The sequence below is a fragment of the Bradyrhizobium neotropicale genome, from assembly GCF_001641695.1.
Taxonomy (GTDB): Bacteria; Pseudomonadota; Alphaproteobacteria; order Rhizobiales; family Xanthobacteraceae; genus Bradyrhizobium; species Bradyrhizobium neotropicale.
Genome location: NZ_LSEF01000102.1, coordinates 1 through 54,968 on the forward strand (window position 1 = coordinate 1; position 54,968 = coordinate 54,968).

General features: G+C 64.6%; 50 protein-coding genes. 33 read left to right on the forward strand and 17 right to left on the reverse strand.

Translation table 11 applies throughout. The annotated features are described in order from the left end of the window. Positions 1 to 11 precede the first annotated feature (11 nt). A complete protein-coding gene (locus tag AXW67_RS35050; RefSeq protein WP_063675745.1) occupies positions 12 to 293 on the reverse strand; it encodes a LexA family protein in 282 nt (93 codons plus the stop codon). Positions 294 to 331: 38 nt separating this feature from the next. Here AXW67_RS35050 and AXW67_RS35055 point away from each other — a divergent pair, with 38 nt between their 5' ends. Together AXW67_RS35055 and AXW67_RS35060 are read left to right on the forward strand one after the other, a co-directional pair. Then, positions 332 to 1,462 carry an IS630 family transposase gene (locus tag AXW67_RS35055; protein ID WP_063675747.1) on the forward strand — a complete coding sequence of 377 codons (1,131 nt, stop codon included), beginning with the start codon at positions 332 to 334 and terminating at the stop codon, positions 1,460 to 1,462. Positions 1,463 to 1,503: 41 nt separating this feature from the next. Next, positions 1,504 to 1,968 carry an FKBP-type peptidyl-prolyl cis-trans isomerase gene (locus tag AXW67_RS35060; RefSeq protein ID WP_063681590.1) on the forward strand — a complete coding sequence of 155 codons (465 nt, stop codon included), beginning with the start codon at positions 1,504 to 1,506 and terminating at the stop codon, positions 1,966 to 1,968. 183 nt (positions 1,969 to 2,151) lie between these two features. Here AXW67_RS35060 and AXW67_RS35065 read toward each other — a convergent pair whose 3' ends face one another. Continuing rightward, entirely contained in the window at positions 2,152 to 2,370 is a 219-nt protein-coding gene (locus tag AXW67_RS35065; RefSeq protein ID WP_027552923.1) for a CsbD family protein, read from the reverse strand. Positions 2,371 to 2,497: 127 nt separating this feature from the next. On the opposite strand from AXW67_RS35065, the gene AXW67_RS35070 reads away from it, so the two are divergent. The 3 genes from AXW67_RS35070 to AXW67_RS35080 all read left to right on the forward strand — a co-directional run bounded on the left by AXW67_RS35070 (position 2,498) and on the right by AXW67_RS35080 (position 4,039). Beyond that, entirely contained in the window at positions 2,498 to 3,007 is a 510-nt protein-coding gene (locus AXW67_RS35070; RefSeq protein WP_063681591.1) for a cupin domain-containing protein, read from the forward strand. A gap of 86 nt (positions 3,008 to 3,093) precedes the next feature. Then, positions 3,094 to 3,522, forward strand: coding sequence for a VOC family protein (locus tag AXW67_RS35075; RefSeq protein ID WP_027552925.1), 429 nt, complete (start codon positions 3,094 to 3,096; stop codon positions 3,520 to 3,522). Between the two features lie 28 nt (positions 3,523 to 3,550). Then, positions 3,551 to 4,039, forward strand: coding sequence for a VOC family protein (locus tag AXW67_RS35080; RefSeq protein ID WP_063681592.1), 489 nt, complete (start codon positions 3,551 to 3,553; stop codon positions 4,037 to 4,039). 117 nt (positions 4,040 to 4,156) lie between these two features. Here AXW67_RS35080 and AXW67_RS35085 read toward each other — a convergent pair whose 3' ends face one another. Both AXW67_RS35085 and AXW67_RS35090 read right to left on the reverse strand, forming a co-directional pair. Then, the gene (locus AXW67_RS35085; protein ID WP_063681637.1) at positions 4,157 to 5,269 is read right to left on the reverse strand and encodes a hypothetical protein; all 1,113 of its coding nucleotides are present in this window, start codon (positions 5,267 to 5,269) and stop codon (positions 4,157 to 4,159) included. A gap of 2 nt (positions 5,270 to 5,271) precedes the next feature. Beyond that, positions 5,272 to 5,970, reverse strand: coding sequence for a FecR family protein (locus AXW67_RS35090; protein ID WP_063681593.1), 699 nt, complete (start codon positions 5,968 to 5,970; stop codon positions 5,272 to 5,274). Between the two features lie 218 nt (positions 5,971 to 6,188). Between AXW67_RS35090 and AXW67_RS35095 the strand changes: the two genes are divergently transcribed. Then, on the forward strand, positions 6,189 to 7,451 hold the full coding sequence (locus AXW67_RS35095) for a phospholipid carrier-dependent glycosyltransferase (RefSeq protein ID WP_063681594.1): 1,263 nt from the start codon (positions 6,189 to 6,191) through the stop codon (positions 7,449 to 7,451). Between the two features lie 54 nt (positions 7,452 to 7,505). On the opposite strand, the gene AXW67_RS35100 is transcribed toward AXW67_RS35095, so the two are convergent. Next, entirely contained in the window at positions 7,506 to 8,147 is a 642-nt protein-coding gene (locus AXW67_RS35100) for an OmpA family protein (RefSeq protein WP_063681595.1), read from the reverse strand. A gap of 501 nt (positions 8,148 to 8,648) precedes the next feature. On the opposite strand from AXW67_RS35100, the gene AXW67_RS35105 reads away from it, so the two are divergent. From AXW67_RS35105 to AXW67_RS35115, 3 genes are all read left to right on the forward strand, one after another. Beyond that, complete coding sequence (locus AXW67_RS35105; protein ID WP_063681638.1) at positions 8,649 to 10,073, forward strand: caspase family protein; 1,425 nt, start codon at positions 8,649 to 8,651, stop codon at positions 10,071 to 10,073. Between the two features lie 244 nt (positions 10,074 to 10,317). Next, entirely contained in the window at positions 10,318 to 10,563 is a 246-nt protein-coding gene (locus AXW67_RS35110) for a hypothetical protein (protein ID WP_027552932.1), read from the forward strand. A gap of 117 nt (positions 10,564 to 10,680) precedes the next feature. Continuing rightward, positions 10,681 to 11,847 (forward strand): winged helix-turn-helix domain-containing protein, encoded by a 1,167-nt coding sequence (locus AXW67_RS35115; RefSeq protein WP_063681596.1) that lies wholly within the window; start codon positions 10,681 to 10,683, stop codon positions 11,845 to 11,847. 101 nt (positions 11,848 to 11,948) lie between these two features. On the opposite strand, the gene AXW67_RS35120 is transcribed toward AXW67_RS35115, so the two are convergent. Beyond that, on the reverse strand, positions 11,949 to 12,377 hold the full coding sequence (locus tag AXW67_RS35120; protein WP_063681597.1) for a ribosomal maturation YjgA family protein: 429 nt from the start codon (positions 12,375 to 12,377) through the stop codon (positions 11,949 to 11,951). Between the two features lie 81 nt (positions 12,378 to 12,458). Between AXW67_RS35120 and AXW67_RS35125 the strand changes: the two genes are divergently transcribed. The 10 genes from AXW67_RS35125 (at position 12,459) to AXW67_RS35170 (ending at position 26,830) form a co-directional block, all read left to right on the forward strand. Then, positions 12,459 to 13,790 (forward strand): MFS transporter, encoded by a 1,332-nt coding sequence (locus AXW67_RS35125; protein WP_063681598.1) that lies wholly within the window; start codon positions 12,459 to 12,461, stop codon positions 13,788 to 13,790. Between the two features lie 332 nt (positions 13,791 to 14,122). Next, the gene (locus AXW67_RS35130; protein WP_063681599.1) at positions 14,123 to 15,229 is read left to right on the forward strand and encodes an efflux RND transporter periplasmic adaptor subunit; all 1,107 of its coding nucleotides are present in this window, start codon (positions 14,123 to 14,125) and stop codon (positions 15,227 to 15,229) included. A gap of 234 nt (positions 15,230 to 15,463) precedes the next feature. Then, positions 15,464 to 18,601: an efflux RND transporter permease subunit gene (locus AXW67_RS35135; RefSeq protein WP_063681600.1), complete on the forward strand. Its 3,138-nt coding sequence runs from the start codon at positions 15,464 to 15,466 to the stop codon at positions 18,599 to 18,601. Between the two features lie 31 nt (positions 18,602 to 18,632). Beyond that, complete coding sequence (locus tag AXW67_RS35140) at positions 18,633 to 19,232, forward strand: TetR/AcrR family transcriptional regulator (protein ID WP_027552938.1); 600 nt, start codon at positions 18,633 to 18,635, stop codon at positions 19,230 to 19,232. Positions 19,233 to 19,407: 175 nt separating this feature from the next. Further along, on the forward strand, positions 19,408 to 20,031 hold the full coding sequence (locus AXW67_RS35145; protein WP_027552939.1) for a flavin reductase family protein: 624 nt from the start codon (positions 19,408 to 19,410) through the stop codon (positions 20,029 to 20,031). Between the two features lie 319 nt (positions 20,032 to 20,350). Further along, a complete protein-coding gene (locus tag AXW67_RS35150; RefSeq protein WP_063681601.1) occupies positions 20,351 to 22,618 on the forward strand; it encodes an acyl-CoA dehydrogenase in 2,268 nt (755 codons plus the stop codon). After that, positions 22,618 to 23,901 (forward strand): acetyl-CoA C-acetyltransferase, encoded by a 1,284-nt coding sequence (locus AXW67_RS35155; RefSeq protein ID WP_063681602.1) that lies wholly within the window; start codon positions 22,618 to 22,620, stop codon positions 23,899 to 23,901. Before AXW67_RS35150 ends, AXW67_RS35155 begins: the two co-directional genes overlap by 1 nt. 2 nt (positions 23,902 to 23,903) lie before the next feature. Then, positions 23,904 to 26,000 (forward strand): 3-hydroxyacyl-CoA dehydrogenase NAD-binding domain-containing protein, encoded by a 2,097-nt coding sequence (locus tag AXW67_RS35160; RefSeq protein ID WP_063681603.1) that lies wholly within the window; start codon positions 23,904 to 23,906, stop codon positions 25,998 to 26,000. Between the two features lie 7 nt (positions 26,001 to 26,007). After that, positions 26,008 to 26,418, forward strand: a complete 411-nt coding sequence (locus AXW67_RS35165; RefSeq protein WP_027552943.1) for an acyl-CoA thioesterase — start codon at positions 26,008 to 26,010, stop codon at positions 26,416 to 26,418. Positions 26,419 to 26,638: 220 nt separating this feature from the next. Next, positions 26,639 to 26,830, forward strand: a complete 192-nt coding sequence (locus AXW67_RS35170) for a hypothetical protein (RefSeq protein ID WP_063681604.1) — start codon at positions 26,639 to 26,641, stop codon at positions 26,828 to 26,830. Between the two features lie 123 nt (positions 26,831 to 26,953). Here AXW67_RS35170 and AXW67_RS35175 read toward each other — a convergent pair whose 3' ends face one another. Continuing rightward, entirely contained in the window at positions 26,954 to 27,424 is a 471-nt protein-coding gene (locus tag AXW67_RS35175) for a nuclear transport factor 2 family protein (RefSeq protein ID WP_063681639.1), read from the reverse strand. Between the two features lie 154 nt (positions 27,425 to 27,578). Here AXW67_RS35175 and AXW67_RS35180 point away from each other — a divergent pair, with 154 nt between their 5' ends. The 9 genes from AXW67_RS35180 to AXW67_RS35220 all read left to right on the forward strand — a co-directional run bounded on the left by AXW67_RS35180 (position 27,579) and on the right by AXW67_RS35220 (position 37,311). Next, on the forward strand, positions 27,579 to 28,253 hold the full coding sequence (locus AXW67_RS35180; RefSeq protein ID WP_063681605.1) for an HAD family hydrolase: 675 nt from the start codon (positions 27,579 to 27,581) through the stop codon (positions 28,251 to 28,253). A 90-nt stretch (positions 28,254 to 28,343) separates the two neighbouring features. Beyond that, positions 28,344 to 29,192: a DeoR/GlpR family DNA-binding transcription regulator gene (locus AXW67_RS35185; RefSeq protein ID WP_063681606.1), complete on the forward strand. Its 849-nt coding sequence runs from the start codon at positions 28,344 to 28,346 to the stop codon at positions 29,190 to 29,192. Between the two features lie 398 nt (positions 29,193 to 29,590). Beyond that, positions 29,591 to 31,141 (forward strand): glycerol-3-phosphate dehydrogenase, encoded by a 1,551-nt coding sequence (glpD, locus tag AXW67_RS35190; RefSeq protein ID WP_063681607.1) that lies wholly within the window; start codon positions 29,591 to 29,593, stop codon positions 31,139 to 31,141. Continuing rightward, entirely contained in the window at positions 31,138 to 32,214 is a 1,077-nt protein-coding gene (locus AXW67_RS35195) for an ABC transporter ATP-binding protein (RefSeq protein WP_063681608.1), read from the forward strand. Before glpD ends, AXW67_RS35195 begins: the two co-directional genes overlap by 4 nt. Positions 32,215 to 32,226: 12 nt before the next feature. Then, on the forward strand, positions 32,227 to 33,312 hold the full coding sequence (locus tag AXW67_RS35200) for an ABC transporter ATP-binding protein (RefSeq protein ID WP_027552950.1): 1,086 nt from the start codon (positions 32,227 to 32,229) through the stop codon (positions 33,310 to 33,312). Next, positions 33,312 to 34,292 carry a carbohydrate ABC transporter permease gene (locus AXW67_RS35205; RefSeq protein WP_027552951.1) on the forward strand — a complete coding sequence of 327 codons (981 nt, stop codon included), beginning with the start codon at positions 33,312 to 33,314 and terminating at the stop codon, positions 34,290 to 34,292. Before AXW67_RS35200 ends, AXW67_RS35205 begins: the two co-directional genes overlap by 1 nt. Then, positions 34,292 to 35,098, forward strand: coding sequence for a carbohydrate ABC transporter permease (locus tag AXW67_RS35210; protein WP_027552952.1), 807 nt, complete (start codon positions 34,292 to 34,294; stop codon positions 35,096 to 35,098). The genes AXW67_RS35205 and AXW67_RS35210 overlap by 1 nt, the downstream gene beginning before the upstream one ends. 11 nt (positions 35,099 to 35,109) lie before the next feature. Continuing rightward, positions 35,110 to 35,439 (forward strand): DUF2160 domain-containing protein, encoded by a 330-nt coding sequence (locus AXW67_RS35215; protein ID WP_027552953.1) that lies wholly within the window; start codon positions 35,110 to 35,112, stop codon positions 35,437 to 35,439. A gap of 129 nt (positions 35,440 to 35,568) precedes the next feature. Further along, positions 35,569 to 37,311, forward strand: coding sequence for an ABC transporter substrate-binding protein (locus tag AXW67_RS35220; protein ID WP_063681640.1), 1,743 nt, complete (start codon positions 35,569 to 35,571; stop codon positions 37,309 to 37,311). 347 nt (positions 37,312 to 37,658) lie between these two features. Here AXW67_RS35220 and AXW67_RS35225 read toward each other — a convergent pair whose 3' ends face one another. Then, complete coding sequence (locus AXW67_RS35225) at positions 37,659 to 38,360, reverse strand: TetR/AcrR family transcriptional regulator (protein ID WP_082908141.1); 702 nt, start codon at positions 38,358 to 38,360, stop codon at positions 37,659 to 37,661. A 152-nt stretch (positions 38,361 to 38,512) separates the two neighbouring features. On the opposite strand from AXW67_RS35225, the gene AXW67_RS35230 reads away from it, so the two are divergent. Together AXW67_RS35230 and AXW67_RS35235 are read left to right on the forward strand one after the other, a co-directional pair. Beyond that, entirely contained in the window at positions 38,513 to 39,715 is a 1,203-nt protein-coding gene (locus tag AXW67_RS35230) for an ABC transporter substrate-binding protein (protein WP_063681609.1), read from the forward strand. A gap of 9 nt (positions 39,716 to 39,724) precedes the next feature. Beyond that, entirely contained in the window at positions 39,725 to 40,768 is a 1,044-nt protein-coding gene (locus AXW67_RS35235; protein ID WP_063681610.1) for an aromatic ring-hydroxylating dioxygenase subunit alpha, read from the forward strand. Positions 40,769 to 40,973: 205 nt separating this feature from the next. On the opposite strand, the gene AXW67_RS35240 is transcribed toward AXW67_RS35235, so the two are convergent. The 6 genes from AXW67_RS35240 to AXW67_RS35265 all read right to left on the reverse strand — a co-directional run bounded on the left by AXW67_RS35240 (position 40,974) and on the right by AXW67_RS35265 (position 48,482). Beyond that, positions 40,974 to 42,077, reverse strand: a complete 1,104-nt coding sequence (locus tag AXW67_RS35240) for an alkene reductase (protein WP_063681611.1) — start codon at positions 42,075 to 42,077, stop codon at positions 40,974 to 40,976. Positions 42,078 to 42,265: 188 nt separating this feature from the next. Then, positions 42,266 to 42,769 carry a DUF1993 domain-containing protein gene (locus AXW67_RS35245; protein ID WP_063681612.1) on the reverse strand — a complete coding sequence of 168 codons (504 nt, stop codon included), beginning with the start codon at positions 42,767 to 42,769 and terminating at the stop codon, positions 42,266 to 42,268. Positions 42,770 to 42,878: 109 nt separating this feature from the next. Then, positions 42,879 to 44,180, reverse strand: a complete 1,302-nt coding sequence (locus AXW67_RS35250) for a lytic murein transglycosylase (RefSeq protein WP_063681613.1) — start codon at positions 44,178 to 44,180, stop codon at positions 42,879 to 42,881. Between the two features lie 57 nt (positions 44,181 to 44,237). Further along, entirely contained in the window at positions 44,238 to 44,999 is a 762-nt protein-coding gene (locus tag AXW67_RS35255; RefSeq protein WP_063681614.1) for an SURF1 family protein, read from the reverse strand. Between the two features lie 184 nt (positions 45,000 to 45,183). Next, complete coding sequence (locus tag AXW67_RS35260; RefSeq protein ID WP_145928089.1) at positions 45,184 to 47,124, reverse strand: glycosyltransferase; 1,941 nt, start codon at positions 47,122 to 47,124, stop codon at positions 45,184 to 45,186. Next, complete coding sequence (locus AXW67_RS35265; RefSeq protein WP_082908146.1) at positions 47,121 to 48,482, reverse strand: HlyD family secretion protein; 1,362 nt, start codon at positions 48,480 to 48,482, stop codon at positions 47,121 to 47,123. Before AXW67_RS35265 ends, AXW67_RS35260 begins: the two co-directional genes overlap by 4 nt. 291 nt (positions 48,483 to 48,773) lie before the next feature. Here AXW67_RS35265 and htpX point away from each other — a divergent pair, with 291 nt between their 5' ends. Together htpX and AXW67_RS35275 are read left to right on the forward strand one after the other, a co-directional pair. Beyond that, positions 48,774 to 49,709, forward strand: coding sequence for a zinc metalloprotease HtpX (gene htpX, locus AXW67_RS35270; protein WP_063681616.1), 936 nt, complete (start codon positions 48,774 to 48,776; stop codon positions 49,707 to 49,709). 173 nt (positions 49,710 to 49,882) lie between these two features. Next, a complete protein-coding gene (locus tag AXW67_RS35275) occupies positions 49,883 to 50,524 on the forward strand; it encodes a tetratricopeptide repeat protein (protein ID WP_201723750.1) in 642 nt (213 codons plus the stop codon). 921 nt (positions 50,525 to 51,445) lie between these two features. On the opposite strand, the gene AXW67_RS35280 is transcribed toward AXW67_RS35275, so the two are convergent. Continuing rightward, positions 51,446 to 51,820, reverse strand: a complete 375-nt coding sequence (locus AXW67_RS35280; protein ID WP_027552965.1) for a hypothetical protein — start codon at positions 51,818 to 51,820, stop codon at positions 51,446 to 51,448. 177 nt (positions 51,821 to 51,997) lie between these two features. After that, positions 51,998 to 52,807 (reverse strand): hypothetical protein, encoded by an 810-nt coding sequence (locus AXW67_RS35285; RefSeq protein ID WP_027552966.1) that lies wholly within the window; start codon positions 52,805 to 52,807, stop codon positions 51,998 to 52,000. 231 nt (positions 52,808 to 53,038) lie between these two features. On the opposite strand from AXW67_RS35285, the gene AXW67_RS35290 reads away from it, so the two are divergent. Next, on the forward strand, positions 53,039 to 53,332 hold the full coding sequence (locus tag AXW67_RS35290; protein ID WP_027552967.1) for an antibiotic biosynthesis monooxygenase: 294 nt from the start codon (positions 53,039 to 53,041) through the stop codon (positions 53,330 to 53,332). Between the two features lie 97 nt (positions 53,333 to 53,429). On the opposite strand, the gene AXW67_RS35295 is transcribed toward AXW67_RS35290, so the two are convergent. Then, positions 53,430 to 54,875 carry a helix-turn-helix domain-containing protein gene (locus tag AXW67_RS35295; protein WP_063681618.1) on the reverse strand — a complete coding sequence of 482 codons (1,446 nt, stop codon included), beginning with the start codon at positions 54,873 to 54,875 and terminating at the stop codon, positions 53,430 to 53,432. Positions 54,876 to 54,968: the final 93 nt, after the last annotated feature.

The window sequence follows — 54,968 nt, forward strand, 5'->3', positions numbered from 1 at the left end:
CTAGTGGTTCATCACAGTGATTTTGACGTTTTGATACCGAGCCATCCGAGGATAGGCAACTTTTCGGGTGGCAAGAGGATCTCGATGCTTCGAGCGACGCCGGGCTGGCGACGAATGAACCCGTTGCGTTCGAGGGTGAGGATCATCTGGTGGACTGACGGCGGGCTGACGCGGAAATGCCGCTGGATGTCGGCCTCGGCGGGCGGCTGTCCGAACATGTACGAGTAGGTATGGATGAAAGCGAGATAGTGTCCCTGCTTCTCGGTGAAGTGCGCGCCTGATTTTTGACTCATAGCTGGATTCGTCCCGGCCTCCGACAAGGAGGCGAAGCATGAATGTACGTTATCGGGTCGAATTGAGCCAAGCCGAGCGGGACGAACTGACGGCAATGCTCGGCGGCGGCACGCATTCCGCCCGCAAACTCAAACGGGCTCAGATTGTGCTGGCGGCCGATTCAGGCAGCTGCGACGCGGAGATTGCCCGAACCGTCCGGGTCAGCCTTTCCACCGTCGGCCGGACCAAACGCCGTTTCGTAGAAGGCAATCTGGAGCGGGCCTTGAGTGAGGAGCCGCGTCCGGGCGCGGAACGCAAGCTGACAGGCAAGGAAGAGGCCCTGCTGGTGGCGACGGCATGCGCCAAGCCGCCCGCCGGCCGCAAACGCTGGACGCTGACATTGCTGGCCGACGCGATGGTCAAGCTCACCGATCACGCCAGCCTGTCGGGCGAGACCGTGCGCCGCCGGCTGGCCGACAACGACCTCAAGCCGTGGCGCCGGGATATGTGGTGCATTCCTCATGTCGACGGCGAATACGTCGCCCGGATGGAGGATGTGCTCGATCTCTACGCCGAGGCGCCGGATCCCGAGCGGCCCCTGGTTTGCTTCGACGAGACCCCAGTCCAGCTGATCGGCGAGGTACGCCAGCCGATCCCTGCCCAACCGGGACAGCGCGAGCGCTACGATTACGAATATCGCCGCAACGGTACCGTCAATCTCTTCGTCACCTTCGATCCGCATCGCGGCTGGCGCAATGTCAAGGTTACAGACCACCGCGCCGCGGTCGACTACGCGCACTGCATGCGCGAACTCGTCGACGTCCACTATCCCAATGCCGCCTGCATCCGTGTGGTGCAGGACAATCTGTCGATTCATACGGCCGGCGCGCTATATCAGGCATTTGCGCCTGCCGAGGCCCGTCGCATCCTGCGCCGCCTCGAGTTCCACTACACCCCGAAACACGCCAGCTGGCTCAATATGGTCGAGTGCGAGATCAGCGTGCTGCAGCGCCAGTGTCTCGGCCGTCGCATCGACGATCCCAAAAGGCTTCGAAAAGAAATCGCAGCATGGCAACGGCAGCGAAACAAGGCGCGAGACCGCATCAAATGGATGTTCACAACCGACAAAGCCCGCGCCAAACTCGGTCGCGCCTATCCAGTTGCCGCCAAAGAGTCAAAACCACTGTGATGAACCACTAGACACCTTCCGCCTCAAATGGAAGGTGTCTTATGCAGCGTTTTCAGCGCGCGCTTCTCGCCCTGATGTCGGCACTCGCGATCACCGTGATCGGCGGCGTGTCGCATTTCGTTTCCACCACGGCCTCGGCCCAGACCGCAGGAAAGACCATGACCACAGCTTCAGGCTTGCAGATCATCGATAACGTCGTCGGCACCGGCGCCTCGCCGAAGCCCGGCCAGATCTGCGTGATGCACTACACCGGCTGGCTCTATGAGAACGGCCAGAAGGGCAAGAAATTCGACTCGTCGGTCGATCGCAACGAGCCGTTCGAGTTTCCGATCGGCAAGGGCCGCGTCATCGCGGGGTGGGACGAGGGTGTCGCCTCGATGAAGGTCGGTGGCAAGCGCACGCTGATCATCCCGCCGCAGCTCGGCTACGGCGCACGCGGCGCCGGCGGCGTGATCCCGCCGAACGCGACGCTGATGTTCGATGTGGAATTGCTCGCGGTGAAGTGACCGCAGGTCGCGACGTAGCGGTCCGAAGGACGGCGTCGCTTCCGCTGGCCTACGCCCGGGCAACCACGTTGTTGCTTCCGTCGGCCAGGACGCGAATGGCCGGGCAAGCCCGGCCATGACGGATAGAGATCAACACAAGAGACCGGCCCTTGTGGCCGGTCTTTCGCTTTCAGCTCTGACGTCCTACTCGGTACCGCGCTTTGCGGCCCCTGCTGCGCGGTCGATCGCATCCTTTGCGGCGTCCTTGGCATCACCCATGGCCTTCTGGCCCTTGCCCTTGACCTCCTGGACCGTGCCTTCGCCCTTCATGCGCTCGGAACCGGTGGCTTCACCGACGCCCTGTTTGGCCTTGCCGATCGCCTCGTTGGTGGTGCCTTTGATCTTGTCGGTCGTGCTACCCATGAAACTCTCCTTGCGATTTGCTCAGGAAAGCAACGCTGGGCGGCTATGAGCGTTCCGATTTTGGTATGGCTTGATGCGGCGGCTTTGGTTAGCTTGCCGCGCACGGAACCAACGGAAAGCAAGACCAATGACCGGCCACGACCACACGCATTCCCACCATCACGATCACGACGATCGCTGGAAACATGATGGCGTGCGCATCATTCCCGGCAACCAGCTCGATACGAACGTGCCGTCGACGGCAGGTATGGACCGCGCAGCCGCCATCAATTTCGCACGTGTCGGCGCGCAGAAATTGTGGGCGGGCACCGTCAGCATCAAGCCGGATGCCAAGACCGGCGCGCATCACCACGGCCATCTCGAAAGCGTCATCTATGTGGTGAAAGGCAAGGCGCGTATGCGCTGGGGTGAGAGCCTGCAATTCACCGCGGAAGCCGGCCCCGGCGATTTCATTTTCGTGCCGCCTTACGTACCGCATCAGGAGATCAACGCCAGCCCCGACGAGGTGCTGGAATGCGTGCTGGTGCGCAGCGACGGCGAGGCGGTCGCGATCAATCTTGACATCGAGCCGGTCGAGAAGCCCGAGACGGTGCTGTGGGTCGATCCCATCCACCGGGATCCGAACGAGACGAAGTAGGCCCAGCGCCAAAAAATATTCGGAAGCCGTGTCGGATGGCCGCCTGGCCGTCCGTCCTTGGGCGGAACCCCTCGAAGGAGCTTCCGATGCCCAAGATGATCTTCGTCAGTCTGCCGGTGACCGACCTCAAGCGCGCCACCGCCTTTTATGAGGCGGTCGGCGCGGTCAAGAACCCGCAATTCAGCGACGAGACGGCGTCCTGCATGGTCTTCTCCGAGACCATTTTCGCCATGCTGGTGACCCACGACAAATTCCGCCAGTTTACGCCGAGGCCGATCATGGATGCGAGGGCCGCGAGCCAGGTGCTGCTCTGCCTGTCCGCGGACAGCCGCAGCGAGGTCGACGATATCGTCGGCAAGGCCGTGGTCGCGGGCGGCATGCCCGATCCCAGCCCGAAGGAGGAGTTCAGCTTCATGTACGGGCGGAGCTTCGAGGATCCCGACGGCCATATGTGGGGCGTGACGTGGGTGGACATGGCGGCCGCGCCTGCGCAGCCCGACATGGCGCACGCCTGATCGAAATCCCGAAAGAGGAGCATTCACGATGTCCAAGGTCACGCCATGCCTGTGGTTCAACGGCAATGCCGAGGAGGCCGCGAACTTCTATGTCTCGCTCATGCCCGACTCGGAGATCCTGCACGTTCAGCGCAACGTCGCCGACAATCCGTCCGGCAAGGAAGGCTCGGTGCTCGTCGTCGAGTTCACGCTGGGCGGTCAGCGCCTCGTCGCGCTGAACGGCGGCATGAAGAAAGAGTACACCCACGCGCTCTCGCTGATGATCAAGTGCGACGACCAGGCCCAGGTCGACAGCGTCTGGGACGCCTTCCTCGCCCATGGCGGCAAGGAAGAGCAGTGCGGCTGGCTGAAGGACCGCTACGGCGTGTCCTGGCAGGTCGTGCCGAAGGCGATGTTCGAATTCTTTTCGAGCTCCGACACCGCAGCAGCGAGGCGCGCGATGCAGGCCATGATGAAGATGGTCAAGCTCGATATCGAAGGCGTGCGCCGGGCGTTCGAGGGCAAGTCGGCGGCGTGAAGTCAAGACCGATGCCGTAGGGTGGGCAAAGGCGCGCCAGCGCCGTGCCCACCGTCTTTCCCGACTGAGAGAGAAGCGGTGGGCACGCTCCGCTTTGCCCACCCTACGATCTCTGCGCTAGTAATTGATCCGCAGCCCTACGCCGCCGTGAATGGTGTTGCCGACCGGCTGCGGGCCGAGCGTACCGTTCGCGAAGAGGTCCACGATCCAGCCCTTGGAAACGCGGAAGCCGAGCCGGCCGCCATATTCGAACCAGCCCTGGTTGCCGATCGTCGGCACCACCATGCCGTTGCCGGTCACGGTGGCGACGATGCCGCTATGGGCCGCGAACGACTGCACCCAGCCGCCATTGATGTTGGCCTCGACATTGCTGCCGTAGAGATGGGTCCATTGGCCTCCGATCTTGACCAGGTTGGTGCGGTCGGTGCCGGTTGCGATTGCAGCGTCGAACGGGTTGAACGCCACCGCGCTGTCCGTATAGCCGGAGACACGCTGCCAGAGCTGCCAGACTTCGATGGAGGCGGCGACCTCGTCGCGCTGTGACAGGCGGCTCATCCAGCCGGCGCGGCCATAGACGGCGTAGTTCGAGGCGTTGGTCGAGCTCGTGACACTCACCGGGCCGAGGCTGGTGTTGTAATTCCGGGTGTAGCGCGCCTTCTCCCACGGCGTCAGGATCGTGCCGATGTCGAAGAACGGCCGGGACGAGCCCCAGTCGGTGAAGTCGTAGCGCAGTGCGAATGCGCCGATCGGCGCGCTGGTGATGTTGTAGCCGCCCTCGCTGTATTGCGTGTAGGCAATGCCGGCGAGCAGCGACAGGTTGTTGGTGAGCTCCTTGCGGCCGTGGACGCCGGCCGAGAACGAGCCGGCCGAGCCGAACGCGCTGATGCAGTCGCTGCAATTGACCTGCTCGTTGACGCCGAGCAGCACCGTGCCGAGCACCCGGTTGGTGATCATCTGGTTGAAGCGCTGGTCGGCGAGGCCGCTGATCGAATTGCCGCTGGAATCCGCGCCTGTCGGGGATGGGTTCGGATAAGGCGACGGATAGGCGTTCGGTGTGTTCGATGTCGGCGTGGAGGTCGGGGCGATCTGCGTTGGCGTCAGCCCGCCGCACTCGGACTCGCAGGCGACCTGGGCTGCGGCCGGGCGCGTATCGAACGCAGCGACCGCCAGCACGGCGGTTGCGGCCAGGATGCCGCCGATCAGGAGACGCATGAAGCCTAGCTTGGCCATCATCAGCGCCCGCACAGCATGCCGTCGTCATGGACGGCAGGCGGGGTGGTCGAGGCGTCCGCATACTGGTTCACGGCGCACAGGCCGGCATTCGCGGCGCAGTTCGCTGCGAACGTCCAGGGCGGCGTGTTGGTCTTGGTAATGCTGACCTTGCCGGCGGCCGAGGTGATGATTGCGGTGTCGCCGGGCTGGGTGAGCTGCACGCATTGGAAGCTCAGCGTGCAGACGCTGGCCGCACCCGCCTGGAGCACGACGACGGAGCGGCCGCGCTGCGACAGGATGTCGAGCGTGGTGCCGCGCACGCCGATGGTCGCGAGCGGCGTCGTGATCTTGTAGGCGGTCTTCTCCGAATGTCCGGTGACGAAGCGGAACGCGCCCGTGGTCATGCGAATCGCGACGTCGCGATAGCTGTGCTCGTCGTTGAAGACGGTGCGGTCGAGCTTCAAGGTCGCGCTCGGCCCCAGCGACAGATTGGTGCTGTCGGCCATGACGAATCGGGCCGCGCTGTCGGCGCCGGTGCGCACGGTCTCGTCGCGCAGCATGCTGTCGCCGACATTGATCGGCGTCGTGGTTGCGGCCACGCGCACCACTTCGTTCTGGACCAGCACCGCTTCGCCAACGCGTGTCTGCGCCTGCGCGCCAGACGCGGCGCACAGGACGGCCAAGAATACTGTGGGGAAAAGCAAGAAACGCAAATTCATTTCACAACCGATCGATGTGTCCCTGATCGTACCGGATCGCGCATGCTTGCGATGTGGCGGAATTATCACAAGGGGCGCGGGACTCGCGTTATGCTTAGTGACAGTTGCGGCAGAATGCGTTCAAAGCAATGCGCGAGTTTATTTTGTCCCGGGGTGACGCAGATTTGTCACGCAAAAAATCTTCACAACCACCACTGGAAGTCCGTGCAGCTCCGTCGATGTCGCGGAGCGCAGTGATTGCTGTCGTGATTTTCCTGGTCGCGCATCTCGCGCTGCTGGTCGGCCTCACCACGCCGGAGAAGTTCGTCTTCGACGAGGTGCATTATGTGCCGGCGGCGCGGCAGATGATTGCACCGGTGATGTCGCAGTCCGTGCTCAATCCGATGCATCCGCCGCTGGCAAAGGAGCTGATCGCGCTGTCGATCGCGACGTTCGGCGACAATGCACTGGGCTGGCGCTATCCGGGGACGCTGTTCGGTGCGCTCGCGATCGTCGCGATCTATCTCTGCGGTCTCGCACTGTTCGCCGCACAAGGACCCGCGATCGCCGCCGCGCTGATCGCGGCGGCGAACCAGATGGTGTACGTGCAAGCGCGCATAGCGATGCTCGACATCTTTGCGCTCGCCTTCGGCCTGCTCGCGACTGCCGCCTTCATGCATGGATTCCGAAAAGAGCGCCCGCACGCATTGTTCGCGTTCGCCGGCACCCTGTTTGGTCTTGCCGCGGCCTGCAAATGGAGTGGGCTGTTTCCGCTCGGCGTCTGCATCGTCATCGTCGCGGCGATCCGCCTGATGCAAAGCTGGCGCACGCTGTTTGCCGACGCGAAGCCGGACGACTGGTATCGGCCCGACCTCTGGCCCGACTTCAGGCTGCACCATGTCGCGCTGTGCTTCGCGGTGCTGCCGGCGGTGACCTATCTTGCGACCTTCGTGCCGCTTTACGGGCTGTCGCTGTCGGACCTGATCGAGGCGCAGCGCCGCATCTTCGCCGACAACACGACCACCGCGATCGCGGGCCACACTTATATGAGCGCGTGGCCGTCCTGGCCGTTGCTCGCGCGTCCGGTCTGGTTCCTGTTCGACAAGATCGCCGAGGACCACATCTCCGCGATCGTCTTTCTCGGCAATCCGCTGGTGCTGTGGCCGGCGCTGCTCGCGCTCGCCGTCGCGCTGCGCGACTTCATCGTGACGCGCCGCTGGGACGCGTTCCTGATCGCGGCGTTCTATTTCGGCCCGTGGCTCGCCTGGGCACTGCTTCCGCGCACGCTCGGCTTCATCTATTACTATCTGCCGGCGGCAAGTGCGGCCTCGCTGGCGCTCGTCTATGTCCTGCGCAGGGGCGGCCTGCCGCGGTGGCTGCTGTGGGCCTATGTCGGCGTCGCGGCCGTTGGCTTTGCGGTGATGCTGCCGATCTCGGCGGCATTCGTCGGCACCTCGATGCAGACGTTCAACCGCCTGATGCTGTTTCAGAGCTGGATCTGACAACAGAAAACCGCCTGCCGCTTCGGGCGGCAGGCGGGTTGTCGATTGCGGCGATCACTTCGACGCCGTCTTGGTGTCCATGTTCACGACCTGGACGCGGCGGTTGATCGGGTCGGCGCCGTTGGCGGCATCCTTCAGCTTGGTCTTGCCGTAGCCGACGGTGACGAGATCGCCGCCGCTGAGGCCGTAGTTCTGCACCAGATACTTCTTGATGGTGTCGGCGCGCCGCTCGGAGAGCCCCTGGTTGAACTCCTCGCCGCCGATTGCGTCGGTGTGGCCGGCGACCACGAAGGTCGAGCCTTTCAGCGCCGGATCGGAGAGCGCCTTGCCGAGTGCCTGCACGGAGGCGATCGAGGTCTTGGCGATGTCGGCCGAGTTGTAGTCGAACTGGATCTCCAGATCGATCTTCGGCTTGGTCGCGGCGAGCTCGGCGATCTGCTCGCGCTCGCCCATCGAAAGCGAGCGGGTCGCGCGGTTGCGCACGGTGTTGAGGAAGGTCGATTCCTTGGCCTGCTGGGCCGTGTCGGCCTGCGTCCCGACGGACAGACCGCGGGTCACCGGCTTCGGCTTCAGCGCGTTCAGGATCTGGTCGGCGGAGACGTTGTTGTCGCCGGCAAACGCCAGGCCCGCGGTCATCGACAGCGCGGCCGCAAGGGTAATCGCCTTCAGTCCAAAAAATTTATGAAAACGGGTCATTGTCGTGTCCTCGCTGTTACGCCTGATGGCGATTTGATGCCGCGAGCCTAGGCCGGGTTCAAATGCCCTGATGTGATGCGGGTCACATTCACCACACCCGAATTGCAGGCAGATCTTAGCGCCGGCGCGGGTTGGCATCCATGGCATGTCCAGCCAGTGGCAGCGGCCTACCGCCGGGAAGCAGCGCCGTCTCATACGCGCATCGAAAGCAGAGCGCAGCTCCGGCTCACCTGTTCGAAATCGTTGTCCGCGACGCGCTGGACTCCAGGCCCTCGCGGGTACAATCTCTCTGTTATTGCTCGTCACCAGCCGTTATTGCCCGCTGCGTCAGCAGCCCGAAAAGTAACTGTCGCAGCGTCTTCAAGCTCGGTTCGAGCAGCAGAAATCCCCGGGTGATCCAGATCACAGTGCGTTGCCGTGAACTGGATCAGACTGCTCTCATCGGATCGGCTCAGGCCGAACCGATGGCAGCGAAGAAGTTTGGATCAGGGGAGAATGATCATGCGCTTCTTGATCGCAGCAATTTCAATCGCAGCATTTATCGTCAGCGGCAACGCGGCTTTCGCGGACAAGCGCGTCGCCTTCGTGGTCGGCAACGCCGCCTACAAGAACGTCCCGCAACTCCCTAACCCAGCGATCGATTCCAAGGCGATGGCCAGGGTGCTGCGCAATGTCGGCTTCGATGTCGTCGAGGGCTCCAATCTCACCCGCGACGCCATGACGGAAAAGCTTCTGGAGTTCGGCAAGAAAAGCGAGGGCGCCGACGTCGCCGTGTTCTTCTATGCCGGCCACGGGATTGCCGTGAACGGCGTCAACTATTTGTTGCCGATCGACGCCGACCTGAAATCCGAGATGGACGTGAAGCTGGGCGCGGCTATCAACGTCGACCTCACGCTCGATCAGACCATGTCGGACGCGAAGGTGAAGCTCGTGTTCCTGGATGCATGCCGTGACAATCCGTTCGCGGCAAAAATCCGTTCGGCCAAGGCCACCCGTTCGGTCAACGTGCAGACCGGCCTTGCCGAGATGAAGTCGGGCGAGGGCACGCTGATCGCCTTTGCCACCGGCCCCGGCCAGACCGCGCTCGACGGCGAGGCCGGCACCAACAGCCCGTTCACCCGCGCGCTCGTCGCCAACATCGCCCAGCCCGGCGTCGAGATCCAGCAGGCCATGACCAAGGTCCGCGCCCAGGTCAGTGACGAGACCAACAAGGGGCAATTGCCCTGGGGGCACACCAATCTCACCGGCAACGTCTATCTCAATCCGGTCGGCGCACCGGCTGCGGCCACGACCGATGGGGCGAACGCGGCGGTGTCGACCGCGAGCAAGCAAGGCGCCGACGTCGAGCTCGAGTTCTGGCGATCGATCAAGGACTCCAACAAGGTGGAAGAGCTCAACGCCTATCTCACCAATTATCCGAACGGCACGTTCAAATCGATCGCGCTCGCCCGCATCGCGGCCTTGCAGGATGGGCCGTCCAACACCACCCGCAACCTCTCGGCCGGGATCGATCCGGCGACCTTTACCGAAGAAGCCAGCCAGGTGTCCGAAGACCAGGTTGGTCTGGACAAGAGCCAGCGCCGTGACGTGCAGCGCCGCCTCACCGGGCTGGGCTTTGACGTGAAGGCGACGGGCAAGTTCGACGACGAGACCCGTTCGGTGATCAAGCGGTGGCAGGCTGCGCGTGGCTATCCCGCGACCGGCTATCTGAACAAGCTCCAGCACAAGGCTCTGCTGTCGGAGATCATCTCGACCCGCGCGGCTTCCTCCGAGCAGGCCGACGACGAGCCGGTGCGTCGCCGTTCCTCCGGTGGTGGTGGCGGTCGGCGCCATTATGGCGGCGGCGGTGGTGGCGGTGGTAATCCGATGGGCGGCCCTGGTGGTCTGCTCGGCGGCATGATGGGTGGGCTGTTCGGCCGCCGCTGAGAGGCAGGCAAGCAAAGGCGGCCCGGTTCGGGCTGCCTTCGCGTTCCTCTTGCTCGCCGATCGTCGCAAAGCCGTCGCGCGATGGCCTGCCTGCGAACAAGAATTCGGCCAGATGCGCGCCTAGCACGACCTCATCATCCGACAATCACCGAGGAAGGGAGCCGAGTTCCGTCCAGTGCCCAGGCCGAGCGACTATCAATCCCATCGTGGCGGCCCGCCGGATCGGACAGCCTTCCTGAGTTCCATGCCCATCTACATCGGTGCCGGGATGATCGCGTTGGCGATCCTGGTGTCGACGCTGATGACGGGTCTCACCAGCCGCTATGTCGGCCTCGAAGCTCCGACCGACGAGAATATGTGGCTGGTCGATCGCCTGACCGGCGATGTCTATCGCTGCCAGGCGTCGGAGCGGGGCAAGGCCTCCTGCGAGCCCGACATCGCCACCGGCAGCGTCGGCGACCGGTCGAGGGCGCCGAAGGGCAGCCGCTGATCGCTCGCGCTTCGTGCGTGCCGCGCTGTCAGCAGATGGCAGCCGCGGCTTTTCCTGCGCTCGCTTGGCGGCCCGCTTCTTTCGCCCGGCGCGAATCCCGCTACATTGCACCTCGCAATGTCACGCGCGCCCAAACCGCTTCCACTCAGCACCACACAGGCCCGGCAGATCTGGCTGCATGCCCAGCGGCTCGACGTGCGCGCGCCGTTCGGGGAGGGGGCGCAAGCCGTTGCGGATGCGACCGCCCATCTCGGCTACGTGCAGATCGACACCATCAACGTGATCGAGCGCTGCCATCATCACATCCTCTATAGCCGCATCCCGTCCTACCGCCGCGCCGATCTGCGCCATGCCCAGAGCGTCGACAGAAGCGTGTTCGAATACTGGACGCATGCGCTGTCCTACGTGCCGACGGGCGATTTCCGCTTCTTCCTGCCGGCGATGCGCGAGCACCGCCGCGACGGGCACAAATGGTATGCCTCGGTGACGCCGGCCGACATGCGCAAGGTGATGCGGCTGGTGCGGGCCGGTCCGCTGACGATCCGCGACATCGAGGATGACGTGCTCACCGAGAAGGAGCATTTGTGGCAGAGCCGTAAACCCTCCAAGCGCGCGTTGCAGCTCGCCTTCTATACCGGCGTCGTGACCATCAGCGAGCGCCAGGGCATGCTCAAGACCTATGAGCTGATGACGCGCCATTTCGGCTGGGACAAGCTGCCGAAGCCGGCATCGACAAAGGACATCACGGCCTATCTGCTGGACAGGGCCCTGCGGTCACAGGGCGTCGTGAGCCTCGATTCGGCCTGCCATCTCGACGCTCCGCGCAAGAAAGAGGTGGCGCGCCTGATCGCCGCGCGCGTCCGCCGCGGCGAGCTCGTCTCCGTCGCGCTTCATGGCGCCGGCAAGCACGAGCATTGGACCGCGCCAGCCTCGCTCGAGGCGAACGGCGAGGCGATTTCACCCGATCTCGTCCACATCCTCTCGCCGTTCGATCCCCTGATCATCCAGCGCAAGCGCACCAATCTCTTCTTCGGCTACAACCATCTGTTCGAAGCCTATGTGCCGAAGGAGAAGCGCAAGTTCGGCTATTTCGCGTTGCCCGTGTTGGTCGGTGACGAGATCGTCGCGGCGCTCGATCTCAAGACCGATCGGCAGGACAAGAAGCTCCTGATGCAGAAATGGACCTGGGTCGGGGAGGGGAAGAAAACCGCCGGCCGCAAGGAACTGAAGCGGAAGATCGAGGACGAGCTCGATCGGTTTGAGCGGTTTCAACTCGCGGAGTGAGTGTAGGGCGGGTTAGCCGAAGGCGTAACCCACCACTGCTTGTCTCCGCCGAGGCGAAAGAGGTGGGTTACGCCAGCGGACTGCGCTTCGCGCAGCGCGGGCTAACCCACCCTACGCAGCGCGACGAGACGGTCCAGCCAGACGCCAACCGCAATCCCCGCCGCATACGCCACCAAATTCCACAGCGAAAAGATGCGGCCGAGCAGCAAGGCGCCGGCCGTAGTCAGCCGGAATGCATCGAGCCAGGGTGCATGCACCAGGCGGGAGAACTCGACCACGAGCGCAATCGCGGCGGCAATGGCTGCGATCTGCAGTCGCGTCAGGCGCGGCGCCAAAACGCCGACCAGCAGGAACACCATGGTCGCCCACAACAGCGAGCCGCCGTACTTCACGACGAAGGCGGGGAGGCCGAGCGGAAAGCCGTGCCAGCGCAGGGATAGGCCGCAGGCGATCACGACCAGAACGAGTGCAGCGCGGGAAAGCGCCGTCCGCACCGCCGCAACGGGTTCATGCGGCTGCGTCCCGTGCATTGCTCGCTCCATTGACTCTTTGCCCGCGATGCTCAAAACCGCACTTCTGCCCTAAAAAAGCAACAACCCCGGGGGGAAGCCATGAGCCAGACCACGACCTTTGCCGGTTCCGCCGGCGGCGCCAAAAGCGCAATCGAGACCTCGACCATCCGCGCCATCTCCTGGCGCCTGATTCCCTTCCTGGTGCTGGCCTACTTCTTCTCCTATCTCGACCGCGTCAATCTCGGCTTCGCCGCGCTGACCATGAATGCCGAGCTGAAGTTCACGCCGCTGATCTTCTCCTGGGGCGCTGGCATCTTCTTCATCGGCTATTTCATCTTCGAGGTGCCCAGCAATCTGGCGCTGGAGAAGTTCGGCGCCAGCCGCTGGATCGCCCGCATCATGGTGACCTGGGGCATCATCTCGGCGCTGATGGCGACGGTGAACGGGGTGACGAGCTTCTACGTTCTGCGATTCCTGCTCGGCGTCGCCGAAGCCGGCTTCTTCCCCGGCATCATTCTTTATCTGACCTACTGGTACCCGGCCGAATACCGCGCGCGCTTCCTTGCCGCCTTCGCCATCGCGGTGCCGGTCTCGACCGTGATCGGCGCGCCGATCTCGGGCCTGCTGCTCGGGCTCGACGGCGTGATGGGTCTGCAGGGCTGGCAGTGGCTGTTCATCATCGAGGGCATCCCCTCGGTGCTGCTCGGCATCGTCACCTGGTTCTATCTCACCGACAAGCCGGAGAAGGCAGCCTGGCTCTCGGCCGAGCAGAAGGCCTGGCTCAAGGGGAGGCTTGATTCCGAGATTGCGGCCAAGCAGGCCGTGAAGCATCTGTCGCTCGGCGAAGCCCTGTCCTCGCCCAAGGTGATCGCGCTCAGCCTGATCTATTTCGGCTTCGTCGGCGCGCTCTATGGCATGCAGTTCTGGCTGCCGCAGATCGTCAAGGCGTTCGGGCTCACCAACGCGCAGACCGGCTTCGTCACCGCGATCCCGTACCTGTTCGGCACCATTGCGATGATCCTGTGGGCGCGGCATTCCGATGCCACGCGCGAGCGCGTGATGCATGTCGGCGCGCCGCTCCTGCTGACCGCCGTCGCGCTCGGCATCTCCTCGTACCTCACCGATCCCACCCTGACGATGGTGGCGCTGACAGTGGCGGCGATCGGCGTGTTCTGCTGCTTCGGCGTGTTCTGGACCCTGCCGACCGCCTGGCTCTCCGGCATGGCCGCCGCCGGCGCCATCGCCCTGATCAACTCGATCGGCAACCTCGCCGGCTTCGCCGGGCCCTACCTGATCGGCTGGGTCAAGGAAGCCACGGGCCAGACCTCGACCGGCCTCCTGGTGCTCGCCATCCTGCCGCTGATCGCCGGCATTTTGGTCTTTGCCGGCGGCCACGAGAGCAAGCACGAATTCGCCGATCAGGGGCGGTGAGGGGACCTTCGTCCCCGTAGGCTGGGCAAAGGCGCGCACCTTGCGCGCCGTGCCCACCGTTTTTCCCCGATGGCGACGATGTGGTGGGCACGCTTCGCTTTGCCCACCCTGCGAGTTTCGCACCCCAGAATGGCCTGGCGCGACCCGCTTCAGCGTCGCTACGCCGGCCCTCGAGCTCGCGCGACCTGACGTCACACCCAAGCTAACTCTTTGGCCGGTCTCACATCCTTACCATTCCTTAACGATCACGCTTTTCTGATGACTGACGATTATTGACTTTTATCAGTGATTAGTCGACATTTCTCCGGAACACAGAAGCAGGAGTGTCTCCGATGTTCGTCCGGTCCGTTTTGTCGAGCTATTCCAAGCTCTTGGCAGGCGCTTCGTTGGCCCTGATGGCCGTCGCGCTGGCCGGATGCAATGACACCGTCGCCGAGAAGGCCGAGCCGCCGCGGCCGGTTCTCGTCGCACCCGCCCATTATGAGGCCGAAACGCCGGAGCGCAGCTTCGTCGGCACCGTCAGGCCGCGGATCGAGAGCGACCTTGGCTTCCGCGTCGCCGGCAAGGTCGCCAAGCGCCTCGTCGAGGTCGGCCAGACCGTCGAGGTCGGCCAGGCGCTCGCGACCCTCGACGAGGTCGATCTGAAGCTCCAGGCCGAGCAGGCCGTCGCCGAGCAGACCGCCGCAACCGGCGTGCTGGCCCAGGCTGCCGCCGCCGAGCAGCGCGCCAAGGATCTGAAGGCCAAGGGCTGGACCACCGACGCCCAACTCGACCAGAGCCGCGCATCTGCCGATGAGGCCCGCGCGCGCCTCGACCGCGCCGTCCGTTCGGTCGAACTGACCAAGAATTCTCTTTCCTACGCGACGCTCAACGCCGACGCACGTGGCGTCGTCACCGCAACGCTGATCGAGCCCGGCCAGGTGGTCGCCGCGGGCCAGGCCTCGATCCGTGTCGCCCGCTTTGCCGAGAAGGAAGCGGTCGTCGCGATCCCTGAGACGCTGGTCGAACGCGCCAAGTCGGGCGTCGCCAGCGTCACTCTTTGGTCGGAGCCCAACAAGAAATACGCAGCGAAGCTGCGCGAGATCGCGCCCGCCGCCGATCCGGCGACGCGCACCTATCTCGCAAAGTTCTCGCTGCCCGAAGCCGACGACAAGGTCGCGCTCGGCATGACCGCGACGCTGACGCTGTCGGATGCCGCGACCGAGCGCGTCGCGCGGCTGCCGCTGTCGGCGCTGTTCAACGAAGGCGGCAAGCCCTCGTTCTATGTCGTCGACGACAACGGCGCGGTCACGCTGCGGCCGGTCGCGGTGAAGTCCTATGAGAGCAACGACGTCGTCATCACCGGCGGCGTGCCGGAGGGCGCCAAGATCGTTGCCCTCGGCGTGCAGAAGCTCGATCCGAGCCAGAGGGTGCGGATCGTGTCGTCACTGTCGTTCTAACGCGTAGCGCATGATCCGGAAAAGTGTGCAGCGGTTTTCCGAATAGATCATGCGCAGAAAACAAGAGTTCCGTCGTTGCGAGGCGAGTTTCGGCCTTGGCCCCTACGCGAAGGCTGAAGCGGCGAAGCGATCCAGAACCTGCCCAGCCCCCTGGATTGCTTCGCTGCCTCGCGATGACGGGTTGAACAAAGTAGCTGTCGTTTTTGGCAATTGGATCGTCTTACGGAGAGTGCGATGAAGCGCTTCAATCTTTCGGCCTGGGCCGTCAGCCATCCGACGCTGGTCCTGTTCCTGATGATCGTGCTCGGTGCCGCCGGCTTCTTCTCCTACCAGAAGCTCGGCCGCGCCGAAGATCCGTTCTTCACGGTGAAGGTGGTCAACGTCTCCGTGATCTGGCCGGGCGCGACCGCGCAGGAGATGCAGACGCAGGTCGCCGATCCCATCGAGAAGAAGCTGCAGGAGCTGCCTTACTTCGAGAAGGTGCAGACCTACTCCAAGCCCGCCTTCACCGCGCTCCAGGTCACCTTCCGCGACAACACCCCGCCGAAGGACGTTCCCTATCTCTTCTATCTGCTGCGCAAGAAGCTCGTCGACGTGCAGGGCCAGTTGCCGTCCGGCATCCTCGGGCCCGTGGTCAATGACGAGTTCTCCGACGTCGATTCCATCCTCTACATGATGACCGGCGACGGCGCCGACTACGCGCAGCTCAAGAAGGTCTCCGAAGGTTTCCGCCAGCGCCTTCTGAAGGTGCCCGGCGTGACCAAGGTCGACGTCTACGGCAACCAGGACGAACGCATCTTCGTCGAGTTCTCGCATGCCAAGCTTGCGACGCTGGGCATCACGCCGCAGGCGCTGTTCGACTCGCTCGCCAAGCAGAACAACGTGACCCCGGCCGGCACGGTCGAGACCTCGTCACAGCGCGTGCCGCTGCGCGTCACCGGTGCGCTTGACGGCGCCAAGGCGGTGGCCGAGACGCCGGTCGAGAGCAACGGCCGTGTCTTCCGCCTCGGTGACATCGCGACCGTCACCCACGGCTATGTCGATCCGCCGAGCTTCGTCGTGCGCCAGGAAGGCAAGCCCGCGATCGGCATCGGCGTCGTCACCGCCAAGGGCGCCAACATCCTCGAGCTCGGCAAGGAGGTCGAGAAGGCGACCGCCGAATTCATGAAGGCGGTGCCGCAGGGCGTCAATGTCGATCTGATCGCCGACCAGCCCAAGGTGGTCGAGCACGCGGTGGGCGAGTTCGTGCACTCCTTCATGGAAGCGCTCGTTATCGTGCTGTTCGTGTCGTTCCTCGCGCTCGGCTGGCGCACCGGCATCGTGGTCGCGATGTCCGTGCCGCTGGTGCTCGGCATCGTCTTCATCGTCATGAACACGATGTCGCTCGACCTGCACCGCATCACGCTCGGCGCGCTGATCATCGCGCTCGGCCTGCTCGTGGACGACGCCATCATCGCGGTCGAGATGATGGTGGTGAAGATGGAGCAGGGCTGGGACCGCATGCGCGCTGCGTCCTTTGCCTGGGAATCCACCGCGTTTCCGATGCTCACGGGAACGCTGGTCACGGCCGCTGGCTTCCTCCCCATCGGCTTTGCCAATTCCGCGGTCGGCGAATATGCCGGCAGCATCTTCTGGATCGTGGCGATCGCGCTGGTCGCTTCCTGGTTCGTGGCGGTGATCTTCACGCCCTATATCGGCGTCAAGCTGCTGCCGGACATGAAGCTGCACCACAACCACGATCCGCACGCGGTCTACGAGACCCGCATGTACCGCGGCCTGCGCGCGATCGTGCAGTGGTGCGTCAATCACCGCATCACGGTGGTGGTCGCGACCGTCGGCATTTTCGTCGCCTCGATCGTCGGCTTCGGCCACGTCCAGCAGCAGTTCTTCCCGCTGTCGGAGCGCCCCGAGCTGTTCCTCCAGCTGCGCCTGCCGGAAGGCACCGCCTTCAACGTGACTGAGAAGGCCGTGAACAAGGCCGAGACGCTGCTCAAGGACGACAAGGACATCGCGACCTACACGGCCTATGTCGGCCAGGGCTCGCCGCGCTTCTGGCTCGGCCTCAATCCGCAGCTCCCGAACGAGGCCTTCGCCGAGATCGTCATCGTCGCCAAGGGCGTCGAGGCACGCGAGCGCGTCAAGGCCAAGATCGAGAACGCGGTCGCCGACGGCATGCTGACCGAGGCACGCGTCCGCGTCGACCGCTTCAACTTCGGTCCGCCGGTCGGCTTCCCCGTGCAGTTCCGCGTGATCGGCCCCGACGCCAACAAGGTGCGCGAGATCGCCTATCAGGTCCGCGACGTCATGCGGGAGAACAAGAACGTCAAGGACGTCCAGCTCGACTGGAACGAGCAGTCGCCCTACCTCAAGCTCGTCGTCGACCAGGACCGCGCGCGGGCCATGGGCCTGACGCCACAGGACGTGTCGCAGGCGCTGTCGATGCTGATCTCGGGCGCGCAGGTCACCACCGTGCGCGACGGCATCGAGAAGGTCGGCGTGGTTGCCCGTGCGATCCCGTCCGAACGCCTCGACCTCGGCGGCGTCGGCGACCTGACCATCACCTCGCGCAACGGCGTTGCCGTGCCGCTGCAGCAGATCGCCAAGATCGAGTACTCGCATGAGGAGCCGATCATGTGGCGGCGCAACCGCGACATGGCGATCACCGTGCGCTCCGACGTCGTCGACGGCGTGCAGGCGCCCGACGTCACCAACCAGATCACGCCGAAGCTGAAGGCGATCAAGGACAACCTCGAGCCGGCCTACCGCATCGAGGCGGGTGGCGCCTTCGAGGAATCCGCCAAGGGCAACGCCTCGATCTTCATCCTCTTCCCGGTGATGGTCATGGTGATGCTGACGCTGCTGATGATCCAGCTCCAGAGCTTCTCGCGCCTGATCCTGGTGTTCCTGACCGCGCCGCTCGGCATCGTCGGTGCCTCGCTCGGCCTCAACGTCGCCAACGCGCCGTTCGGCTTCGTGGCGCTGCTCGGGCTGATCGCGCTCGCGGGCATGATCATGCGCAACACCGTCATCCTGGTCGACCAGATCGAGACCGACGTCTCGCACGGCCTGACCCGGGGCGAGGCGATCGTGGAGGCAACCGTCCGCCGCGCCCGGCCCGTGGTGCTGACGGCGTTGGCGGCCATCCTCGCCATGATCCCGTTGTCGCGCTCGGCGTTCTGGGGCCCGATGGCGATCACGATCATGGGCGGATTGTTCGTTGCAACCTTCCTGACCCTCCTGTACCTGCCGGGTCTCTACGCGCTCTGGTTCCGCAAGAGCCTGGACGAGGCGGGCGCCCCCGAGCTGACCGCTGCGACGCAGCATGGGAGCGATGCCGAGCCGGCAATTCCGCTTGCTCAGGCGGCTGAATAAATGAAGAGTACCGACTAACGAGTCCTGATAGATGACACTGATTGCGGAACATATCGAAGGCGACACCCGGGACCGGATTCTCGAGGTAGCCGAGCGGCTGTTCCGCCAGATCGGGTATCAGAAGACCACGGTCGGGGACATCGCCAAGGAGCTCAGGATGAGCCCCGCCAATGTTTATCGCTTCTTCGAATCGAAGAAGGCGATTCATCAGGCGGTGGCGCGGGGCTTGATGGGCGAGGTCGAGCTCGAGGCGCAGCGGATCGTGGCGAGGCCCGGTCCGGTGCTGGAGCGCTTCCGCGAGCTGCTCACCACCATCCACCGCATGAACACCGAGCGCTATGTCGGCGATAACAAGCTGCACGAGATGGTCGCGATCGCGATGGAGGAGGACTGGGACGTCTGCGTCGCCCATATGGAGTGCATTGCCGGGGTGATTGGCCAGATGATCGCGCAAGGCGTTGCCTCCGGCGAGTTCGAGGCGCCCGACCTGCCGCTGGCCTCGCTGTGCGCTTGCACCGCCATGATACGGTTCTTCCACCCGCAGATGATCGCCCAGTGCGCCACCAAGCCGGGCCCGACCATCGACCAGATGATCGATTTCGTCATCGCCGGTCTGTCCCCCCGCCACTGACGGGCCGGGGATTTCTTCCCTATAAGCAGCTTCACCGTCATCCCAGGGTGATGGCGGGCAAGGCGGATCAACAGATTCCGTCATTGCGAGCGCAGCGAAGCAATCCAGGCTGTCTCCGCGGTGGGATTCTGGATTGCTTCGCTGCGCTCGCAATGACGATCAGGGAAAAACCAGCGTGACCGACAAAGACCTGCACTTCTACGAGCCTGCCAAAGGCCACGGCCTCAAGCACGATCCCTTCAACGCCATCATCGCGCCGCGGCCGATCGGCTGGATCTCCTCCCGCGACGCCAACGGCCACGTCAATCTCGCGCCCTACAGCTTCTTCAACGCGTTCTGCTACACCCCGCCGATCATCGGCTTCTCCTCCACCAACTGGAAGGATTCGGTCGAGAACATCCAGCAGACCGGCGAGTTCGTCTGGAATCTCGCCACCATGGATCTGGCCAAGCACATGAACGCGACCGCGGCGCATGTCGCCCCCGAGGTCGACGAGTTCAAGATCGCAGGCCTCACCGCCGTCCCGGGCAGGCTGGTCAACGTGCCGCGCGTCGGTGAGAGCCCGGTGGCCTTCGAGTGCAAGGTGTCCGACATCGTCCGCCTCAAGGGCGCGGACGGCAAGGAGGCCGATGCCTGGCTGACGCTGGGTGAGGTCGTTGCCGTCCACATCGACAAGGCCATGATCAAGGACGGCGTCTACCAGACCGCCGCCGCCCGCCCGATCGTCCGCGCCGGCCGCCGCGGCGATTATTTCGAGATCAGGCCGGAAAACATGTTCGAGATGGTCCGGCCGGACTGATCTGAGCCGGGTCACGCTCCCCCTTTCAATTTTCGTCATTCCGGGGGCGACGCGTCAGCGTCGAGCCCGGAATCCATGCGTCCGCGGATACATGGATTCCGGTTTCACGCTTCGCGTGCCCCGGAATGACGGTGAGGGGACGAGCGCGCCCGTTACCCCCTCCCGGAACTGCCACCGCGCCCCGGCCGTTATGGCCCTGGGCGGCCGCCCGGCCGCGTCAATTCGCTTCTTTTTGCGGGCGAAGTGTTCACTTCTGCCGGCCACTTTCCGCTAAAATGCCAGTCATCCGCGCGCTCCGTTCTTGCCATGAGGTTCTGCCATGAGCTTCCGCCGCGACACCCTCACCAAGCCGATCTTCGCTCTCGCCCGCGGCGCCCTGCCTGCGATGTCCGACACCGAGCGCGAGGCGCTGGAAGCCGGCGACGTCTGGTGGGACGCCGATCTCTTCACCGGCAATCCCGACTGGTCGAAACTGCTGAACGTTGCGCCTGCGAGGCTGACCGACGAGGAGCGGGCCTTCCTCGACGGCCCCGTCAACGAGCTCTGCGCCATGCTCGACGAGTGGAAGATCTTTTGGGAATGGCGCGACCTGCCGCTCGATGTCTGGCATTTCATCAAGCGCGAGAAGTTCTTCGGCATGATCATCCCGAAGGAGTTCGGCGGCCTCGGCTTCTCGCCTTATGCGCATTCGGAAGTGGTGCGCAAGATCTCGACCCGCTCGATCGCGGCCGCCGTCACGGTGATGGTACCGAACTCGCTCGGGCCGGGCGAACTTCTCATGCGGTTCGGCACCAAGGAGCAGCAGGAGCGCTGGCTGCCGCGGCTTGCCGACGGCCGCGACATTCCCTGCTTCGGCCTGACCAGCCCGGAAGCCGGCTCCGATGCCGCCTCGATGGTCGACACCGGTATCATCTGCAAGGGCATCTTCGACGGCCGCGAGGTCGTCGGCCTCAGGCTCAACTGGCACAAGCGCTACATCACGCTCGGTCCCGTCGCGACGCTCCTGGGCCTCGCCTTCAAGGCCTATGATCCCGATCATCTCGTGGGCAATCAGGAAGAGCTCGGCATCACCGTGGCGCTGATCCCGACCAGCTTGCCTGGCGTCGAGATCGGCCATCGCCATCTGCCGTCGATGCAGGTGTTCCAGAATGGCCCGAACCGGGGACGCGATGTCTTCATTCCGCTCGACTATGTCATCGCTGGCAAGGAGCTGTTAGGGCAGGGCTGGAAGATGTTGATGACGGCGCTTGCCGCCGGCCGCGGCATCTCGCTGCCGTCGCTGTCGGCCGCGGGCGCGGCCTTCGCGGCGCGCACCACCGGCGGTTATGCGCGCATCCGCGAGCAGTTCGGCATCTCCATATCCAAGTTCGAAGGCGTCGAGGAGCCGCTCGCGCGCATCGTCGCGACCGCCTACCAGCTCGATGCGGCGCGGCGGCTCACCTGCGCGGCGCTGAATGCCGGCGTTCATCCCGCCGTCATCTCCGGCATCATGAAGCTGCACGCGACCGAGCGGATGCGGACCGCGGTCGACGACGCCATGGACATCCATGGCGGCAAGGCCGTGATCGACGGGCCGCAGAACTACCTCGGCAATCTGCATCGCGCCGTGCCGGTCGGCATCACGGTGGAGGGAGCCAACATCCTCACCCGCAATCTCATCGTGTTCGGGCAGGGCGCGATCCGCGCGCATCCCTATCTGCTCGACGAGATGAATGCGCTCGCCGACACCGACCGCGAGCGCGGGCTCACCGCCTTCGACAAGGCGTTCTGGGAGCATGTCGGCCACAGCTTCCAGACGCTGTTCCGCGCCTTCGGTCGCAGCTGGACCTTTGGCGCGTTCGCGCCGGCGCCGGATGCGGGCGAGGCGACGGGGTTCTATCGGCAGCTCTCGCGCTATTCGGCGGGCTTCGCGCTCTGCGCCGACATGGCGCTGCTCACGCTCGGCGGCGCGCTCAAGCGCAAGGAGATGCTGTCGGCGCGCTTCGGCGACATCCTCTCCGAGCTCTATCTGCTCTCGGCCGCGCTGAAGCGCTGGCAGGACGAGGGCCGGCAGAAGGAGGATTTCGCCGCGCTCGAATGGTGCATGGCGACCGGCTTCAAAACCATCGAGAACAGGTTCGCCGAGATTCTCGCCAACCTGCCGAACCGCTTCGTTGCGGTGATCCTCAAGCTCGTGGTCCAGCCCTTCGGCGCCCGCGTGCTCGGTCCAAGTGACCGCGTCGTGCATCAATGTGCAAGCCTTGTGCTGGAGCCCTCGGCGGCACGCGACCGCCTCACGCCGGATCTGGCCCATGTCGATGATGACAGCGGCTTTGCCCGGCTGGAGCGTGCGTTCAAGCTGGTCGCAGGCGCGGACGCGATCGCAAAGCGCATGCGCGCCGCGCATATCCGCGACTGGAAGGAGGCGGTCACCAAGGGCGTGATCACGCAGGCCGAAGGTGAGCAGCTTGCGGCGGCTCACGAAGCCGTCACAAAAGTGATCGAGGTCGATGATTTTGCGCCGGAGGCGCTGTCGCCGATTTACAAGAAAACCGGCGACGTGCATCAGTTCTTCCAGGAACTGGGTGAACAGAGGGCGGCGAGCTGATGGCACGACCGGTTTTCATCGTCGACGGCAACCGGACGCCGTTTCTCAAGGCGCGTTCGGGGCCGGGGCCGTTCACACCGGTCGATCTCGCCGTGCAATGCGGCCGGCCGCTGCTGGCGCGTCAGCCGTTCGCGCCGACCGCCTTCGACCAGCTCATCCTCGGCTGCGTCAACGTGATCGCGGACGAGATGAACCCGGCGCGTGTCGCGGCGCTCAGGCTCGGCATGGGCGAGGACATGGTCGCCTTCACCGTGCAGATCAATTGCGGCTCCGGCATGCAGTCGATCGACACGGCGTACCGCTACATCCGCGAAGGACATGCCGACATGATCCTCGCCGGCGGCACCGAGGCACTGAGCCACGCGCCGCTGGTCTGGCCCAATTCCGGCGTGCGCTGGTTCGCAGGCCTCGCCACCGCGAAGGGCATGGCGGCGAAGATCGCCGCGGCGCTGAAAGTGCGGCCGCGTTTCCTCAAGCCGATCATTGGCCTCGAGCGCGGGCTGACCGATCCCATCACCGAGCTGAACATGGGCCAGACCGCAGAGGTCGTCGGCCATCTCTTTGGCATCACCCGCGCGCAATCGGATGCCTATGCCGCCGAGAGCCATCGCCGGCTCGCGCATGCGCAGGCGCAAGGCTTCCTCAAGGGCGAGGTCGAGACCGCGTTCTCTCGTGACGGCAAGTTCTTCGACCACGACGACGGCGTGCGGCCTGACTCCACGCCGGAGACGCTGGCGAAGCTGAGGCCGGTATTCGAGCGCCCCTGGGGCCAGGTCACTGCCGGCAATTCCTCGCAGATCACCGACGGTGCCTCCTGGGTGGTCCTCGCCTCCGACGAGGCGGTGGTGAAGCACAAGCTGACACCGAAGGCGGTCATCATCGACAGCAACTGGGCCGCGCTCGATCCGAGCATCATGGGGCTCGGCCCCGTGATGTCGGCGACGCCGCTGCTGTCGCGCAACAGCCTCACTATCCAAGACGTCGAGACCTGGGAGCTCAACGAGGCTTTCGCCACGCAGGTGCTTGGCTGCCTCGCCGCCTGGAACGACGACAAATTCTGCCGCGAGATCCTCAAGCTCGACGGCGCGGCGGGCGAGATCGATCGCGACAAGCTCAATGTCGATGGCGGCGCGATCTCGCTCGGCCATCCCGTCGGCACCTCCGGCAACCGCATCGTGCTGCATCTCGTCAACGCCATGAAGCGGCTCGGCACGCGGCGCGGCGTTGCTACCGAATGCATCGGCGGCGGGCTCGGCGGCGCCATGCTGATCGAAACGGTGTGACCATGGATTCCAAGATCATGACCGCGCTCGGCGACCGCGTGCTGGCGCTCGGGCCTCAGCCCGCGGCCGACGGGTCCTATCGCCATTTCAAGCTGACGCGCGATGCCGACGGCGTCGCCTGGCTGTTGTTCGACCGTGCGGAGGCCAGCGCCAACACGCTGTCGTCGGATGTGATGGAGGAGTTCGACGCCGTGCTCGCGGCGATCGAAACCGAGTGCCCCGCCGGCCTCGTGATCCGCTCGGCCAAGCCGTCCGGCTTCATTGCCGGCGCCGACGTCAACGAATTCCGCGGCGCGTCCGATCCCGGCATGGTGGAGACGCGCATCCGCAGCGCGCATGCCGTGGTCGATCATCTGGAGGCGCTGCGGCTGCCGACGGTTGCGGTCATTCATGGCTTCTGTCTCGGCGGCGGCCTCGAGGTCGCGCTGGCCTGCCAGTCGCGCATCGCCATCGATGGCGCGCGCTTCGGCTTCCCGGAGGTGATGCTCGGCCTGCATCCTGGCCTCGGCGGCACCGCACGCTTCACCGCGCTGGTCAACCCGACCCAGTCGATGGCCTTGATGCTGACCGGCCGCACCATCGATGCGCGCCGCGCCAGATCGCTCGGCCTCGTCGACACCGTGACGCAGGAGCGGCACGTCCACAACGCGGTAAAGGACGCGCTGTTCGGCCGGCTGAAGCGGGCCCGGCCGGGTCTTCTCACCCGCGCGGCCAATTTCGGCCCCGTGCGCGGGCTGCTTGCCAAGCGCATGCGCTCGGAGGCCGCGAAGGCGGCCTCGCGCGAGCACTATCCCGCGCCGTACGCGCTGATCGATCTCTGGGAGACGCATGGCGGCAGCAAGGCCGCGATGCTGAAGGCCGAGCAGGCCTCCTTCGCCAAGCTGATGGTGACGCCGACGGCGCAGAACCTGATCCGCGTGTTCTTCCTGCGCGAGCAGATGAAGAAGGCGGCAGGCTCCGGCAACACGGTCAAGCACGTCCACGTGATCGGCGCCGGCGCCATGGGCGGCGACATCGCGGCCTGGTGCGCGGGGCAGGGGCTGCGCGTCTCGCTCGCCGACATGAAGGCGGCGCCGATCGCAGGCGCGGTCAAGCGCGCCGCCGAGCTCTACGGCAAGATCATCCGCAAGCCGACCGAGGTGCGCGATGCGCTCGACCGCCTGATCCCGGACATGGACGGTGAGGGCGTCCGCAACGCCGATCTCATCATCGAGGCGGTGCCGGAAAAGCTCGAGCTCAAGCAGAAGGTCTATGCCGGCCTCGAGCCGGTGATGAAGCCGGGCGCGATTCTCGCCACCAACACATCGAGCATCCCGCTCCAGGATCTGCGCAACGGACTGGCGCGGCCGGAACGGCTCGTCGGCCTGCATTTCTTCAACCCGGTGTCACGGCTGCAACTGGTCGAGGTCGTCAGCCATGACGGCAACGATCCGCAAGTTCTGAAGGAGGCGCTCGCCTTCGTCGGCGTGATCGACCGCCTGCCGCTTTCAGTGAAGAGCTCGCCCGGCTTCCTCGTCAACCGCGCGCTGACGCCTTACATGCTGGAGGCGATGGTGATGCTGGACGAGAAGATCGACCAGCGCCTGATCGATGCCGCGGCCGAACAGTTCGGCATGCCGATGGGGCCGATCGAGCTCGCTGATCAGGTCGGGCTCGACATCTGCATCGACGTCGGCGACATGCTGCGCACCAAGTTCGGCGATCTCCTGCCGCCGACGCCGGCCTGGCTGCGCGAGAAGGTTGCCAAGGGCGAGCTCGGCCGCAAGACCGGCAAGGGCTTCTACGCGTGGCGCGACGGCAAGGCGGAGAAGGCGCCCTTGCCGGAGACCGGCCCGCGCGTCACCGACCAGATGATCGACCGGCTGGTGCTGCCGATGTCGAACGTCTGCGTCGCAGCTCTTCGCGAAGGCATCGTCGACGATGCCGATGCGGTCGACGGCGCCATGATCTTCGGTACCGGCTACGCGCCCTTCCGCGGCGGTCCGCTCAACTATGCGCGCACGCGCGGGGTGGAAAATATCGTATCCACCTTGCGTGCGCTGACTGAGCGATTCGGCGGCCGCTTCGCGCCCGATCCGGGCTGGGACAATTTCAAGTGAGAGGCACATGACCGAAAAGGCCGACACCGAGCCGCGCGGCGATCTCTGCATCCGCACGCTGGCGATGCCCGCCGACACCAACGCCAATGGCGACATCTTCGGCGGCTGGCTGCTCAGCCAGATGGACGTCGGCGGCGGCGTGTTCGCGTCGAAAGCGGCGAAGTCGCGTACCGTCACGGTCGCGATCGAGGCGATGAATTTTCGTAAAGCGGTCTATGTCGGCGATCTCGTTTCGGTCTACGCCAATCTCGTGCGTGTGGGACGCACCTCGCTCACCGTGCATCTCGAAGCCTGGGCGCTTCGTCGCGGGGAGGAGCACCCGTTCCTCGTCACCGACGGCAACTTTACCTACGTCTCGATCGACGAACACGGCCGTCCGCAAGCGGTTCGCTCGACCGATCCGTCGATCGCGACGTAATCGCGCGCGACGCCGTGCCTCATGCTCGCTGTCGTTGCTGTTGGCGATCACGGCGCCACTGAGTCATCGCGTCGCGGCTTCGCCAAGAACCAGTCATAAAAGAGATGAGGTCCCGGCGTACTCAATTGCGTGTCGATTCGGGGACAAAAACGGCTGATTTGCCCTAGGAACCTTTGGGCAGGACTGTCGTTATTTGCCCGCACTCAGGACACAACGGGCCATGACGGACAGCTACATCATCGAAGTTAATTCGCAGACCGCAGGTATCGTCGTTCGCAATCAAGGAGGCTACTGCTTCTTCGCCTCATCCCACCAATTCAACCGCCTGGAAGGCCAACTCTTTCGCAACGCCGGCGAAGCCGAGCGCGCCGCAAGCAAGCTCGTTAACGGCGAAGTGAAGGAGGCGGCGTAATTTTTTCCGTTGGTCATTCCGGGGCGCCAAAGTGCGAACCCGGAATCCATCGGGCCGCAGAAAATGTCGATCAATGGATTCCGGGCCCGCGCCTTTCGGCGCGTCCCGGAATGACGTTGTTGATCACAGTTTCGTGGCGGCGCGCGACAGCAGCTTCCAGTCGTCGCCCTGCTTCTGCCAGTTCATCAGGATGTGAAGGTTGGTCGGCACTTTTTTCCCATCGGCCGCCATCTCCTGCTCGGCGACCCAGTGGAAGCGCACGATCGCGGCGGGGCCGACGACCTTGATGGTCGGGTCCTTGTATTCGATCGACAGGAATTTTGATTTGCCGTCAGTGGCGTTGGCGATGAAGGTCGCCTTGTCCTCGACCTTGCCGCTGGAATGGCTGTAGCTCAGATCGTCCCAGCAGAGCGCGCCGAGCGCCTTGGGATCGGCCGCGATCTGGGCGAGGCGGAAGGCCTCGACCTTCTTCGCCACAGCCTCTTCGTCCGCCGAACCCGCAAGTGCGCCGGATGCCGTGAAGGCGAGGGTGGAGACGGCCAGGGTCGAGAGAGCCAGGCTTGAGAGAGACAGCTCGCGCCGGTCGATGATCATCGTTTCCTCCTTTTTGATCTTGCCGCGAGTGTTGCAGCCGCGCGCGACTTTGTCGAGTGTCACGTCGTCGTCATGCGCATGCGTCATTGCGCGATCGAGGACGTATTGATACGTCTCGCGTATCGATACGTCGCGCATTTGGGAAAGTACGGAAATGATCGAGACTATCGGCAGGGCGTTGCTGTTCGATATCGACGGCACGCTCGCCAACACCGACCCGTTGCACCTGAAGGCCTTCAACCAGGTGCTCGGCCCCCGCGGCCATGTCTTCGATCACGCACGCTTCTCGAGAGAGCTGCAGGGCTTCTCCAATGCGTCGATCGGCGAACGCTTTCTCATCGAGGAGGCGCCGGAGCGCCGCGTCGCGATCCTCGGCGAGAAGGAGGAAGTCTTCCGTGCACTCGTCGCCGGGCAGATCGAGCCGCTGCCCGGTTTGATGGCGCTGCTCGACCGGGCGGATGCCGCCGGCATTCCCATGGTCGCCGTCACCAACGCGCCGCGCCTCAATGCGGAGTTGCTGCTCTCCGGGCTCGGCATCACCAAGCGATTCAAGGCGATCGTGATCGGCGACGAGCTTGCGCATGGCAAGCCTCATCCGCTGCCCTATCAGGAGGGGCTTCGCTTCGTCGATGCCGACGCGCGGGCCTCGATCGCGTTCGAGGATTCCCGTTCCGGCGTGCAATCGGCCACGGCTGCCGGCATTCCGACCATCGGGATACGCACCAGCCTCAGTCATGCTGACCTTGTCGCCGCCGGCGCCATCGCGTCCGCGAGCGCCTTCGACGATCCGGAGCTGCTCGCGCGTCTCGCCGCCAAGATGGCGAGGTGAGGAGCCTCGTCCGTTAACCGTGATCAGCTCTTGCATTGACCGATCGCGCGAACCGCCGCACCATGCATCCATTGATTTGAGGCCATCGCCGTGACCGGATTGACCCATCGCCAAGCCGAAATCCTCAACATCGCGCGCGCCTCCGGCCGCGTGATGGTCGAAGAACTGGCGCGCCGGTTCGAGGTGTCGGCGCAGACCATCCGGAAAGATCTCAACGATCTCTGCGAGCGCCGGTCGCTGACCCGCATCCATGGCGGCGCCATCATTGCCTCCGGCGTCGAAAATCTCGCCTATGAGGCGCGGCGCTTCGTCGCCGCCGACGAGAAGAAGGCGATCGGGGTGGCGGCCGCATCGCTCATTCCCAACGGCTGCTCGCTCTTCATCAACATCGGCACCACGACCGAGGAGGTCGCGAGCGCGCTCACTTCGCACGAGGATCTCCTCGTCATCACCAACAATCTCAACGTCGCCATGCTGCTCTACCGCCATCCGCGCATCGAGGTGGTGGTCGCCGGCGGCACGGTGCGGCGTGCCGACGGCGCCGTGGTCGGCTCGACCGCGACGCAGCTCATCGGCCAGTTCAAGGTCGACTACGCCATCATCGGCGCCTCCGCGATCGACGAGGAGGGCGCATTGCTCGACTTCGATTATCGCGAGGTCCAGGTCGCGCAGGCCATCATCGCCAACGCCCGCAGCGTCATGCTGGTCGCGGACTCGACGAAGCTTCGCCGCAGCGCGCCGGTCCGCATCGCCCATATCAGCCAGATCCAGACCTTCGTCACCGATCAGGAATTGCCCGAACGCCTCGCCACCATCTGCCACAGCAAGGGCATCGAGGTGGTGGAGGCGATGCCGAAGACCGCCGATATCGATGACGGGGCAGGGGAGCCTGCGCAGGATGCAGCGCCCGAAGCGGCACCGGTGGTCAGGCTGAGATAGCGCTCCATTTCACGCTCCCTGGTGGGCAGGGCAATCGCATATGAATGCGAGCGTGGCAGGCAGCCTCTCCTCGCGGTCCATCCTTCGAGACGCCCGCTGTAGGCGGGCTCGTCAGGATGAGATCTCGTGTCGTGGCGAAATCCTAGACCCTCATGGTGAGGAGCGCCGCCTTACGGCGCGTCTCGAACCATGGAGGCCAGGTACGCGCCACAAGGTCACAGACGAGACGTCTCCCGGTCCAGTGCAGGATGCACTTCTGTCTACTCCTTCACCCAACTGCCCACAAAAAAGTTCCGGTTTCGCTTCCTTTCGCTTCTCTTTCGTCTTGCTTTCGTTTTGCGGTGTGATCTAATTAAAAACGAAAGTCGCCGCTGGATGGAACAAGCGGCCGCCGGGGGATGCGTCTGTTGGAGCGTATTTTCGACCTCGCCATTATCGGAGGCGGTGTTAACGGCTGCGGCATCGCGCGCGATGCGGTGGGCCGGGGCAACACGGTTTTCCTGTGTGAAATGAATGATCTGGCGAGCGGGACGTCGTCCTGGTCGACCAAGCTCGTACATGGCGGCCTGCGCTATCTCGAATATTACGAGTTTCGCCTGGTCCGTGAGGCGCTGATCGAGCGCGAGATCCTCTGGGGCATCGCGCCCCACATCATCCGTCCCCTGCGTTTCGTTTTGCCGCATCACGCGGGCCTGCGGCCGGCCTGGCTGCTGCGGCTCGGCCTCTTCCTCTACGACCACATCGGCGGCCGTCATCTCCTGCCGGCGACCCGTTCGGTCGATCTCAGGCGCGATGAGGTCGGCCGCCCGCTGATCCCGAATCGCTATACCCGCGCGTTCGAATATTCCGACTGTTTCGTCGACGATGCCCGCCTCGTCGTGCTCAATGCGCGCGATGCCGCCGACAAGGGCGCCGAGATCCGCACCCGCACCCGCGCCACCGAAATCCGCCAGTCCGACGGCATCTGGACCGTGAGCATGGTCGATACGCTGAGCGGCGCACGCTCATCCATCCAGGCCCGCGCACTCATCAATGCCGGCGGCCCCTGGGTCGAGGACGTCTTGGGCCGCGGCGCCGGCGTCAATGCGAAAGCCAAGGTGCGCCTGGTGCAGGGCTCGCATATCGTGGTGAAAAAGCTCTACGATCACGACCGTGCCTACATGTTCCAGAATGCGGATGGTCGCATCATCTTCGTCATTCCCTACCAGGACGATTTCACGCTGATCGGCACCACCGATCGCGACTATGACGGCGATCCGTCCAAGGTGAAGGCGACGCCGGAGGAGATCCACTATCTCTGCACCGCCGCGAGCGAATATCTGGCCAAGCCGGTGACGCCGGAGGACGTGGTCTGGACGTATTCCGGCGTGCGTCCGCTCTATGACGACGGCGCCAACGAAGCCAAGGCCGCGACCCGCGACTACGTGTTCGAGCTCGATACGCCCGGCGGCGTGCCCCTGCTGTCGATCTATGGCGGCAAGATCACGACCTACCGCCGCCTCGCCGAGGAGGCGCTGGAGCGGCTCGCGCCTTATCTTCGCAGCGCGAAGGCGCGCGAGGGCTGGACCGGCAAATGGCCGCTGCCTGGCGGCGACATGGACGTGTCGGCCGTCGACGGCCTGATCGCCGAGCTGCAGCGCGGCTATCCGTTCCTCAGCCACGAGCATGCGCGGCGCCTCGCGCGCGCCTACGGCACCCGCGCGATCAAGCTGCTTGGCGATGCGAAATCGGCCGCCGATCTCGGCCAGGCTTTTGGCGCGACGCTGACCGAGCGCGAGGTCCGCTACCTCATGGCCAACGAATGGGCGGTTACCGCCGAGGACATCGTCTGGCGTCGTTCCAAGCTTGGCCTGCGACTAAGTGCCGACGAGATCGCGGCGCTTGACGACTGGATCAGGACCCACGCCGTGCAGCAAAGTCCCCTGCTGGAAGCAGGAGGCCGCTCATGACCGTGACGCTCGATCACGTGACCCGGACCGTCGACGGGATCCCGCACATCCGCGACGTTTCGCTGACGCTCGAGAGCGGTACGCTCAACGTGCTGCTCGGGCCGACGCTGTCGGGCAAGACCTCGATCATGCGGCTGCTCGCCGGCCTCGACAAGCCGACCACGGGCAAGGTGCTGGTCAACGGCAAGGACGTCACCGGCGCCGACGTGCGCCAGCGCTCGGTGGCGATGGTCTACCAGCAGTTCATCAACTACCCCTCGCTCTCGGTCTATGAGAACATTGCTTCGCCGCTGCGCGTGCAGGGCAAGCCACGCGAGGAGATCGAGAAGCGGGTGGCGGAGGCCGCAAAACTGCTCAGGCTCGAGCCGTTCCTCAAGCGCACGCCGCTCCAGCTCTCCGGCGGCCAGCAGCAGCGCACCGCGATCGCGCGCGCCCTGGTGAAGGGCGCCGATCTCGTCCTGCTCGACGAGCCGCTCGCCAATCTCGACTACAAGCTGCGCGAGGAGCTGCGCGCCGAACTGCCGCGCATCTTCGAGGCCTCGGGCGCGATTTTCGTCTATGCCACCACCGAGCCCAGCGAAGCGCTGCTGCTCGGCGGCAACACTGTTTGCATGTGGGAAGGCCGGGCGCTCCAGATGGGCGAGACCTCCAACGTCTACCGCCGGCCGCAGACCCTGCGGGTCGCTCAGGTGTTCTCCGATCCGCCGCTCAACCTCGTCGGCATCGAGAAGAAGAACGGCTCCGTGCAATATGCCGGCGGCACCACGTCGCCGGCCTCGGGCCTCTACGCCGGGCTCGCCGACGGCGCCTATCGCGTCGGCTTTCGCGCGCATCAGCTCGGGCTTGCCAATGGTGAGGCCGGCCGCCACGCCTTCCATGCCACGGTGACGGTGACGGAGATCACCGGTTCGGAGAGTTTCGTGCATTTGACCCGCGACGGCTTGAACTGGGTTGCGGTCCTGCACGGCGTGCACGAGTTCGAGCCCGGCCAGACCATCGACGCCGTGCTCAATCCCAACGACGTCTTCGTCTTCGATGCGGCCGACCGCCTGGTCGCCGCGCCGATCTCGTGAAGGAGGCGCTCGATGGCCCGCATTGACCTCGTCGATCTCGCGCACTCCTACACCGGCAATGACGCAGCCCCGGAAAGCTTTGCGCTAAAGCCGGTGACCATGACCTGGCGGCAGGGCGGTGCCTATGCGCTGCTTGGGCCGTCCGGCTGCGGCAAGACCACGCTGCTCAACGTCATCTCCGGCATCATCACGCCTTCGCGCGGGAAAATCCTGTTCGACGGCAAGGACATCACACCGCTGTCAACCCAGAAGCGCAACATCGCCCAGGTGTTCCAGTTTCCGGTGATCTACGACACCATGACTGTGGGGCAGAACCTGGCGTTTCCGCTGAAGAACCGAGGCGTGCCGAAAGCCGAGATCGACAAGCGCGTCGCCGAGATCGGCCGCCTGCTCGATCTCGAACCCTATCTGAACCGCAAGGCGACGCGGCTCACGGCCGACGCCAAGCAGAAGATCTCGCTCGGCCGCGGCCTCGTCCGCTCCGACGTCGCCGCCGTGCTGTTCGACGAGCCTTTGACCGTCATCGATCCCGAGCTGAAATGGCAGCTTCGCTCCAAGCTGAAGGCGCTGCATCGCGAGCTCGACCTCACGATGATCTACGTCACCCACGACCAGACCGAGGCGCTGACCTTTGCCGATACCGTGGTCGTCATGCATGACGGCCGCGTGGTGCAGAGCGGCACGCCGGCCGAGCTGTTCGACAAGCCGGCCCACACCTTCGTTGGCTATTTCATCGGTTCGCCGGGCATGAACATCCTGCCGGCCGAGGTCAGGGGCCGCGAGGCGCGGATCGGCGGCCATGTCATCGCGCTCGATCGCAGCTACGACAATCTGCCGGCGGGCGCCAAGATCGAGATCGGGGTGCGACCGGAGTTCGTCGACGTCGTCGCGCCGGCGCCGGGCCTGCTCACGGCGAAGATCGACCGCATCGACGACCTCGGCCGTATCCGCTTCGCCCGCGTCCGCGTCGGCGACGCCAAGTTGGCGGCGCGCGCACGCGCTGGTTTCACCAGCGGCGATGGCAGCGCCGGCCTGAAGTTCGATCCGTCGCACGTCCACGTCTATGCCGACAGCCTTCTGGTGGAGGGAGCCGCCTGATGGACAAGACCATCAACCAAAAAGCCTGGTTCCTGGTGCTGCCGGTGTTCCTGGTGGTGGCCTTCTCGGCGGTGCTGCCGCTGATGACGGTCGTGAACTATTCGATGCAGGACACCTTCGGCAACAACCAGTTCTTCTGGAACGGTGTCGGCTGGTTCAAGGAATTGCTCGATCCCTCGACCGATCTCGGCGGCCGCTTCCTCGCTTCGCTCGGGCGCAACCTGTTCTTCTCGCTCGTCATCCTCGCCATCGAGGTGCCGCTCGGCATCGTCGTCGCGCTGTCGATGCCGCGCCAGGGCTGGACGGTGGCAGCCTGCCTCGTCATCCTCGCTTTGCCGCTCCTGATTCCGTGGAACGTGGTTGGGACGATCTGGCAGATCTTCGGCCGGCCCGATATCGGCTTGCTCGGCTATACGCTCAATGCGATGGGCATCGAGTACAACTACGTCTCCAACGATATCGATGCCTGGGTCACCGTCATCGTGATGGACGTCTGGCACTGGACGAGCCTGGTTGCGCTGCTCTGCTACGCCGGCCTGAAGTCGATCCCCGAGGCCTATTACCAGGCCGCGCAGATCGACGGCGCTTCGCGCTGGGCGGTGTTCAAGGCGATCCAGCTGCCGAAGATGAACCGCGTGCTCCTGATTGCGGTGCTGCTGCGCTTCATGGACTCTTTCATGATCTACACCGAGCCGTTCGTCGTCACCGGCGGCGGGCCCGGCAACTCGACTACCTTCGTGTCGATCGAGCTCGTCAAGATCGCGCTCGGCCAGTTCGATCTCGGCAAGGCGGCGGCGCTGTCGCTGGTCTACAATTTGATCATCCTGATCGTCTGCTGGGTCTTCTACACCGTCATGACCAATGCCGGCGTCGAGCGTAAGGCGCAGGCGGAAGAGGAGCCGGCGGCGGAGCGCAAGCCCGCAGGCGCGCTCCAGCCAGCGCCCGCGCCCGCGCTCAAGCCGAAGGAAGGAGTGGCCTGATGCACTCGATTCCCGGACGCCGCGTCATCATGGCGCTGTTCCTGATCTTCCTGTTGTTGCCGATCTACTGGCTCGTCAACATGAGCTTCAAGACCAACAGCGAGATCGTCTCGACGATGACGCTGTGGCCGCACACGCCGACGCTCCAGCACTACAGGCGCATCTTCACCGACGAGAGCTGGTATTCCGGCTATATCAACTCGCTCGAATACGTCGTCCTCAACACCATTATCTCGATCTCGGTGGCGCTGCCGGCGGCCTACGCGTTCTCGCGCTACCGCTTCCTCGGCGACAAGCATCTGTTCTTCTGGCTGCTGTCGAACCGCATGGCGCCGGCCGCGGTCTATGCGCTGCCGTTCTTCAACCTCTATTCGGCGATCGGGCTCTTTGATACGCCTTGGGCCGTTGCGCTCGCACACTGCATCTTCAACGTGCCGCTCGCGGTGTGGATCCTGGAAGGCTTCGTCTCCGGCGTGCCGCGCGAGATCGACGAGACCGCCTTCCTCGACGGCTATTCCTTCCCGCGCTTCTTCATCAAGATCCTGGTGCCGCTGATCGCGAGCGGCATCGGCGTTGCCGCCTTCTTCTGCTTCATGTTCTCCTGGGTCGAACTGCTGCTCGCGCGCACGCTGACCTCGGTGCAGGCCAAGCCGATCGCGGCGATCATGACGCGCACGGTGTCGGCGGCCGGCATGGATTGGGGACTGCTCGCGGCGGCCGGCGTGCTCACCATCATTCCGGGCGCGCTCGTGATCTGGTTCGTCCGCAACTACATCGCGCGCGGCTTTGCGCTCGGCAGAGTCTAGAGGAGGCGAGGATGGAATCCATCGCATGGATGGCCTGGACGCTGCCGACGGCGATCTTCTTCATAGCGCTCGCCTGCACGCTCGCGGTGATGACCTGGCTTGCGGCCGTCTATCCCGAGGCCGAGCGCGTCGGCGTGCTGCGCATCCCGACCACGCGCGGCGACCGCCTGTTCGTCTCGCTGATCGCGGCCGCCGTCATCCACCTCCTGTGGATCGCCTTCCTCGGCACCGACGCGATCGCGACGCTGCCGATCGGCGAGGACGGCTTCGAAATCTCGAGCCTGTGGCTCGCAAGTGGAATTTCGCTTGTCACGGCCGTGCTCATTTTCCGCACGGTCTGAAGCTCGCGAAGAGACGGCCAGATCCGGGATCAACCCGGGCCTGTATAAGGTTTGTCGCTGCAACGGAGGAACAACATGCGACAGTTTAGGAGAAGGAAAGGTCCATTGACCAAGAACAATTTTCTGACCATGTCCAGCGCCGCCGCCCTCGTTGCGGTGTCGTTCGCCGTCTCGGCGCCGGTTCGCGCCGCCGACGACGCCGTGATCCAGAAGTGGATCGCGGAATTCCAGCCCTCGACGCTGTCGAAGGACGACCAGAAGAAGGAGCTGGAGTGGTTCGCCAAGGCGGCCGAGCCGTTCAAGGGCATGGAGATCAACGTCGTCTCCGAGACGATCACGACCCACGAATACGAGTCGCAGACGCTCGCCAAGGCGTTCTCCGAGCTCACCGGCATCAAGCTCAAGCACGACATCATCCAGGAAGGTGACGTCGTCGAGAAGCTGCAGACCCAGATGCAGTCCGGCAAGAACGTGTATGACGGCTGGATCAACGACTCCGACCTGATCGGCACGCACTTCCGCTACGGCCAGACCATCGTGCTGTCCGACTACATGAAGGGCGAGGGCAAGGACGTCACCGATCCCATGCTCGACGTCAACGACTTCATCGGCAAGTCGTTCACGACCGCGCCGGACGGCAAGCTCTACCAGCTGCCCGACCAGCAGTTCGCGAACCTCTACTGGTTCCGCTACGACTGGTTCACCAACCCCGACTACAAGGCCAAGTTCAAGGCCAAGTACGGCTACGAGCTCGGCGTGCCCGTGAACTGGTCGGCCTATGAGGACATCGCCGAGTTCTTCACCAACGACATCAAGGAGATCAACGGCGTCAAGGTCTACGGCCATATGGACTATGGCAAGAAGGACCCCTCGCTCGGATGGCGGTTCACCGACGCCTGGCTGTCGATGGCCGGCAACGGTGACAAGGGCATTCCGAACGGTCTGCCGGTCGACGAGTGGGGCATCCGCATGGAAGGCTGCCGCCCGGTCGGCTCGAGCGTCGATCGTGGCGGCGACACCAACGGTCCCGCCGCGGTCTACGCCATCACGAAGTATCTCGACTGGCTGAAGAAGTACGCGCCGCCGCAGGCGCAGGGCATGACCTTCTCGGAGGCAGGTCCGGTGCCGGCGCAGGGCAACATCGCCCAGCAGATCTTCTGGTACACCGCCTTCACCGCCGACATGGTGAAGCCTGGCATCGCCGTGATGAACGCGGACGGTACGCCGAAGTGGCGTATGGCCCCGTCGCCGCACGGTTCGTACTGGAAGGAAGGCATGAAGCTCGGCTACCAGGACGCCGGCTCCGTGACGCTTCTGAAGTCGACCCCGGCTGATCGCCGCAAGGCAGCCTGGCTCTATCTCCAGTTCATCATCTCCAAGACGGTGTCGCTGAAGAAGAGCCATGTCGGTCTCACGTTCATCCGTGAATCCGACATCTGGGACAAGTCGTTCACCGAGCGTGCGCCGAAGCTCGGCGGCCTGATCGAGTTCTACCGCTCGCCCGCGCGCGTGCAGTGGACCCCGACCGGCAACAACGTGCCTGACTATCCGAAGCTCGCGCAGCTCTGGTGGCAGAACATCGGCGATGCGTCGTCCGGTACGAAGACGCCGCAAGCTGCGATGGACGCACTCGCGGCCGCCCAGGACTCCGTGATGGAGCGTCTGGAGAAGTCGGGCGTGCAGGGCGCCTGCGGTCCGAAGCTGCACAAGAAGGAGTCGGCCGAGTACTGGTTCGCGAAGGCCGAGAAGGACGGCACCATCGCGCCGCAGCGCAAGCTCGCCAACGAGAAGCCGAAGGGCGAGACGGTCGACTACGACACCCTGATCAAGTCGTGGCCGGCGACCCCGCCCAAGCGCGCGGAAGCGAAGTAAGCCTCGCGCACAGCGCCATCAAACGCGAAAGGCCGGGAGCGATCCCGGCCTTTTTCTTTCTGTGAGCGCACCCTGCAACCACATCGTCATTGCGAGCGCAGCGAAGCAATCCAGGCTGCCACCGCGGAAAAGACTCTGGATTGCTTCGCTAGGTTCGCAATGACGAGCTTGTGGCGCGGCCGTCCCTCATTCTCGACGTCATCGCCCGCCTTGTGCGCAATTGCGCACTGGGCGGGCGATCGATAAATACGGAGAAGCCGCGGCGCGCTGGATCTCCCGCTTTCACGGGGCACAACGACGAGGTTGTGGCGCGAGACTTACGGCTTCGCACTTGCGCGCCGGCACGCTCACTCCTTGCGCTTCACCATATCCTCGATCATCGCCTGCACATGCGCGAGCCAGGCCCTCCGCATCTCCTGATCCGCAAGGTCGATCTGCGTATAGCTTGACAACGTGTAGAGGTTGGCGCGGTAGAAATAGGTGAGTGAGAGGATCGACAGGTAAAGATGGAAGCGGTCGCAGTCCGGCCTGAACTCGCGACGCTCGATGCCGCTCTGGAGGACGCGCTCCAGCATGCCCAGCTGCGTATTGGCGAAGCTGCGGCGGATGTTGTTCCTGACGTGACGGCCCTTGAACAGATTCTCCGACGCGAGAATGCTGAGCAGCTCCGGGTGAGCCCAGTAGTAGTTCCAATTGAAGGCGACCAGCGCGGCGAGCGCTTGGCGTGGCCTGGAGAAATCGAGATCGAGCGCCTCTTCCGACGCAACCAGGTCGGCATAGCAATGCTCGATGACCTGATGGAAGAGCTTCTCCTTGCTCTTGAAATAGTAGTAGAGCATCCGGTCGTTGCTCTTGGCGGCCTTGCTGATGCGATCGACCCGCGCGCCGCCATAGCCTTCGCGGGCAAACTCGGCGACGGCCGCGCGCAGAATGGCCTCGCGGGTCTGATCGGGCGCCCGCGTCCGCCGGGCCGTTGAGGCCCGTTTCCGCTTGGCCGCCCTTCGCGGCGCGGCGAGTGTGCGGACTGGCAGCTCTGTATCGTTGGCCATCGCGTATCCCTGGAATCACGACCAGCAGGATGGGGCCTGCCGCTTTTTTGGCAAGCCCGCCGATTTTTCGTCATTGACAACCCGGCGCGCCTGATATTCGCTATGTAGTAAGTACTACATACAATAGCTATTCCCAATGGCGGGAGGCTCATATGCGTGTTCCGGTTGTCCTGACGCTCGTTGGAATTGTCCTCGCAGTCGCCTGCAGTGCGGCGCAGGCGGCCGAACCGCCGCCGATCAAGATTGGTGAGATCTCGAGCTATTCGGCTCTCCCCGTGGGTACCCACGGCTATCGCCAGGGCTGGGAACTCGCGCGCGACGAGATCAACGGGAAGGGCGGCGTGCTCGGCCGCAAGCTCGAGATCATCGCCCGAGACGACGCCGGCAAGCCGGACGTGGCCATCACCGCTGCCGGTCAGCTGGTCGACGGCGAGCAGGTCGATCTCCTGACCGGCACGATCCTCTCCCATATCGGTCTGGCGGTCGCCGATTTCGCGAGGCAGAAGCAGAAATTCTTCCTCGCCTCTCAACCGCTGACGGATGCCCTGATCTGGGAAAAGGGCAATCGATATACCTTCAGGCTGCGGCCGAGCACGTACACGCAGGCCGCCATCCTGGCAAAGGAGGCGGCCAAATTTCCGGCGCGGCGCTGGGCGACGATCGCGCCGAACTATGAGTTCGGCCAGGCCGCGGTGGCGAGCTTCAAGCGCGAGCTGAAGCGATTGAAGCCTGACGTCGAATTCGTCTCCGAGCAGTGGCCGCCGCTCGGCAAGATCGACGCGGGTGCGGTCGTACAGGCGATGATGGCCGAGAATCCGGATGCCATATTCAACGCGACATTCGGGGCCGACCTTGCCAAGCTTGTGCGCGAGGGCTCAACGCGGAACGCGTTCACGAACCGTGCCGTCGTCAGCATCCTCTCGGGCGAGCCGGAGTATCTCGCCCCGCTCAAGGACGAGGCGCCGCCCGGCTGGGTGGTCACCGGATATCCCTGGAGCGAGATCAAGACGCCGGCCCATGACGCATTCCTGAAAGCCTATGTCGCGCGCTTCAAGGAACCGCCGAATATCGGTGCGCTGATCGGTTACACGAACATGCTGGCGCTGGCGAGAGCGATCGAGCAGGCCGGTTCGACCAATGCCGATGATCTCATCAAGTCGATGGAGCATCTGAAGGTCGATACGCCGGTAGGCCCGGTTGCTTTCCGTGCGATCGATCATCAGTCGACCATGGGTGTCTATATCGGCGAGCTCGCGGTGCGGGACGGCCAGGGGGTGATGACCGACTGGCGCTATGTCGACGGGGCGGACTACCAGCCCGCAGACGCCGAGGTGTTGGCCAAGCTGAAGAACTAGAGGTGTCCCATGAACCTGCTCGCTCCGCGCAATAATTGGTATCCGCTCACCTGGTCACGCAACATCACGCGCAAGCTCGCCCGCCACCGCATCCTCGGCATGGACCTCGTGGTTTACCGCAGCGAGGGGGGTGAGGTGATCGCGCTCGATGATGCCTGCCCGCACCGGCTCGCGCCGCTGTCGATGGGCAAGCTCAGGGGTGATGCCATCGAATGCGGCTATCATGGCATGACCTTTGGCCCCGACGGGCGCTGTATCCGGATTCCTGGCCAACCGATGATTCCGCCGAACGCGCGGGTGCCGTCCTATCCGCTCCGGGAGAAGATGGGCCTGATCTGGATCTGGCCGGGCGATCCGGCCCTGGCCGATCCATCGCTGATCTACAACCTGCCGCAGTTCGGCGAGGCCGGCTGGCATGCTGCCGAGGGCGACGCGCTGCGGATCGAGACCAACTACCTCAACCTCGCCGACAATCTCTGCGATCCCGCGCATGTCAGCTTCGTGCACCTGTCGACGCTCGGCAATGCCGCGAGCGAAGAGATTCCGGTGGAGCACAGCTTTGGCGATCGCGGCGTGCTGGTATGGCGGTGGATCCGGAATGCGCCGCCAATCCCGCTGTTCGGGAAATACGGTAATTTCAGCGGTCATGTCGACCGCTGGCACTATTACGACTACATCGCCCCCTGCATTGCGGTGATCGACTTCGGCAGCGCCGATGCCGGTGCGATCGCCGATCCGGAAGACCGTGGCAGAGGACTGCGCATCTTCGCCTGCCACTTCATCACGCCGGTTGACGACAATGTCTGCATCGACCACTGGCTCCATGTCCGCAATTTCGCGCTTGACGATGCCGATGTCGATCAGCGCCTGCACGCCGATTTCCGTATCGCGTTCAACGAGGACAAGGAGATTCTGGAGCGCATCGAGGAGGTCGTGCAGGCCCGCCCCAACGCCAAGACCATCCGCCTCGCCATCGACGCCGCCCCACAGCGCATGCGCCGCATCGTGGAGCGCATAGTGGCGGGCGAAGCAGAAGCACGCGCATCGGCGTGAGCGAGGATTTACGGAGAGCGCCGCCAAGTGCGCGGAAGCGAAGCAAGCGTCGCGCATAGCGCCGTCAAAACACGAAAGACCGGGAGCGATCCTGGCCCTTTTTTCCGGGTGAGGGGGACTTTCCGCGAGTCCAACAACCACCGACCTCGCGGAGACTCCCCCTCACCCCAACCCTCTCCCTGCAAGCGGGGAGAGGGAGAAGAAACTACTGCGCCGCGTCGGCCGCTTCCAGCGTCGGATAGTCCGTATAGCCCTTCGCACCGCCGCCGTAGAACGTGTTCTTGTCCCAGTCGTTCAGCGCCGCGCCCTTCTTTAACCGCTCGACCAGGTCGGGGTTGGAGATGAACGGCTTGCCGAACGCGATGAGGTCGGCGCTGCCTGATTCCAGCACCTTGGTCGCGAGATCGAAATCATAGCCGTTGTTGGCGATGTAGGCGCCGGAGAAGCGCTTGCGCAGGCCGGCAAAGTCGAACGGGGCGAAATCGCGCGGGCCGCCGGTGGCGCCCTCGACGACGTGGAGATAGACCAGCTTGAGCGCGCTGAGGCCGTCGACGATGTGATCGAACAGGGCTTGCGGATTGGAGTCGGAGATATCGTTCGCCGGCGATGCCGGCGAGATGCGGATGCCGGTGCGATCGGCGCCGGCTTCGGCGGCGACGGCTTTCGAGACCTCCAGCATCAGCCGCGCACGGTTCTCGATCGAGCCGCCATAGGCGTCAGTGCGCTTGTTGGTGCCGTCCTTGGCGAACTGCTCCAGCAGATAGCCGTTGGCGCCGTGGATCTCGACGCCGTCGAAGCCGGCCTCGAGCGCATTGCGCGTCGCGCGCTTGAAGTCGTCGATGATCCCGGGGATTTCGGAAAGCTCGAGCGCGCGCGGCTCGGAGACGTCGGCGAAGGTGCCGTTGACGAAGGTCTTGCCCTTGGCCCGGATCGCGCTCGGCGCGACCGGAGCTGCGCCATTGGCCTGGAGCGCGGTGTGGGAGATGCGCCCGACGTGCCAGAGCTGGATGAAGATGCGCCCGCCGCGCTCATGGACGCTGTCGGTGACCTTGCGCCAGCCCGCGACCTGGTCCTTCGAATAGATGCCTGGGGTGTCCTGGTAGCCCTGACCCTGTTGCGAGATCTGGCTGGCTTCGGTGACCAGGAGGCCTGCGGAGGCGCGCTGGCCGTAGTAATCGGCGGCGAGCGGGCTCGGGACGAACGTCCCGGGTGCCGCGCGATTGCGCGTCAGCGGCGCCATCACGAAACGGTTGGCCAGCGTGATCGGGCCGAGCTTGTAGGTCTCAAACAATTTGGTCGGACGGCTCATGGGGAATGTTTCCAGGCGGTGATAAGGTCAAGAACACTTGTGCATCGCGGCGATCGGCACAAGGGAGGAGCCATACGGAAAGTGCAGGCGAGCTGCGCGCCAAGGCCCGCGTAGCACAAATTATGCGCAAATTTGGCCGCGGCAGCAGGTTCGATCTCTCTGCCGCGGCCCCATGAAAACGTCGGATCTCAGTTCATGCCGAGGAAATCGCGCTTGCCGATCTCGACGCCGTTATGGCGCAGGATGCCGTGCGCGGTAGCGGCATGGAAATAGAAGTTCGGCAGTGACACCGAGCTGAAGAATTGCTGGCCCTTCAAGGTCACGGACCGGTCGGGACCAGCCGGGAATGTGACATCCTTGGCATCAGCGCCTTCGAACTGCTCGGGCTTGAACGATTTCACGAAGTCGATTGTCTTCGCCAGCCGCTGCTTCAACTCCGCGAACGTTGTTTCGGTGTCCGGCACCGACGGCACCTCGGTATGCGTGAGCCGTGCGCAGCCCTTGGCCGCAAAGTCGCTGACGAGCTGGATTTGCTTGCCGAACGGCAGCATGTCCGGGAATAGCCGCGATCCGATCAGCACGGCGGGGTCGATCTTTTTGGCTGCGCAATGCGCTTCGGCCTTGGTGAGCAGGCCGGTCAGGCTATTCAGCATTTGCAGATAGGCGGGGACGACGGCGTCGTAGAAGGACATGGCGATGCTCGCTTCAGTGATGGGAAATCTCAGGGGAAACCTGAGCCCCTGAGATGGGAGCGCCACGGAAAAACGCAATCGCCGGTAAGGCTTTCGCGAGGCAAAAATTCTACCGCACTGTCGCCTGTGGCTGCGCCTGCGCGGTGCCGCCGCGCATGCGCGCCAGCAGCTCCGTGGTCGGCCATGAATCGGCCGGCAGGCCATACTTGACCTGCATCGCCTTCACCGCCGAGCGGCTTTGCTGGCCCAGCACGCCGTCGACCTTGCCGACATTGAAGCCGGCGCGCACCAGGAGCTGCTGGAGCTCCTTGAGCTGGTTGAACGGCAATTGCGCGACCGGCGCCGACGGCCTGCGCATCGGCGCAGCGCCCGCGATGCGCGAGGCGAGATAGCCCGCGGTGGTCGAATAGATCAGCGAGTTATTCCATTCGGTGTAGGCCGCAAAATTCGGATAGGCCATGAAGGCCGGCCCGGTCCGTCCCATCGGCAGCAGCACCGAGGCCGCGAGGTTGTCGTTCGGCAATGGCCGGCCGTCCGGATAAGTGACACCCAACTGCGCCCATTTCGAGCGCGGCTGCTGCACGCTGAGATCGGTCTGCTCCCAGGGCAGGTCCTGCGGCACCCTGATCTCCTCGAGCCACGGCTCGCCGCGCCGCCACTTCAGGCCGTTGGCGATGTAGTTCGCGGTCGAGCCGATCACGTCGGGCCCGCTGCGCAGGAGATCGCGCCGGCCGTCGCCGTCATAGTCGACGGCGTAGTTGACGTAATGCACGGGCAAGAACTGCGTCTGCCCGAGCTCGCCGGCCCAGGAGCCGATCATCTCGTCGGGCGTGAGATCACCGCGGTCGATGATCTTCAGCGCGGCGATGGTCTCGTTCACGAACATCTCCGAGCGGCGGCAATCATAGGCCAGCGACACCAGCGATTTCAGCGTCGGCAGATTGCCCATGTTGGCGCCGAAATCGCTCTCCAGCCCCCAGAACGCGGCGATCACCGCCGGCGGCACGCCATATTCCTTCTCGGCGCGCGCGAACGCCGCCGCATATTGCTTGATATGCTGCTGGCCGTTCTGCATGCGATAAGGCGCGGCCATGCGGCCGGCGAATTCGGTGAAGAGCTGGCCGAACACGCGCTGGCCACGGTCTCGGTTGACGATGCCCTGGTCGTAGACGAGGTAGGGCGAGGCCTCCGCGATCGTTCGCTGCGACACGCCGGCCGCGACCGCCTGCTGCTTCACGTCGGCGAGGAAGCGATCGAAGCTCGCCCCGTTGTGGCACGATGCGGCGCGCGGCGACGGCGCAGTTGCCCTGGGGGCCGCGGGCTTGACGGGCGGTGGCAGGAACTGGGCGGAGGCGGGGACGGAGAGCGCGAGAAGCGTGACGGCCGCGATCGCAAATCGGGTCTGGAGCATGAAGGTTCCGGGGGAGGGCAGCGTGGATTCGGGCGAAGTCTAGGGGAAGTGGCGGCCTCAGGCCATCCCTTCGATGCCCCGCCGGCGACGCAGCCAGACGGCTAACGCGATCAGCACCAGGCCTGCCAGGGAAAAACAGGTGATCGCAAATTTCAATTGATCGTCGCGCAAATGCACCTGAAGCGGCCCGGGTTTCGGGATGCCGCCCGGCGGTACCGGCGCCTCGAGATCAATGTAGAAAGGCGCGACACGATCCCAGCCGAGCGCCTGCGCCATCGCGAGATGATCGCGGGTGAACCACAGCCGCTTGGCGTGCTCTACGTCAGGTGCGAACCAGCCGGCCGACACCGGGAAACGCAGGTAGCCGGTCAGCATCACAGGCTTGTTGGTGATGAGCTGCGCCACCGCGCGATCCTGCCGGCCGCGGTCCTGCGTCGTGTTCGGCACGAATCCCGCATTGACCGCGAGGGTCTCGCCGGTTGGCAGGCGGGCAGGCAGGAAAGCCCAAGTGCCGGGGACGGAAATATCGTCGCGCATACCCGTACCGGAGCTGTAGACCATCGCATCCAGACGGGACTCATAAGTCGCACTAAAGCTGACGCGCCGGAACTCGTCTCGTTCCGCAGTCAAGGCGTGCCACTGCGAGGGATCTGGCAAAGGCATCGGCGCTGCGGCGAGGCGTTCATTTAGCACCGCAATGAGGGCGTGGGTCTCGGCGCGGCGCTGCAATTGCCAGACGCCAAGGCCAACAAACAGAGTGAGCATCACAACCGCGAAAACGGCGAAGCCGCTGGTACGGCGCTTGATTTGGTCTGCCATCGTTACGCGCCAAAAAGCCTATCGCCTGCGCAAACGCAAAGGATCTGACGAAACTCTACTCGGTCGATACGCACTATAAAACCGAGGCAGCCGTTGGCTATCAGAAGCGCACGTGGCTATCAGAAGCGCACGGCGCCGCGCGGTAAGTCCAATCGATCATCGAGCGCTGAGGAACCGTGACGCCCTAGCCGAACAGCCGCATCAGCAGCGCCTTGCCGACGGGGAGCGCCTTGACGCCCCGATAGGCCCGCACATATTCGCCGGCGTAAAAGGCCCTGATCGCATGGACGCGTGCATCCATGCTTTCCTCGAACCGCACCGCGAAGCCGTCCCGGGTCCGCCGCACCACGATGGCCGTGATGGAGCGGCCATAGATGCGGCATTCGATCGTGCTGCCGACCATCGGTGGATCGGGATCGATCAGCCGCGCGCCGGTAATGGAGATATCGGCAAGCCGCGCGAGCTGCGAACTCCCGTCCTGGCGCAGCAGGATCGGTTCGTTGCGATTGAAGCGCTCCGCCTTGCGCTTGCGCGGCTGCTCGATGCAGACGACGCAGACCACGATCAGGATGACAGCGTTGTACAGGCTCCAGGCCAGCGCCAGCCCGCCATAGGCAATGTTCTCGCCGCGCAGATGCAGGATGAAGGCATAGGCGATGGCCGCGAGCGTGATGGCAAGCGCGCTGCCATAGAGCCGCAGCAGCGGCCACTCCACGAATTTCCTGCCGCGGTCGCCGCCCTTCGCGGTCACCTTGAACTTGTGTCCCTTTGGCCTCGACAGGCCGATGGTCACCGCCTTGAGGACTGCAGGTGCGGCGATGAGCTGCGACACGTCCGTCATCATCGCAAGCGAACGGCCGCGCGACAGCCAGGCCATGCTGAGGCCGTGCCAGACGTAGAACGGCAGGAAGTATTTCAGCAGCTCGGACAGCTCCGTCTGTACCGCCTTGATGCCGAACAGCAGGAACAGCCAGGGGACGACGAGTCCCAGAATCTTCGACGCGTAGACCGCGGTCCAGCTCATGAAAGAATCGATCAGCGAGAGGCGGTCGATGAATGAAAGTTTCGAATTCCGCGACAGCGGCCCGCTGCGGCCGCGCACGATCTGCATGAAGCCGAGGCACCAGCGGCCGCGCTGGGTGATGTATTCCTTCAGCCCTTCCGGCGCGAGCCCGATCGTCAAGCGCTCGTTGAGATAGACCGTCCTGAGGCCGCGCTCCTTCAGGCGAAGGGTGACGAGATAGTCCTCCGTGACGGAATCGGTCGGAAAACCGCCGATCTGCGCCAGCCCGGCATAGCGAATGAGCGATGACGTGCCGCAGCAGAAGGCGACGCCCCAGGCATCCTTCGCCGGCAGCAGGATGTCGAAGAAGAATCGCTGCTCGTCGGGCCACACATCGGTCGCGGCAAGGTTGGTCTGGATCGGATCGGGATTGATGAAGTGCTGCGGCGTCTGCACGACGCCGATGGAAGCATCGTCCATGAGGCAGATGGTCCGCGCCAGGAAGTCTGGCCGCGGCACGAAGTCGGCATCGAGGATGGCGACGAAGGCCGGCGGCTCCGGTAGTCCTCCGACATGCCTGAGAGCATGGTTGATGTTGCCGGCCTTGGCATGGCGGTTGTCGGGCCGCACGAGATAATTGCAGCCGAGTTCGCCGGCGAGGCGCCGTAGCCAGGGTCTACGGCCGTCGTCGAGCACCCAGACGCGATAATTGCCATACTCCATTCCGGTCGCGCCGATGATCGTGCGTTCGAGGATCGATCGCCCCTCATTGTAGGTGCAGATGAAGACGTCGATCAGCGGCGCATGCGGATCGGTGGCGCGGCCGTCGATCCGTACCGTCGCGGAACGGTCGATCGTCCGGCTGAGGAAGAGAAGCGACAGCACGACCGCGACCAGCGAGGCCGCTTCCAGCAGCATGAAGGGATAACCGATCAGGGCGTCCGCCGTCAGATGAGGCGGTGGAAGCGTCGCAGTGACGCGCCAGAGGAGATAGCGGAGCAGCAGGATCACCGAGACGGCGGCCAGGAGGGAGCGTGCCATCGTGCTGTCGCGCCTGAGCAGCGGCACGATCGCCATGAAGGCGCCAAGGGCAACGAGGCCGGGCGCCAGTGCGGTCGTCACGGCGTGGTCTCGTTGCGGGCAAACACCACGCGGCCGGTTCGCCCCACCGTGCAGGCGTGCGCGGCGGCGTCGCCGAGCGCCACCGTCACGCGATACGGCTCCTTGCTGAGCGCATCGGGATTGATGGCGAGATTGGCGGGCGCGCCGGCGGCGCCGGTCAGGTTGACCACGGTGCCGGAGATTGGCTCCCCGCCGTCATTCGGCTCGAACGTGGCGTGATCGCCGAGCTGCAAGCGGTTGTACACGTTTTCGGTGACGTTGGCCGTGATGACGGCGCCACTGCAGTCGAGCACCTTGAGCAGCGGCTGGCCGGCCTGCACGTCCTCGCCCGGCGAGGTCATCATCTCCCAGACGCGGCCTGCGACCGGCGTCGTGATGTTGGCTTCGGAGAGATCGGCGACGCGGACTTCCTCGGTGATGATCTCGTTGGCGAGCCACGCGATCTCGGTATCGATGCGCGCGAGATCGGCCTCCAGATCGCTCGCGCGCTGGCGCATCTCCTCCTCGCGCTGCACCGAGCTCGGCCGGTCGTTGTAGCTGTCGCCGAGGAACGAGCCGTTCTTCGCCGCGGTGAGCTCGACCTTGGCCGCATCCAGGCGCTTGCGCGCGCCGAGCTCGGTCTGCTGCGCCACCGAAAGCTCGCGCGTCAGCCGCGCCAGTTCGACCGTCGAGACATTGCCGGTCTTCGCGAGTGACGAGGCGCGGTCGACGGCCGCGCTGGCTTCATCCCGCCGCGCCGCTGCCGCCTCGATCGAGGTCTGGATTTCGGCAATGCGCGCCTCGAGCTGGAGCACGCGTCCGTCGCGGAATTGTGCGGCCTGCCGCGCCAGATCCTGTTGCGCGGCCTGGGCGGAGGCAAGCTTGGCGGCAAGGCTCGGCCGCTCGTTCTCCAGACGCGACTTCTGCCGCCTGAGATCGTCGAGCCGGGTGCGATCGCTGCGCGAGTTCACGACACGTAAGATCACGGTCCCGGCCTCGAGTTTGGCTTGGTCGTCCATGCGGTGGGCGGCGGCGACGCGGCCGCCGATCGGCGTGCGCAGGGTGACGAGGCGGGAGTTCAGCACGGCCTCGACGCTGGAGTTTTCCCAGATCGCGCGCAGGGGCAGCCAGCCGAACACGGCGATGATGGCAAGGCCTGCGGCGATCTTGATGCCGCGCCTCAGATGCGGCCAGCGCCGCTCTGGTTCCGGCGGCGCGGTCTGCGTGTCAGGCCCGTGGCCGGGCTCATCATTGGCGAATAGCTGCTCCAGCAGCGCCTCCTGCAATCCGTCCTGCAGTCCCTTGGCGTCACTCCTGGTGTCCTGAGGGGAGGGAGCGGATGGCTGGTCGACGGAAGCGGCGCTCGAGCGGTCCATCATGACGATCACCTTGCTGACGGGGATGCCAATGGAACCGGTCAACGCACAAGGACCGCGCGGCGTGCCCGTTACCGCGGATTTAGCCGGAGCTGCGCTTTCCAAGCCGCTAAGCGTCCGCGTGTGTTTTTGCGTAAATGTCCGTCAAGGTTTAGTGACGCCGCAAAGACTGTCCGCGCTTTTTTCGCGTCTGCGGCCCGGCGACGCACCTCGCTGACCTTGCGGCACCCGGCAGCGTCCATACGTCGAGGGCGCCGGCCGAAGGCGTGCCGGCAGCCGGCTCGGGAGACGGCCATGAACTATCTTCGCACCGCAATTCTTCTCGCAGGCCTCACCGCCCTGTTCATGGGCGTCGGCTATCTCATCGGTGGTGCCGCCGGCGCCATGATCGCGCTCGTCGTCGCAGCGGCGACCAATCTCTTCACCTACTGGAACTCCGACCGCATGGTGCTCAGCATGTACGGTGCCCTTGAGGTCGACCGTACCAGCGCGCCGGACCTCGTCGGCCTGGTTGCCGAGCTCGCGGGCCGTGCCGGCCTGCCGATGCCGCGCGTGTTCGTGATGGACGAGCCGCAGCCCAACGCGTTCGCAACCGGGCGCAATCCCGAGAACGCCGCGGTCGCCGTCACCACCGGTCTGATGCACCAGCTCAGCCGCGAGGAGCTCGCCGGCGTGATCGCGCACGAGCTCGCGCACATCAAGCATCACGACACGCTGCTCATGACCGTCACCGCGACCATCGCCGGTGCCATCTCGATGCTGGCGCAGTTCGGCATGTTCTTCGGCGGCCACCGCAACAACAACAGCGGTCCCGGCATCGTCGGCTCGATCCTGCTGATGATCCTGGCGCCGCTCGGCGCCATGCTGGTGCAGATGGCGATCAGCCGCACCCGCGAATACGCCGCCGACAATCTCGGCGGGCGCATCGTCGGCCAGCCGATGTGGCTCGCCTCCGCGCTCGTCAAGATCGAGAACGCCGCGCATCAGGTCCCGAATGTCGAGGCCGAGCGCAATCCCGCGACCGCGCACATGTTCATCATCAATCCGCTGTCGGGCCACGGCGTCGACAATCTCTTCACCACCCATCCTTCGACACAGAACCGCATCGCGGCGCTCCAGCAGCTTGCTGCCGAGCTCGGCGCGCATACGGCGCCGTCCGTCGGTGCCAACGAAAACTATCCGCCGCGCGGTCCCTGGGGCCGCTCCTCCTCGCGCGGGCCTTGGGGATGAGCTTGGGCGGGAACTTGAGATTGAGGCGGATCTGCGGCCGGTGCGTCCGGAAATCGCGACCGGCTTTGTGACCTGGCGCACACAGGATCGTCCCGCCGGGTGCTAACACCCCCGTCGTGAATGTTTCTTCGAAAGGGGATGCGCGGCCGGCGCTTCGCCGGTCGCGGTCAACGATGACCCGAGCAGCCGTGCCAGTGTTGATTGCCGTGAGCATCCTCGTCGGCCTGTCCACGCACATGGTGGTCAATTGCGGCGACGAGGAGGATCCGGACATCTGTTCGGCCGTGATCGGATTCAGCCCGTTTCGCGGCTCGGTGATCGCCTTCGCCTATGAGGGGCGTGGACGGATAGCGCTGCGTCACGGCGACTGGCGGCGGGCGATCGTCGATTTCGACGAGGCCATCCACCTCAACCCCAACCGTGCCTCGTTCTATCGCGACCGCGGCCTCGCCCGCCGGCAGAACGGCGAGCTGCAGCTTGCGATTGCCGACTTCGACGAAGCCATCGCACTCAACCCGAAACTCGCTGCGCCCTATCACGAACGCGGCCTCGCGCTCGCTGCGAGCGGCGATCTCGACCGTGCGATCCTGAGCTACACCACGGCCATGCGCCTTGCGTCGTCGGACGCGGAGATACGGCTGGACCGCGGCCTTGCCTACCTCGCGCGCGGACAGGCTGACGACGCCCGTGCCGATTTCGAAGCCGCCCTGGCGCTGCCGCCAGGCAAGGACGATCGCGTCCGCCAGATCGCACGCGCGCGCCTGGCCGAGCTGTCGAGTGCCGGGCCAACCCCGGTCTCCGCGCCGCGGCGGTGAGATCGTGCACGATGCGGAACAAGATCGCGCGATCCAGCGACAAAGACGCCGCACAGATTTCGGTTCGGGCGATACTGGAACTCGAATGACGTTGAAGTTAGCGCCGGTCGCATCGCGCGCGTTCTGCCGTTTGGAACCGAAACATTTTCCGACCTGAATGAATTGAGCGTAGGGGCTTCGCAAAACGCGAGGCTGGTCATGGATCCGATATCGGCGAGCGACGTATTTCTGACTGTCGCCATCATGAGCACGACCTTCCTGATCGAGATCGGGTTTTTCATCCTGCTCGGAATGTTCTGAAAAGAGCGCGCAGCGGATGTGAAGTTGCGAAGGGTCTTCGTCCATGCTGCGCGACGGCGATGTTCCATTCGAAGGAAGGAACCTAGGAGCGGCAATGCGGGCGAAGGCATCGTGTAGTGCGGCGTTTCGGGAACCATTTTGGAGAGTGCGCGGTTAGTTTGTGGGGAGGGTCCGATGAGGCGACCATTGCCATGAGGACCGGATTTCTCGCTGCGATTGTGATAGCCGTTCTAGCCACCAGTACCGGGCTGGCAGTCAATTCTGTCGGCTCTCTATCTTCCGAAAAACAGTCCATGCCGGGTGCCGTGCAAGTAGCGGACCGACTGGCTGAGGCCGTGGATCAGCTTCGGTCTGGTGGCTAACAGCCTGCGTATCTCAAACGCCTTGATAGGCCCGTGGATTGGGCGAGGTGAATGCGGCCCCGGTCTGCGCGCCGCGACGATGATCTAAAGCCACATTCGAGGCTGAGGGGGCTCGCCGCGATAGCGGCGAGAAGGGTGAGGGGTCTCTCTCCGCGTGCAAATCTCTTGCGACGAATTTGCGGATAAAACCCCTCATCCGGCGCGGACCAAGGTCCGCGCCACCTTCTCCCACAAGAAGGGGAGAAGGAAGAAGGGGCCGTTACTTGGCCTTCTTCGCTTTCGCCGGCTTAGCCTCTTTGGCCTTCTTCGCCGGCTTCTCCTTCACCGGCTTCTCCTTCGCCGCGGCCTTCTTCTCGGCCTTGTCCGCGACGGGCGTGCTGGCGGCGAGCCGCACCGAGCGCGCATAGCTGTCGGCGACGTTGTCGGCGGACATCTGCAGGCGCCTGGCGGCGGAGGTCGCCAGCTCCATTGTGGCCTTGGCCATCATCTTGAAGCGGTCCCGGGCGTCGTTGCCCTTGGCCTTGGCCGCGAGGCCGTTGAAGCGATCCCGCCGCTCCTTGGCGCGGGTCATCAGGCCCGTATGCAGTTGTCTGGCCAGTTGCCGGATCACGACATCCAGGTCGGCGTCCGCCATGTTCTTCTATCCTCTTCGAAACTTCACCAAATCGATGCGCGCGGGACTATGCAGATCGGGCCCCGCCTTGGCAATTCCCGGTGATGCGCCATCCGCATCTTCCGGTTTACAAAACAAGAAAGCCGCGCTTGTCGCGCGGCTCTTGGCGTGGTTTGGCGCCGGGGCGCCGTTTCTGCCTCACTTCAGCGAGGCGACCGGTCCGCTTGACGCTGCAGGGTCGGGGTCGAAGCCGAAGACGCCGACCAGATATTTGTAGTAGTCGGGCATCTTCTCTTTGAGCGCTTCGCGGGACTTGGGATCGTGGAAATCGCTCTTTCCGGCCAGGAAAATGCTTGCGGTCACGGCAAAGAATTCCATGTGATTCTTCATCGCATAGGCGTCCTTGGGCAGCAGGTCCTTGGACTTGGCATAAGCGTAATAGCTGATCACGCCCTTGTTGGCGTAGCCGTCCGGCAACAGCCGCGCGTGATAGGCGTGCAAGAGCTCGTGGAGCAGCACGGCTTCCTTTTCGTACCGCATCATGTCGGGCCGGAGCATGATCACGCCAAGCCCCGAATCGACCGCGAGGTCGACGGCATTCGGATTGGTCCATTGCTGCTTGTCATGGTCCCACACGGTCAGCGTCCGCGGGACGCGGCGCTCCACGTTCGGGGTGACCCGGCCGTAGCACGCGGTTGCAGCGCCTTCGTCGAGGCAGGCGAGCTCGCTCGCGATGATCGGAACGGTATGGAAGAAGCGCATCACGCGCGGGGAGAGGCCGACACCTTCGACGACGTCGATCTGCTGCTTCAGATTCTCGGTGAGCTTGTCGACATCCTTGCGGTCGGAGTTCTCCGTCAAGTCGAACATGTAACCGCGGTAGCTCTGGAAGCCGGGCGGCAACGGCTGCGCTGCATCGGCGGACGCAGCCTCGAGTGGCCCGGCATTGGATGGATTGGCAAAGAGCGCGCCGACAATGGTCGCGGTCAGCAGCAACGCAATGCGCATGATGAACCCCCTGATGTCACTTCACGCGGCAGAATAAGCCACCGTTGTTTGCGAAAAGTGAGTGAGGCGAGACTAAGGCGCCGATGTTGAGGCGTGCTTAATGGTTTGTTGCAGACCGCGGGGGACGGGTTAGTCCGGGGTTAACCAAGGAGGGATGACCGGGCTGATGTTGAGGTGTAGATTCCATGGAAGGGCACCAGGCCCCACATCAGCAGCCGGAAGGAGGACCCCATGTATGCCGCCATCCGTCAGGCCAAGGCGAAAAGCGGGAGCGCGGAAGAGCTGGCGCGCCGCATCAAGGACGGCGCCGTTCCGATCATCAGCGACGTTGACGGTTTCCGCGCCTATTACGTCGTCTATGCCGGCGACGACACCGTCACGGCGATCTCGATCTTCGACAAGTTCGAGCAGGCGGAGGAAGCGAACCGGCGCGCGATTGCCTGGATCGAAAAGGATTTGGGCGGGCTGCTCGCCGGTCACGCCAGCGCTGCTGCGGGGCCGGTGATTGTGCACACGCTGGCGTAGGAGACGGTCGCGACGCTCTCTCCCCAATGTCGTCCTGGCTTTGGCCAGGGCGGCGGCGAGTTTGGGACGCCCATCTATCGTCAAACGTACGCCGCCCTCACAGCTCCCGCGCATTCGAGAACGCGAACGAGCTCACGCGCCGCGTCGTCTCGTCCAGGATCAGCGTGCGCGTGATCGGCGGCTCGGCGCGCTGCGCGCAGTTCTCACGTTCGCAGAGCCGGCAGTTGACGCCGATCGGGGTACCTTCCGCCTTCTCAAGGTCCATGCCGGCGGCATAGACGAGGCGCGCGGCGTGACGCATCTCGCATCCAAGCCCGATGGCAAAGCGCGGCTGCGGCAGCGGATGCGGCGCCACCGGCCGCCGCACCATCTGCGCGATCGAGAAATAGCGCGTGCCGTCGGGCAGCTCGATCACCTGTTTCAAGAGGCGATCGGGCGTGTCGAAGGTCGAGTGCACGTTCCACAGCGGGCAGGTGCCACCGAATTTCGAGAACGGAAAGGTGCCTGACGAGAACCGCTTCGACACGTTGCCGGCATTGTCGACGCGGAGCAGGAAGAACGGAATGCCGCGCGCGTTCGGCCGCTGCAACGTGGTAAGGCGGTGGCAGACCTGCTCGAAGCCGGCATTGAAGCGCTGCGCCAGCACGTGGATGTCGTAATTCAGCGCCTCGGCTGCGGCGAGGAAAGCCGGGTAGGGCATCATCACGCTGGCTGCGAAGTAATTGCCGAGCGTGATGCGGAACAGCCGCCGTGGCGCGTCGTCGAGCGGGCCGGCGCGCCCGATGATGGCCTCCAGATGCTGCGCGCATTCGCCTAAGCCGAGCTGGAAGGCGAGCTGGAACGCGCGGCCGGGCGGATCGACCAGCTCCGAGATCAGGAGCTGGCGGCGGTGGCGATCGAAGCGCCGCAGCGTCTCGCGCATCACGTCCACCGGCATGATGCGGGTCTGGATCGAATGCTTTTCCCGCAGTCGCGCCGCGAGCGCTGCATAGAGTCCTTCGGCGGGCACGTTCAGTTCGTCGCGCAAATTCTCCGCGGCCTGCTCGAGCTCCGGAAAATAGTTGCGGTTGGCCTCGATCAATTCGCGCGCGCGCTCGACCGGATTGGCTTCATAGCGCGTGCCGACGTCGCGGTCGGCCATCTGCGCCGCCGCCAGCGTCTCGCCCTGGCGAGCCTCGGTATAGGCGGCGTAGAGCCGTTGCAGCGCGTGGGTGACGCCCGGGCAGAGCTCGGCGAGGTCGCGCAGCTCCTGCTTGGGCACGTCGATCTGGCGGAACAAGGGATCGGAGAAGATCTCGTTGAGTTCCGCGAAGAAGCGGTCCTCGTCGGCGGTGGCAAGGTCCCTGAGATCGAGGTCGTAGGTCTCGGCGAGCCGCAGCAGGATCTGGGCGGTCACCGGGCGCTGGTTGCGCTCGATCAGGTTGATGTAACTCGGCGAGATGCCGAGCCCCTCGGCGATCTGGGTCTGCGACAGCCCCAATTGCTGCCGGATCCGCCGGAAGCGCGGGCCGACGAACAGTTTCTTCCCGGAATCGGCGGCCATTAGTGGCTCCCCTCTTCGCCTCTCCCCGCTTGCGGGGAGAGGCCGACGCGCGCCGACCGATGCGAAGCATCGTCCGGAGCGCGGCGGGTGAGG

Excerpts from the sequence above, each read along its gene's own strand:
- AXW67_RS35140 (WP_027552938.1), top strand. The coding sequence starts at position 18,633 with ATGACACTGATTGCGGAACATATCGAAGGCGACACCCGGGACCGGATT.
- AXW67_RS35225 (WP_082908141.1), bottom strand. The coding sequence starts at position 38,360 with ATGGCCAACGATACAGAGCTGCCAGTCCGCACACTCGCCGCGCCGCGA.
- AXW67_RS35245 (WP_063681612.1), bottom strand. The coding sequence starts at position 42,769 with ATGTCCTTCTACGACGCCGTCGTCCCCGCCTATCTGCAAATGCTGAAT.
- AXW67_RS35065 (WP_027552923.1), bottom strand. The coding sequence starts at position 2,370 with ATGGGTAGCACGACCGACAAGATCAAAGGCACCACCAACGAGGCGATC.
- AXW67_RS35155 (WP_063681602.1), top strand. The coding sequence starts at position 22,618 with ATGGCACGACCGGTTTTCATCGTCGACGGCAACCGGACGCCGTTTCTC.
- AXW67_RS35235 (WP_063681610.1), top strand. The coding sequence starts at position 39,725 with ATGAACCTGCTCGCTCCGCGCAATAATTGGTATCCGCTCACCTGGTCA.
- AXW67_RS35200 (WP_027552950.1), top strand. The coding sequence starts at position 32,227 with ATGGCCCGCATTGACCTCGTCGATCTCGCGCACTCCTACACCGGCAAT.
- AXW67_RS35255 (WP_063681614.1), bottom strand. The coding sequence starts at position 44,999 with ATGGCAGACCAAATCAAGCGCCGTACCAGCGGCTTCGCCGTTTTCGCG.
- AXW67_RS35125 (WP_063681598.1), top strand. The coding sequence starts at position 12,459 with ATGAGCCAGACCACGACCTTTGCCGGTTCCGCCGGCGGCGCCAAAAGC.
- AXW67_RS35095 (WP_063681594.1), top strand. The coding sequence starts at position 6,189 with ATGTCGCGGAGCGCAGTGATTGCTGTCGTGATTTTCCTGGTCGCGCAT.
- AXW67_RS35105 (WP_063681638.1), top strand. The coding sequence starts at position 8,649 with ATGCGCTTCTTGATCGCAGCAATTTCAATCGCAGCATTTATCGTCAGC.
- AXW67_RS35205 (WP_027552951.1), top strand. The coding sequence starts at position 33,312 with ATGGACAAGACCATCAACCAAAAAGCCTGGTTCCTGGTGCTGCCGGTG.
- AXW67_RS35220 (WP_063681640.1), top strand. The coding sequence starts at position 35,569 with ATGTCCAGCGCCGCCGCCCTCGTTGCGGTGTCGTTCGCCGTCTCGGCG.
- AXW67_RS35295 (WP_063681618.1), bottom strand. The coding sequence starts at position 54,875 with ATGGCCGCCGATTCCGGGAAGAAACTGTTCGTCGGCCCGCGCTTCCGG.
- AXW67_RS35285 (WP_027552966.1), bottom strand. The coding sequence starts at position 52,807 with ATGCGCATTGCGTTGCTGCTGACCGCGACCATTGTCGGCGCGCTCTTT.
- AXW67_RS35090 (WP_063681593.1), bottom strand. The coding sequence starts at position 5,970 with ATGAATTTGCGTTTCTTGCTTTTCCCCACAGTATTCTTGGCCGTCCTG.
- glpD (WP_063681607.1), top strand. The coding sequence starts at position 29,591 with ATGCGTCTGTTGGAGCGTATTTTCGACCTCGCCATTATCGGAGGCGGT.
- AXW67_RS35250 (WP_063681613.1), bottom strand. The coding sequence starts at position 44,180 with ATGCTCCAGACCCGATTTGCGATCGCGGCCGTCACGCTTCTCGCGCTC.
- AXW67_RS35100 (WP_063681595.1), bottom strand. The coding sequence starts at position 8,147 with ATGACCCGTTTTCATAAATTTTTTGGACTGAAGGCGATTACCCTTGCG.
- AXW67_RS35150 (WP_063681601.1), top strand. The coding sequence starts at position 20,351 with ATGAGCTTCCGCCGCGACACCCTCACCAAGCCGATCTTCGCTCTCGCC.
- AXW67_RS35115 (WP_063681596.1), top strand. The coding sequence starts at position 10,681 with ATGTCACGCGCGCCCAAACCGCTTCCACTCAGCACCACACAGGCCCGG.
- AXW67_RS35070 (WP_063681591.1), top strand. The coding sequence starts at position 2,498 with ATGACCGGCCACGACCACACGCATTCCCACCATCACGATCACGACGAT.
- AXW67_RS35060 (WP_063681590.1), top strand. The coding sequence starts at position 1,504 with ATGCAGCGTTTTCAGCGCGCGCTTCTCGCCCTGATGTCGGCACTCGCG.
- AXW67_RS35165 (WP_027552943.1), top strand. The coding sequence starts at position 26,008 with ATGACCGAAAAGGCCGACACCGAGCCGCGCGGCGATCTCTGCATCCGC.
- AXW67_RS35085 (WP_063681637.1), bottom strand. The coding sequence starts at position 5,269 with ATGGCCAAGCTAGGCTTCATGCGTCTCCTGATCGGCGGCATCCTGGCC.
- AXW67_RS35265 (WP_082908146.1), bottom strand. The coding sequence starts at position 48,482 with ATGATGGACCGCTCGAGCGCCGCTTCCGTCGACCAGCCATCCGCTCCC.
- AXW67_RS35215 (WP_027552953.1), top strand. The coding sequence starts at position 35,110 with ATGGAATCCATCGCATGGATGGCCTGGACGCTGCCGACGGCGATCTTC.
- AXW67_RS35050 (WP_063675745.1), bottom strand. The coding sequence starts at position 293 with ATGAGTCAAAAATCAGGCGCGCACTTCACCGAGAAGCAGGGACACTAT.
- AXW67_RS35290 (WP_027552967.1), top strand. The coding sequence starts at position 53,039 with ATGTATGCCGCCATCCGTCAGGCCAAGGCGAAAAGCGGGAGCGCGGAA.
- AXW67_RS35230 (WP_063681609.1), top strand. The coding sequence starts at position 38,513 with ATGCGTGTTCCGGTTGTCCTGACGCTCGTTGGAATTGTCCTCGCAGTC.
- AXW67_RS35075 (WP_027552925.1), top strand. The coding sequence starts at position 3,094 with ATGCCCAAGATGATCTTCGTCAGTCTGCCGGTGACCGACCTCAAGCGC.
- AXW67_RS35130 (WP_063681599.1), top strand. The coding sequence starts at position 14,123 with ATGTTCGTCCGGTCCGTTTTGTCGAGCTATTCCAAGCTCTTGGCAGGC.
- AXW67_RS35160 (WP_063681603.1), top strand. The coding sequence starts at position 23,904 with ATGGATTCCAAGATCATGACCGCGCTCGGCGACCGCGTGCTGGCGCTC.
- AXW67_RS35180 (WP_063681605.1), top strand. The coding sequence starts at position 27,579 with ATGATCGAGACTATCGGCAGGGCGTTGCTGTTCGATATCGACGGCACG.
- AXW67_RS35210 (WP_027552952.1), top strand. The coding sequence starts at position 34,292 with ATGCACTCGATTCCCGGACGCCGCGTCATCATGGCGCTGTTCCTGATC.
- AXW67_RS35175 (WP_063681639.1), bottom strand. The coding sequence starts at position 27,424 with ATGATCATCGACCGGCGCGAGCTGTCTCTCTCAAGCCTGGCTCTCTCG.
- AXW67_RS35135 (WP_063681600.1), top strand. The coding sequence starts at position 15,464 with ATGAAGCGCTTCAATCTTTCGGCCTGGGCCGTCAGCCATCCGACGCTG.
- AXW67_RS35240 (WP_063681611.1), bottom strand. The coding sequence starts at position 42,077 with ATGAGCCGTCCGACCAAATTGTTTGAGACCTACAAGCTCGGCCCGATC.
- AXW67_RS35110 (WP_027552932.1), top strand. The coding sequence starts at position 10,318 with ATGCCCATCTACATCGGTGCCGGGATGATCGCGTTGGCGATCCTGGTG.
- AXW67_RS35080 (WP_063681592.1), top strand. The coding sequence starts at position 3,551 with ATGTCCAAGGTCACGCCATGCCTGTGGTTCAACGGCAATGCCGAGGAG.
- AXW67_RS35170 (WP_063681604.1), top strand. The coding sequence starts at position 26,639 with ATGACGGACAGCTACATCATCGAAGTTAATTCGCAGACCGCAGGTATC.
- AXW67_RS35120 (WP_063681597.1), bottom strand. The coding sequence starts at position 12,377 with ATGCACGGGACGCAGCCGCATGAACCCGTTGCGGCGGTGCGGACGGCG.
- AXW67_RS35280 (WP_027552965.1), bottom strand. The coding sequence starts at position 51,820 with ATGGCGGACGCCGACCTGGATGTCGTGATCCGGCAACTGGCCAGACAA.
- htpX (WP_063681616.1), top strand. The coding sequence starts at position 48,774 with ATGAACTATCTTCGCACCGCAATTCTTCTCGCAGGCCTCACCGCCCTG.
- AXW67_RS35195 (WP_063681608.1), top strand. The coding sequence starts at position 31,138 with ATGACCGTGACGCTCGATCACGTGACCCGGACCGTCGACGGGATCCCG.
- AXW67_RS35055 (WP_063675747.1), top strand. The coding sequence starts at position 332 with ATGAATGTACGTTATCGGGTCGAATTGAGCCAAGCCGAGCGGGACGAA.
- AXW67_RS35275 (WP_201723750.1), top strand. The coding sequence starts at position 49,883 with ATGACCCGAGCAGCCGTGCCAGTGTTGATTGCCGTGAGCATCCTCGTC.